This window comes from Xanthomonas sp. LMC-A-07, assembly GCF_030208825.1.
GTDB lineage: Bacteria > Pseudomonadota > Gammaproteobacteria > Xanthomonadales > Xanthomonadaceae > Xanthomonas > Xanthomonas campestris.
Window position 1 is genome coordinate 1 of record NZ_JARVTF010000009.1, and the last position, 57671, is coordinate 57671.

Below are 57671 nucleotides of genomic sequence, written 5' to 3' on the forward strand. Positions count from 1 at the left end.
AGGGGCGGATGAGGGTACGGGCAAAGCCTCGTGCAGTTGGAACGTCATGAGGGCTTCGCCCCGTGCCCTCACCCCAACCCTCTCCCGCAGGAGAGGGGCTAACGCGGTCTCTCTGAGGGAGAGCGTTTTTCAAGCTCTTCGCTTTCGCTCAGAAGCTATACCGCACGCGTCCATACCAGTACGCGCCATTGCTGCCGATCGGCGAGAGCACGTCGTAGGGCAGGTTGCCGAAGTAGGCGATGTCGTCGATGGAGCGGTCCGAGTAGTTGTCCAGGATGTTCTGGCCACCGATCGCCAGCGTCCATTGCGTGCCCAGGCGGTATTCGGCTTCCAGGTCCAGCTGCCATTCCGCGCCGTAGGTCTGGCGCGGCACGAAGCCGTCACCGAAGTCGAACACGCGGGTGGCGCTGCCGTAGCGATTGACGCGGCTCTGCAGGTTCCAGTGCTCGTTGCTCCAGTTGGCGGCGAGCGAGGCGCGGGTGCGCGGGGCTGCATCGGTGAGCGTGTTGCTCTCTTCCACGCCGAACAGCACGTAGTCCGGATCCAGCGCCAGCAGTTGCGACGGCGTGGCGATGACGTTCTTCAACTCGGTCTTGGCGTAGCTGTAGGTGCCGGTCAGCAGTAGATCGCCGCCGAAGGCGTACTGGCGCCAGTTGGCGACCAGCTCGGCGCCGCGGGTGCGGGTGTCGGCGGCGTTGAGGAAGTAGCTGGCACTCTGCACGCCGGTGACGCCGAAGTTCTGCTGCACGAAATCGGTGAGGCTGCTGCCGGTGATGTCTTCGGACAGCGCGATGCGGTCGTCGATGTCGATCTGGAAGAAGTCCAGCGACAGGTCGAAGTGATCGCCCAGCTTGCTGGTGAAACCCAGGCTGGCGTTGATCGACTTCTCCGGCTTCAGATCGGTGGCACCGAGCGCGCGGGCGATCGGGTTGTTGACCGACAGCAGGCGGCCCTGGGTCAGGCGGCCCGCGGCGTCGTAACCGGTGGAGGTGGCTTCGTAGCCGATCTGGCTGAGCGAGGGCGCACGCACGTTGTTGGAGACCGCACCGCGCAGCGCGAATGCCGGCGCGAACGCGTAGCGTGCAGCCAGCTTGCCGGTCCACTGGCTGCCGAAATCCTGGTAGTGCTCGTAGCGGCCGGCCAGGTCGGTGGAGAATTTGTCGCCGAACTGGCTGGACACGTTGGCGTAGACGCTGGCCACATTGCGCGACAGGTCGGCTTCGTCCTGCGGGGTGAGCCCGCCGCCGGCCTGCGAGCCGGTGGGGCGATCGGTGAACGGGCCGGCCGCGTAGCTGGCCGGGTCGCCGGCATGCGTGCGGTACTGCTCACGGCGGAATTCGGCGCCGGTGCCGAAGGTGTGGGTGGCACCGGCCGCATCGAACACGCGGGTCAAATCGAAATTGCCCACGGTTTGCGCAAAGGCGAAATCACCGGTCTTGAAGCGCGTGGTGCTGCCCGGGCCGAGCGAGGCGTTGAGCGAGTTGCGCAGCCGGTAGGTGAAGTCGTTGCGGCCGTAATCCAGGCTGGCGTCGTAGTCCCAGCCGCCCCATTGCCCGCGGGCGCCGGCCACGATCTGCAGGTCGCGGTTTTCGCCTTCGGAAATCGGCCGGTAGCCGTTGGGGTAGATCTCGCGCCAGTTGGCGCTGCTGTCCGGGTAACGGAAGTAATTGGCGCCTTCGGTGTCGCGCTGGTTGTAGGTACCGAAGGCGTAGAACTCGCCGGTGGCACTGAACGGAATCTTGGTGTTGAGCCAGGCGTTCAGGCCCTTGGTAGCCCCATCGCCAAGCACGTAATTGCGCTGGCCGGCCAGGGCCAGGTTGGCGGGGGTCTGTTCTTCGAACGGCGGAATCTGATCGAACCCGGCGCGGTTGGTCGCCTCGCGGTTCTTCAGCTCCAGGCCCACCTTGAAGAAGCCACCGTCATCGCCCAGCAGCGTGCCGACCTTGGCGCTGGCGTAGCTGGTCTGGCCATCGGTGACGCGCCGATTGATCGGCTCCACATCGGTGTTGTACGCACCGAAGCTGGCTTCCAGTTCACCGCGCTCGGGGTTGTCGTCCAGGATCACGTTGATGACCCCGGCGATGGCATCGGAGCCGTATTGCGCGCCGGCACCATCGCGCAGCACTTCGATGCGCTTGATGGCGTTGATCGGGATGGAATTGAAATCCACCGGCGTGGTGCCCTTGCCGATCTTGCTGTCGGTGTTGACCAGTGCCGAGGTGTGGCGGCGCTTGCCGTTGACCAGCACCAGCACCTGGTCGGGCGAGAGCCCGCGCAGCTGTGCGGCGCGGATATGGTCGGCGCCGCCGGAGTTGGACTGGCGTGGGAAGTTGAACGAGGGCAGCAGCGCCTGCAGCGCGCTGCCCAGTTCACCGTTGACCACGCCGGCCTTGCGGATGTCCTCGGCGGTGAGCACGTCCACCGGCACCGTGGATTCGAGCACGGTGCGGTCGCTGGCACGGGTGCCGGTGACGATCACCGTGTCCAGCGTGGTGGCGCCGGGCGCGGCTTGCTGGGCCTGGGCGCTGGCGCTGAGGACGGCGGCCACGGCCAGGCCGATAACCGAAAGGGTGGGGCGGGTCATGCTGTCTCCTGAAATACGGCAGGCCGCCGCGCGTCGGCATCCGGCCGCGCTGGCGTGCAAGGTGGGGGCCGGGAGTGTTCCACTTCCATCCGGATGGAGAGATATTATCGTGTTGTTCAGGCCGGCGCGAGATGGCACAGTGCCCCCGCGCCGGCATGAGCTGATATCCCGCCTGCATGAGCCGGCCCCCGCCTGGAGAGATCGATGAAGTTGTTGCCGTCCTGCCTGTTCGCCGCCGTGTTGGCGTTGTCTGCCTGCGCCACCACGCCGGGGCACGCGCCGGCCTCCACCACCGCCAGCCTGCAGGGCGATGCCGCGCGCCCGGCGGCAGCGCGGGGCTGGGTGCGGAGCGAGCTGTATTTTGGAGTGGGCGAGGAAACCGGCCCGGCCGACCGCCCGCAGACCCGCACCATCAGCGACGCGCAGTGGCGCGCGTTTTTGGACAAGGAAGTGACCCCGCGCTTTCCGGACGGGCTCACCGTGTTCGACGCCTACGGCCAGTGGCTGTTCCGCGGCGCCAAGGAACCGAACCGGCTCGGCACCAAGGTGCTGGTGATCCTGCACGAAGACAGCCCGCAGCGGCGCAATGACATCGAGGCGATCCGCCTGGCGTGGAAGCAGGCCACCGGTCACCAGTCGGTGCTGTGGGCGCGGCAGCCAGTGGACGTGTCGTTCTGAGCCGGATCCCTGCGGGCAGCCGCATGCGCCGCCGCTGGCAGGCGCTGCACCTTGGCACCGCGGCACGCGGCGGTGTGCTTGCCGCAGCCGCGCTGCTCACGTGCGCCGCGTCGGCACGCGACACCCACGTGCAACTGACGCTCGATGCGCACACCCGCGCCACTGCCAGCCTGGTCGGCACGCGCCTGCATGTGGTGCTGGCACCCGGCGGCCAGCAGCAGTGGCTGGACGCGGACCTGGACGAAGGCGAAGCCACCGGCAGCGTGCGTAGCGACGATTACAACTTCGATGGCCATCCGGATCTGGCGGTGACCGTAATGCTAGGGCAGGTCAACGAAGCCACGCGGGTCTTCCTGTATGACCCGGCGCAGCGGCAGTTTCGCCTGCTGACCGCTCCCACGCGCCCGCAGGTGCAGTGCGCAGGGTTCTGGAATCTCACCCCGGACCCGCAGCAGCGCAGCCTGAGCAGCTCCTGCCGCAGCGGGCCAATGTGGTACGCGGACGTGTACCGCTATGACGCCGATGGGCGCCTGTATGTGTCCACCACCCAGCAGCCGATTGCCGCGCAGGCGATCCTGGACGTGCTGGGCCCGGGTACCGAAGAGGGCATGCCGTTTTCGGTGTGGCCGCGTTTCGATGCGCAGGGCGGGGTGATCGGCACGGAGATCGGCCAGAGCCTGGAAGCGCCCCGGCCGGCTACGTTCCTGGTGCAGGTGCCGCGCTTGCCGCTATATGCCACGCCCACCGCGACCACCACGCGGCGCTATCTGATCAAGGGCGATCGCCTCGAGGCGCTGGACGTGAGCGCGGACCAGACCCGCCTGCAGGTGCGGTTTCGCAGTGCCGGCCATGCGGAGAGCACTGGCTGGATCAGTGCCGACCAGGCCATGCCCTGAGTCATCGCGTGCATCGGGATGCTGCCGCTGGCGGTCCTCAGCGGCGGCGCTGCAGCAGCACGCTCTGATCCACCGCGCCGCTGTCGCGCATGCGGGGCAGCGGCTACCATCGCCTGTCCCCACGCATCCTGGCTCCCATGTCGGCCCCTTCCTCGCGTACTGCGGCATCGCCGCGCTGGTTCGTCTCCGGCGACCTCAATGGCTTCTTCGGCCTGGTGGTCGACAATCTCTCCATCCTCGGCTTCATCGCGATGGCGTTGATCGGCCTGTTCCAGTTCCCGCCCGACGTGGTGTACGGCCGCATGTTCCCCGGCACCGCCTTCGGTGTGCTGGTGGGCAACCTGCTCTACACCCTGATGGCGCGCCGCCTCGCCCGGCGCACCGGTCGTGACGATGTCACCGCCATGCCGCTGGGCCTGGATGCGCCCACCAGCATCGGCATGGCGCTATTGGTGCTGGGCCCGGCGTTTGCCGGCTTCAAGGCGCAGGGACTGGACCCGCAGGCCGCGGCGATCGCCACCTGGAAACTGGGCATGGCCGCGCTGGTGGTGATGGGGCTGCTCAAGCTAGTGCTGTCGTTTGTTGGCGAAGCGGTTACGCGCGCGCTGCCGCGCGCCGCATTGCTGGGCTCCATCGCCGGCATCGCGCTGGTGCTGATGGGCCTGTTGCCGCTGCTGGAAACCCTGCGCTCGCCGGTGGCCGGCTTCGTCACCCTGGGCTTGTTGCTGTATGTGCTGCTGGCCAAGGGCCGCCTGCCGATCAAGTTGCCCGGTGTGCTGGTGGCCTTCGTGATCGGCACGGCGCTGTACTACGGCCTGGGGCTGGCCGGCCTGGGGGCGCCTGGATTCGCGGTCCCGGCCTGGGTGGCGCCCCAGGTGGTGCTGCCGCTGCCGAATCTGGGCTTCATCGATGGCCTGCCGTCCACCTTGCCGTATCTGCCGTTGCTGCTGCCGTTCGGCCTGTTGATGGTGGTGGGCGGCATCAACGTGAGCGAAAGCGCGCGTGCGGCCGGCGATGATTACCGCACCCGCGACATCCTGCTGGTGGAAGCACTGGCCACGTTGGTGGCCGGCGTCTGCGGCGGTGTGGCGCAGACCACGCCGTACATCGGCCAACCTGCTTACAAGCACATGGGCGCACGCACTGGCTACACGCTGCTGACCGGGTTGTTCGTCGGCATCGGCGGCATGCTCGGCATCATCAGCGGGTTGGTGCAGTGGCTGCCGTTGGCGGTGCTCGCGCCGATCATCGTGTACGTGTCGATCGACATCACCACGCAGGCCTTCCAGGCCACGCCCAAGCAGCACGCCGGTGCGATGGTGCTGGGCTTTTTGCCATCGGTGGCCTACCTGCTGGCAATCAAGGCGCCGATCTGGATCGCGCCGGAGCAACTGGTGGCGCTGACCACCAAGGTCGACAGCCACGGCCTGCCGGAACTGGCAGTGGTCTTCGCGCTGGGCAATGGCTTCATCATCACCGCGATGCTGTGGATTGCGGCGGTGGTGGCGATGATCGACGGCAGGCTGCGGCGCGGCGCGGTGTTCCTGCTGGTCGCGGCCGGGCTGACCCTGTTCGGGTTGATCCACTCGGTGGACCCGCGCGGCGGCATCTATCTGCCATGGTCGCTGCAGGGCCTGGCGCGCGTGATCAGCTGGCAATTCGTGGGTGCGTATGTGGCGTTGGCGGCAACGCTGCTGTTGTTGTCGCTGCTGCCGGCACGTAAAGAGACGCTGGCATGAATCGGCGCGCACACGCGCTGCGCGTGGTGCTGGCGGGTGCGGCGTTGCTGCTCAGCGGTGGCGCGTGGGCAGCATCGTTTGACTGTGCGCGCGCAAGCACGGCGGTGGAACAACGCCTGTGTGCGGTAAAGGCGCTGGGCCAGCTCGACGAACGCCTGGATGCGTCGTATCAGGAGCTGCTGCAGACCACGCCGCGCAGCGCGGTGGCCGCTGTGCGCGAGCAGCAACGCGCCTGGCTGCGGCAGCGCAATGCCTGCGCGCAGAACGCCACACCGGACGACTGCCTGCAGCGCAGCCTCAGTGCCAGGGCCGATGCGCTGGACAAGGCGCTGGCCGCGCAACAACAGGCCCTTGACCGCATCATTGCCAGCATCCCGAGCGCACCGGCGGCCGCGGCGCGCCAATTGCAGGCCTATGACACACCGCTGGCGTCGGCGTGGTTGGTGTACCTGCATCAATTCGTGCCGGCCGCGGGTGTGGACGCGGCGCTGTCTGCGGCGCGTTTTCAGAGTGCGCGCGCGGCATTGCGCAAGGTCGACAGCTTTGCCGATTCGGTGCTGAACGATGAGGCCACCGGTCCTGACGTGCAGGAACCGGACAAGACACTGACGCTGTTGCGCATGTGGATCGAGCGTAACGACAGCACGCGCCCGTATGTGCATTGCTTCATCTTCAGCACGCTTGGCGAGCCGGCGTACGAGGCGTTCGGCCCGCTGTACGGTTCCACCCGCGACAGCTTCGCGCCGTTGTGCGAGCCGCCGGGCGGCCTGTTCGCGCTGCCGTCCTGGACCCAGCTCGATGCCGCCTTTGCGTCGTTGATCGAATCGATCAGCAAGGATGCCGGCACCATTCGCTACGCCAGCTATGCCGAGTGGGAGGTCATCGCGCTGCGTGCGTCGGTGTCGCCATTGCTGTATCTGCAGCCGGCCTTGCGCAAGCGCTATAGCGGCGATCCGGACCAGGCGTTGGCTGCCTGGACCGGCGATGCCAGCGCATGGCCGGCCGACGACCGCAAGGCCGCACGTGCACTGCTGCCGAAGGTGCGTGCCGACACCGCCGCCTGGCTGGTGCGCGAGAAGCATTTGCCGGCCGCACAGGCGCAGCAAGTGGCTGCTGCGATTGTCACTGCCTGGGTGGACGCCCGCCTGGACTTCGACAGCTGAGGCAGCGGCGGCCTGATGCGGCGATCAACCGCGACGGCATGGCAGTTGCGGATGCGCTGGTTGGCCGCGCGCTTCCGTTGCCAGCGGTGACGCACGTGTTGGCGGCGAGGCGTAAACGCGGGTTCGTTTGTATTTGCGAAGGCCAGCCACCGCTGGCGTGCTGCCGCGCTTGGAGGCGCATGTAGCCTGCGTGTGCTGCAGCTTCCCTGCGGCGTTCGCATGCGCTGGCACCTATTCACACGATTGAGCAACGGCGCTTGGCTGCACAACGCGGCTGCTGCGCTGCGCCGATGCGCGTGCAGCAGCCCGGACGCGTGCAGCACTCGATGGAACCACCGCGCGATCGCACGGTCACACCTTGGTGTGTTGTCGATTTCTAGGAGTTCCCTGATGCAATCCAGACCTTCGCGCTGGCCGTGGCTGCTGGCGATTCCGGTCGTGATCGGTGCCGGGTGGTGGCTGTTCCGCGGCACCGTCGAAGCGCCCGATGCGGCTTCCGCGCCCAAGCCCACAGCCGTGGCGGCTGCGGCGCCCACACCGCCCGCGCCCGCTGCCCCCAGCGCGCCGCAGCACCCGCTGCCGGCGCACCCGGCCGATGCCGCCGATGCGGCGATTCCACCGCTGGCGAAAAGCGATAGCGCTGCGTGGGAGGCCCTGCACGCGCTGGTGCCCGACGAGGCCGCGCTGGCCATCGTGCTGCGCGATCACCTGATCCAGCGTGCGGTGGTGATGATCGACAACCTCACCCAGCCCAGCATGAGCCGACGTGCCTCGGTGTTGCAGCCGGTGCCCGGTGAGTTGCAGGTGGCCGAGGCCGACGGGCGCAGCGTGATCGACACCACCAACGCCACACGTTACGCACCCTATGTGGCCGCGTTCACTGCGCTGGATGCGCAAGCGCTGGTCGCCACGTATGTGCGCTTCTATCCACTGATCCAACAGGCGTATGCGGAGCTGGGCGCGCCGGACCGCTACTTCAATGATCGTCTGATCGCGGTGATCGATCATCTGCTGCTGACCCCGGAAGCGGCGCAGCCGATCGTGGTGGTGAAAGACGAGCGCGGGCGTTACCGCTACGCGAATCCGGCGCTGGAGTCGCTTTCGGTGGGCCAGAAAGCCCTGCTGCGGCTTGGCCCCACCCAGGCGGCCGCGGTAAAGGCGCAGTTGCAGCGAATCCGTGCGGCGGTGCTGCGCGGGCGGTGAGCGGTACCTAGTCAGGCAGCGCGTCGATCACTCTGCCGAAGACCTGTGCTTAAACACGGCCGCCATCGGCCACACTGGTCGCAGCACGCGCTGGCGCGCGGCGACCGGTGGCGCGCTGGCCTGCTTCAGTGCGGGCCTGTGATGTGCACACAGCGACGCACACGCGCAACGCGGCGCGATCACGGCGCCAGCATCACGCCGCATCCAGCTCCGGGTAATGCCGGAAGATGCCGTTGGTGTTGAAGGCGACACGGCGTTCCGATTCCAGATACGCGGCAATGCGCGGCCGTTGCGCAACGCGCTGCTGCAGCGCCTTCAAGCCCGGAATATCGGTGGCGAGTGTCGCCATCCGCTTGGGGAACATGTATTCCAGGCCGCTGACCAGCTGGAACAACGACAGATCCACATACGAGTGCTCGCGCAGGATGTGGTTGCCGCCAGCGTGTTGCAACACCTGCTCGAAGTAGTCCAGGAACTTCGGCAGCCGATTCTCGCGCAGGTCCTTGGCGCGTTGCTTGGCGGCGTCTTTCTGGTCTTCGTAATACTGCATGCTGGCGATCGGATGGTGCGTGTCGTGCACCTCGGCCACCAGGTCGGCGATGGTCATCTGCAACTGCAGCGCCTGCAGGCGGCGGGCTTCTGATTCCGGCGCCAGCTGCAGCTGCGGCCCGAGGAAATGCAAGATCGCTGCCACCTGTGCCACCACCGTGCGGCCGGCCTTGAGGAAGGGCGGTGCGAACGGGCGCGCGCCGTCTGCGCTGCCGTCCAGGAATGTGTTCATGACCTCGTCGCCTTCGGCGCGGGCCACATCGGTGTAGTCGGCACCGGCGTCTTCCAGGGCCAGGCGGACAAATTCGCCGCGGCCCTGCAGGCCGGTCCAGTAATAGAGCTGGTAGTGCATGCGCTGCTCCAGGAGAGGGCAGGGCAGGCTAGGCAATCGACGGCTAGGCGGGCGTGAGCGGCGTGTCGTCGGGCCGTGACTCGGCAGGCAGCACCCCCTGTGCCTGCAACCAGGCCAGTTTGCGTGCGCGCGGCTGCTGCTTGAGCAACCACTCCGCGCGTGAAGCGGTGGCCCGGTCCGGATAGGGATGGCTGGCCAGCACCTGCAGCGGCGGATTCGCACGTGTGTAGCGGGCGCCGGTGCCACGCAGATGCGCCTGGAAGCGCCGCTCCAGATCGTTGGTGATCCCGGCGTAGTAGCTGCCATTGCGACAGAGCAGCAGATAGAGGTGCCAGGGCTTGGGTGCATCCATCGGCACATTATCGCCGCTTCGTGCGCGCCGCACAGCCGCGTGCGCATTGCGTGCGCCGGCGGCAACACAGACGTTGCGTGCGTGAGCGAATAACCACCAAGCCATTGGTTATTTGACGCCTGTGGTGGTGGCAAACAGCATGCAGACATCGCGCTGCGCGGCCGAGTCGGCTTGCGCGCCATCGCTGCCGCCATGCCTGGCATGGCGCATCCACAAGGAACTGCATGTCCGTGCGCTACCGGTCCCCGGCCGACTCCACTGCTGCTTCCACCGTGTTCTCGGCAACCCCGCGCCTGCTGGCCTGGAGCCTGTCGTTGGCGTGCGCACCGGCGTTCGCCGACACGCGTGCCAACGATGCACCAGTGCCCACGCCGGCCGCGCAGACCCTGGGCGCGGTGACGGTCACTGCGACGCGGCGCGAAAGCACCTTGCAGCAGGTGCCGGTGGCGGTTTCGGTGGTGCAGGGCCAGTCGCTGGAGCGCGAGAATCGCAACACGGTGGCGGACCTGCCTACGTTGGTGCCCAGCCTGACCTTTCGTGCTGGCGCCTCCAACAAGGACACCTCGCTGTTCCTGCGTGGCGTGGGCACCATTTCCACCTCGCCCGGCGTCGAGCCCAGCGTGGCCACCGTGGTCGACGGTGTGGTGCTGGGGCGGCCCGGGCAGGCCACGCTGGAGCTGCTCGATATCGAACGTATCGAAGTGCTGCGTGGGCCGCAAGGCACCTTGTTCGGCAAGAACGCCTCGGCCGGTGTGCTCAACATCATCAGCAAGCCGGTGCCGGAGGTGTTTGGTGGGTCGGTCGATTACGCGCACTTTGGTGGCGGCGACGAGAACCGCGTGCGCGCCAGCGTTGGCGGTGCACTGGTGCCGGGTGTACTGAAGGCCAGCGTGTCGGGGTTGTGGGCAGACTACGGTGGCAACGTGCGTAATGCGGCCGATGGCACGCAGGTCAACGGCTACGAGCGGTCCGGTGCGCGGCTGCGGCTGGAGCTCACTCCCAATCCGGATTTGACTGCCACGTTGCTGGCGGATTTTTTGCAGTCGCGCAGCGATGCACCCAGTGGCGTAGTGGTGGCGAGCACGCGCGCGGATTTTGCCGCGGCCCTGGCGCCGGTCCAGGCCACGGCCGACAACCGCCAGATCAACAGCGATTACCGCACGCACCTGGACGACACCAGCAAGGGCGCATCGCTGCAGCTGGACCAGCAATTGGGCGATGCCTTGCTGACCTCGATCAGCGCCTGGCGGCAGTGGGACAACACCCAGTTCCAGGATGGCGACCGCACCGCGCAAAGCAGCGCGGCGTTTCCGTCCTCGCACGATCGCGGCGAGCTGAGCTACACACAGTATTCGCAGGAACTGCGGCTGCAGACCCCGCGTGACCGTGCCGTGGAGGCAGTGGCCGGGCTGTACTACCTGCATGCGCGTAACGACGAAACCTACCAACGCAGCGTGGTTTCGCCAGGTGCGCGCACGTTGGGCACTGCCAACTACGCCACGCGTGCGCAGACCGTCGCCGCGTTCGGCGAGGCCACCTGGCACTGGCGCGAGGACTTGCGTGCGCTGCTGGGCGCGCGCATCACCCGCGATACGCTCGACTACCGCCATCAGCGCGTCTCCACTGCGGCCGCTGCGGTGACCGGGATCCAGCCCTCCACCGCGAGCCGCGGCAGCACCGAAGAGACCGGCGTGTCGGGGCGTGCCGGCCTGCAGTACGACATCGCGCCGCAGACCACCGGCTACCTGACCTACTCGCGTGGCTACAAGGGACCGGCCTACAACGTGTTCTTCAACATGCAGCCGCGCGACACGCCGGCGTTGCAGCCGGAAACCTCCAACGCGTGGGAGCTGGGCCTGAAAACGCGCGCGCTGGATGACCGGCTCAGTGCCAACCTGGCGCTGTTCCATACCGACTACGCCAACTACCAGGCCAACTTCTTCGACACCGTGGCCGGGCAGGTGGTGACACGCCTGATCAATGCCGGGCAGGCACGCACGCAAGGCCTGGAACTGGATCTGGACTATCGCCCCACCGAACGCCTCACCCTGGCCGCATCGCTGGCCTACACGCAGGCACGCATCCAGCGCTTCGCCTGCCCGGCGGCGGCCGCCGCCAACTGCAATGTCGACGGCAAACCCTTGCCGTTTTCGCCGGACTGGAAGGGCAACCTGCGCGCCGGCTACCGCGTGCCGTTGTCCGGCACGCTGGCGCTGGAATTCAACGGCGATGTGGCCTGGCAGGACAGCGTGCAGTACGACCTGAGCCAGACCCCGCAGACCATCCAGGGCCCGTATGCCATCTGGAATGCCAGCGTGGCGTTGGCCGATGACCTGCACGGCTGGCGTGTCGCCGTGCTCGGCCGCAACCTGGGCGATCGTTCTTATGCGCCGCTGTTGGCCAATGCCACCGGCAATGTCTACCGCCTGGTTCCACGCGACGATCGTCGCTACGTGGGGCTGCAAGTGCACAAGGATTTTTGAACATGCCTCTGCTGTTGCAACGCGTTGTACTGAAGCACACGTCGTCTGTTGACTTGGCCTGCAGCGCGCACGGGTGGCTGGCATGAGTGCGCCACGCCAGCTTTCGCTGGGTGCGTTCCTGATGGCCACCGGGCATCACGTGGCGGCGTGGCGGCATCCGCAGGTCACTGCCGATCCGCTGGTGTTCGACGACTACCGCGCGATGGTGCAGATCGCCGAGGCGGCCAAGTTCGATGCGGTGTTCATCGCCGACAGCCTGGCCGCCGCCGGTGGGCCCGTTGCTCCGCGCATGGCGCGCTCCAGCCTGTTCGAGCCGATTACCCTGCTTAGTGCATTGGCTGCGGTGAGCGAGCGCATCGGCCTGATCGCCACCATGACCACCAGCTACAACGAGCCGTATCACGTGGCGCGCAAGTTCGCCTCGCTGGACCATCTCTCCGGCGGGCGTGCCGGCTGGAACCTGGTCACCTCCGATGCGGCCGACGAAGCGCTCAACTTCAACCGCGACGCGCACTACGTGCATGCCGAACGCTATGCGCGTGCACGCGAGTTTCAGCAGGTGGTGGCCGGGCTATGGGATAGCTGGGACGACGATGCCTTTGTCGCCGACAAGGCCTCCGGCCTGCACCATGATCCAACGCGTGCGCATGTGCTGGATCATCGCGGCACGCATTTCCAGGTACGCGGCCCGCTCAACATTGCACGTGCGCCGCAGGGCCATCCGGTGCTGGTGCAGGCGGGTTCGTCCGAGCCTGGGCGCGCGTTGGCGGCCGAAACCGCCGAGGTGGTGTTCACCGCGCAATCGTCGCTGGCCAAGGCGCAAGCCTTCTATGCCGACATCAAGGGCCGGCTGGAGCAGTTCGGGCGCAGCCGCGATGCGTTGAAGGTGCTGCCAGGTGTGTTCATCGTGGTGGGCCAAAGCCAGGCCGAAGCGCAGGAAAAATTCGAGCAGTTCCAGAAGTTGGTGGAGCCGGAGGTCGGTATCGCGCTGCTGTCGCGCATGCTGGGGAATTTCGACCTGTCCGGGTATCCGCCTGATGGCCCGTTGCCAGAGTTGCCGTTGACTGAAACCGGCCAGCGCAGCCGCCAGCAGTTGTTCACCGAACTGGCGGGGCAGGAGCAGCTGAGCATCGCCCAACTCGGGCGGCGCATCGCGGGCGGGCGCGGCCATTACAGCCTGATCGGCACGCCCACGCAGATTGCCGACGAACTGCAGGCGTGGTTCGAACAGGACGCGGCCGATGGCTTCAACGTGCTGGTGCCGCACCTGCCTGGCGGGCTGGCCGATGTGGCCGCGCACGTGGTGCCGGAGCTGCAGCGGCGCGGGTTGTTTCGGCGTGAATACCAGGGGCGCACGTTGCGCGATCATCTGGGGCTGCAACGCCCCATCAATCGCTTCAGCGCACGCTGAGCCACCGGACCCCGCCATGACTTATCTCGCACATCCCGATCGTTACGATCGTATCGCTTACCGCCGCGTTGGCCGCAGTGGCCTGGTGCTACCCGCGCTATCGCTGGGCCTGTGGCACAACTTCGGCGACAGCACCCCGATCGATACCCAGCGTGCCTTGTTGCGCACTGCGTTCGACCTGGGCATTACCCACTTCGATCTGGCCAACAATTACGGCCCGCCATACGGTAGTGCGGAGATCAACTTCGGCCGCCTGCTGCGCGAAGATTTCAAGCCGTATCGCGACGAGCTTATCATTTCCACCAAGGCCGGCTGGGACATGTGGCCGGGCCCGTATGGGCAGGGCGGCAGCTCGCGCAAATACCTGTTGTCCAGCCTGGATCAAAGCCTGCAACGGCTGGGCGTGGATTATGTGGACATCTTCTATTCGCACCGGTTCGATGCGCACACGCCGCTGGAAGAAACCGCCGGCGCGCTGGCCAGCGCGGTGCAGCAGGGCAAGGCCTTGTACGTGGGGATTTCCTCGTACTCGTCGGCCCGCACGCGCGAGATCGCCGCATTGCTGCGCGAGTGGAAGGTGCCGCTGCTGATCCACCAACCGGCCTACAACCTGTTCAACCGCTGGCCCGAACACGACCTGTTGGAGACCACCGCCGAGCTGGGCGCCGGCGTGATTGCATTCACCCCATTGGCGCAGGGCCTGCTGACCGGCAAGTACCTCAACGGTGTGCCGGACGATGCGCGGGTGAATCGTCCCGGCGGGCAATCGCTGCGGCCCGAGCACCTGTCCGAGGACAACCTGCAACGCGCGCGCGGGCTGGATGCGATTGCCAAGCAGCGCGGGCAGAGTCTTGCCCAGTTGGCGTTGGCGTGGGTGCTGCGCGATCCACGGGTGAGCTCGGCCTTGCTTGGCGCCAGCCGCCCGGAGCAACTGCTGGAAAACGTGGCAGCGCTGCAGACGCCGGAGTTCAGTGCAGAGGAATTGGCCGAGATCGATCGCCATGCGGTCGAAGGCGGCATCAATCTCTGGGAAAAACCCTCCACCGATTGGCAATGACGAGGTCTTCGATGCGCAAGCGTGTGCTGCTAGGTGTGGTGTTGCTGCTCGGCATGGCGTGGTCGTTGTGTGCGGCGGCGGCAGAACCGGCGCAGTTGCGCATCGGCTACCAGAAAGCCGTCTCCAGCCTGGTGCTGGCCAAGCAGCACCGGTTGCTGGAGCAACGCTTCCCACGCACCAAGATTCAGTGGGTGGAGTTCCCGGCTGGGCCGCAATTGCTGGAAGCCTTGAACGTGGGCAGCATCGATCTGGGCGGTGCGGGCGATATTCCGCCGTTGTTCGCGCAGGCCGCCGGTGCCGATCTGCTGTACGTGGGCTGGGTACCGCCCACACCAAAGGCCGAAACCATCCTGGTGCCGAGCAAGAGCACGCTGCGCACCGTGGCCGACCTCAAGGGCAAGCGCGTGGCGTTTCAGAAGGGCTCCAGCGCGCACAACCTGCTGCTGCGGCTGTTGGCCAAGTCCGGCTTGAGCCTGCGTGACATCACGCCGCTGTATCTGTCGCCGGCCAATGCGCGCGCTGCGTTTGCGGCCGGGCAGGTGGATGCGTGGACGATCTGGGACCCGTGGTATTCGGCGTTGACGCTGGATGGCAGCGCACGCCTGCTTGCCAACGGCGAGGGTATGGGGCTCACCGGCGGTTTTTTCCTGGCATCGCGGCGTTATGCCACCGCATGGGGCCCGTTTCTGCAGCAGGTGATGGGGCAGCTCAACCAGGCCGACGGTCTGCTGGAGCGCGACCGTGCAGGCAGCATCCGCATCCTGGCGCAGGTGAGCGGGCTGCCGCCGGCGGTGGTCGAGCGCAGCCTGGCCCATCGCCCACCGGCGAGCGTGCAGCCGCTGAGCGCGCAGGTGATCAAGGCGCAGCAGGCAACCGCAGATCTGTTCTACGCGCAGCGGTTATTGCCCAAGCGCGTGCTTGTGGCACCGGCGGTGTGGCGCGCGCCTGCTGCTGCGGCGACGGCGGCGGGCAAGTGATGCGCGATTTGCCTGTGCCGCAGCGTGCCAACGACTGCGAGGGATGGCGATGACGCACCGCCGCCGCTGGCGCGATGCCGTCGTGCCCTGGCTGCTGCCGGTGACGGTGGTGGTGGCCTGGCAACTGGCCGCCACCTGGGGCTGGCTGCCGCAGCGCATCCTGCCGGCGCCCGATGCAGTGCTGCGTGCAGCGGTCGCGCTGGTGCGCAGTGGCGAGCTGTGGCAACACCTGGCCATCAGTGGCTGGCGCGCGGCGGTGGGCCTGGCGATTGGCGGCAGTACTGGACTGGCGCTGGGCCTGTTGACCGGCGTGTCGCGCGTGGCCGAACGCCTGCTCGACAGCAGCCTGCAGATGCTGCGCAACGTGCCGCACTTGGCGCTGATTCCGCTGGTGATCCTGTGGTTCGGCATCGACGAGGGCGCCAAGCTGTTCCTGGTGGCACTGGGCACGTTTTTCCCGATCTATCTCAATACCTATCACGGCATTCGCAGCGTGGACCCGGCCCTGGTCGAAATGGCGCGCAACTATGGCGTGCGCGGCCCGCAGCTGTTTATCGATGTGTTGTTGCCGGGTGCGTTGCCGTCGATTCTGGTCGGGTTGCGCTTCGCGTTGGGCCTGATGTGGCTGACGCTGATTGTCGCCGAGACGATTTCTGCCAGTTCCGGCATCGGCTATCTGGCGACGAACGCGCGCGAGTTTCTGCAGACCGATGTGGTGGTGGTGGCGATCGTGCTGTACGCACTGCTCGGCAAGCTGGCCGATCTGGCCGCACGTGGGCTGGAAGCCTGGTGGCTGGGTTGGCACCCAACGCAACAACGGGCGGCGCTGCGCCGATGAGTGCGACCACTTCCAGTACCGGCTTACCACTGACGCTGCGCGGCATCGGCAAGCACTATGGCGACAGCGCGGTGCTACGCAGCATCGATCTGGACATCGCACCCGGGCAGTGCGTGGCCGTGGTCGGGCGGAGCGGTTGCGGCAAGAGCACCTTGCTGCGCGTCATCGCCGGGCTCGAAGCGGCCGATACCGGTACGGTTGCCAGCGGCCACGCACCGCTGGCAACGCAGCGCGATGCGGTGCGGCTGATGTTTCAGGACGCACGCCTGCTGCCCTGGAAGCGGGTGATCGACAACGTGGCGCTCGGCCTGGGCCGCGCCGGGCGCGCACAGGCACAGGCGGCGCTGGACGCGGTGGGCCTGGGCCCACGCGCTGGCGACTGGCCGGGCACGCTCTCGGGCGGGCAACGCCAGCGCGTGGCCCTGGCGCGTGCGCTGGTGCACCGGCCGCGGCTGTTGCTGCTGGACGAACCGCTGGGCGCGCTGGATGCGTTGACGCGCATCGAAATGCAGCAGCTGATCGTGCAGCTCTGGCGGCAGCATGGCTTCACGCTGGTGCTGGTGACCCACGACGTGGCCGAGGCCAGCGCGCTGGCCGACCGCATCGTAGTGATCGAGCACGGCCAGGTCGGTCTGGAGGTGGCGGTGCCCGCGCCGCATCCGCGCCTGCCCGGTGCGCCAGCGGTGGCGGCGATCCAGGCACAGGTGTTGTCGCGCCTGCTGGGGCCGCCGTCGCCCGGTGCCGCCGCGGCGGCAGAGGCGCAACCTGGCACTGCTGCGCAGGTCGACAAACCGTTGCGGCGGTTCGCCTAGCGGCCCCTCTGCGGATCCGCGCCAGGCCAACAGCGGCGGCGTCACGGCCCGCTGCCAGGGGCGGTGGACACAGCGCCCAGCCTTGAAACGCCGCCCGCCAGCCGCATCTGCACGGTATCGCCGGAAACGCCGGCCACCAGTTCAGAGGATTTCTCATGCGGATGGACAAGCTCACCTCGCGGTTCCAGCAGGCGCTGGCCGACGCGCAATCGCTGGCCGTGGGCCGCGACCACAACATCATCGAACCCGTGCACGTACTGGCCGCCTTGCTCGACCAGAGCGGTGGCAGCACGCGCCCGCTGCTGTCGCAGTCCGGCGTCAACGTGCCGGCACTGCGCGAGCGCCTGGGCGAAGCGCTGGACACCCTGCCCAAGGTGTCCGGGCAGGAAGGCAACCTGTCGATCGGCAACGATCTCAATCGCCTGCTCAACCAGACCGACAAGCTCGCCCAGCAGCACGGCGATGCCTTCATCGCCAGCGAGTGGTTCGTGCTGGCCGCTGCCGACGATGCCAGCCCGCTGGGCGTGGCGTTGCGCGCGGCCGGCGGCGACAAGAAGAAGATCGAAGCGGCCATCGACAAATTGCGCGGTGGCGAAACCGTGCAATCGGAAAATGCCGAGGAGCAGCGCCAGGCGCTGGAGAAATACACCATCGACCTGACCGCGCGTGCGGAGAGCGGCAAGCTCGATCCGGTGATCGGCCGCGACGAAGAAATTCGCCGCACCATTCAAGTCTTGCAGCGGCGCACCAAGAACAACCCGGTGCTGATCGGCGAACCCGGCGTGGGCAAGACCGCCATTGTGGAAGGCCTGGCCCAGCGCATCATCAATGGCGAAGTGCCCGAAGGCCTGCGCGGCAAGCGCGTGCTGTCGCTGGACATGGGCGCGCTGATCGCCGGCGCCAAGTTCCGCGGCGAATTCGAAGAACGCCTGAAGGCGGTGCTCAGCGATCTCTCCAAGAACGAAGGTCAGATCATCCTGTTCATCGATGAGCTGCACACCATGGTCGGCGCCGGCAAGGCCGATGGCGCGATGGATGCCGGCAACATGCTCAAGCCGGCGCTGGCGCGTGGCGAGCTGCATTGCATCGGCGCCACCACGCTGGACGAATACCGCAAGTACATCGAAAAAGACGCTGCGCTGGAGCGCCGTTTCCAGAAGGTGTTCGTGGGCGAGCCGACGGTGGAAGACACCATCGCCATCCTGCGTGGCTTGAAGGAGCGCTACGCGGTGCATCACGGCGTGGAGATCACCGACCCGGCGATCGTGGCTGCGGCCACCTTGTCCAACCGCTACATCACCGACCGTCAGTTGCCGGACAAGGCCATCGACCTGATGGACGAAGCCGCATCGCGCATCCGCATGGAGATCGATTCCAAGCCTGAAGAGCTCGACCGCCTGGAGCGCCGCCTGATCCAACTCAAGATCCAGCGCGAGATGCTCAAGAAGGAAAAGGACGAGGCCTCGCGGCAACGTCTGGCCGATCTGGAAAGCGACATCGACAAGCTCGAGCGCGAATTCTCCGACCTCAACGAAGTGTGGAAGTCGGAGAAGGCCGCGTTGCAGGGCACCACCAAGATCAAGGAGCAGATCGAGCATGCCAAGCTGGAGCTGGAAGCGGCGCAGCGGCGCCAGGACTATGCCAAGATGAGCGAGATCCAGTACGGCGTATTGCCGCAGCTGGAAAAGCAGATGCTGCTGGCCAACGAGGTCGAACATCACGACTTCAAGCTGGTGCAGGACCGCGTGACCGCCGAAGAAATCGCAGAGGTGGTGTCGCGTTGGACCGGCATTCCCGTCAACAAGATGCTGGAAGGCGAGCGCGACAAACTGCTGCGCATGGAAGACGAACTACACCGCCGCGTGGTGGGCCAGGAAGAAGCGATCAAGGTGGTGTCCGATGCGGTGCGCCGCTCGCGTGCCGGCCTGTCCGATCCCAATCGTCCGAGCGGTTCGTTCCTGTTCCTGGGCCCGACTGGCGTGGGCAAGACCGAGCTATGCAAGGCGCTGGCGGACTTCCTGTTCGACAGCACCGAAGCGATGATCCGCATCGACATGAGCGAGTTCATGGAGAAGCATTCGGTCTCGCGCCTGATCGGTGCGCCTCCGGGCTATGTGGGCTACGAGGAAGGCGGTTACCTCACCGAGGCGGTGCGGCGGCGCCCGTATTCGCTGATCCTGCTGGATGAGGTGGAAAAGGCGCACGCCGATGTCTTCAACATCCTGTTGCAGGTGCTCGATGATGGCCGCCTCACCGACGGCCAGGGCCGCACTGTGGACTTCCGCAATACCGTAATCGTGATGACCTCCAACCTGGGCTCGCACCAGATCCAGGAGCTGTCCGGTGACGGCAGCGCCGAAGCCTACACGCAGATGAAGGCGGCGGTGATGGGCGTGGTGCAGGCGCACTTCCGCCCGGAATTCATCAACCGGCTCGACGACATCGTGGTGTTCCATCCGCTGGACAAGGCGCAGATCAAGTCGATCGCGCGCATCCAGTTGCAGGGCCTGGAAAAGCGCCTGGCCGAACGCGGCCTCAAGCTGGACCTGGACGACCCGGCGCTGGAATTGCTAGGCAATGTCGGCTTCGACCCGGTGTATGGTGCGCGCCCGCTGAAGCGTGCGATTCAGTCGCAGGTGGAAAACCCGCTGGCCCAGCAGATTCTCTCCGGCCAGTACACCAGCGGCGACACCGTGCGCGTACGCACGCAGGGTGGGCACCTGGAGTTCGGCAAGGGGTGATCGGCTCTAGGTAGCAAATGATTCGCCACGGCTGGCCCGGCTGATCAGGCGTATTGCTGCTACGTGCGATTACGTTTGATTCAAACGTACTCGCACAGGTGGCCTCCAGGATGGATCTTGGTAGCGATTTTTACACTACAAGGTCTGCAATGCCATCCAGCATGGTGGCGTATAGGTTTGCGCCCGGAGTGTGCGGATATGCCTGCAAAAGATTCAGTCAACGTCGGACGTAAGGATCGAAATCTTTGCTAGGCAGGACGCATCCGGATTTGTGCGCTGATCGACAAAACGTCCTTGAAGCGTGGCCTTGATGACGAGCTCATCGTTATCTCGTTGAAAGGAAACGCTGACTCCGGTGTCGAAGGGGGCGAATTGGGCATCTGGAATTTTGAGGGAGTAGTACTTCTTGGAAAAACCGTAAGTCGCAAGATTCCTGGTGAGTTCGTGCAGTCGCAAAGGGCAATCCTTCCCCATGTCACGATGAACATAGTCGCGTCCATCAAATAGATAACTTTGTCTGGCTTCATCCAGAGTTGTGGATAACGATAGGGTTGCGCGGCTTGGCGTATAAGTTGCCTCTACATGTTGTACGTATTGGGTCCCCGATTCTTCGGTAAAAGCGTTAAAAACATATCCGGTTGGGGGCGGTGGTGACGGGTTCCAGGGCTCGGCATGTGCAGGAGGCAATAGCCCGGGCACGAAATCGACGCCGAACGCCTCGCAGATGCGTGGAAGCTTGAGGGCTGTCTGGTCTCCGGTAATGACCTCGGAAAGAATGGTGAGATAGTGGTCCATCTGTTCGCGGATGGGGGCTATGCTAAAAACCTTGCGTGACTCGGATTCATGAGCGAGTTGCTGGTCGCAGTTACCTGGTTCCGCCCATAGTTTCATATTGTAAGGCTCACGCGAGGGTGCCGCGCTAGCGCCTGGCTCTACGAGAAGGAATAACGCCGATAAAGTTATGGCTGCGCGGATTTGCATCGTTCCATGCCCCTCATTTTTTTGCACGATCATACGCGGTAGTGGCAACCCCTGCGAATCTTGAGAGGCTCTTCCGCCCCTGGCTACCGACTGATGTCATGGGTCGGCGAAAGCGGCTTCGGCCAGTGCAGGCGAACCAGGTGTGATCGATGGACTTTGTGTTCGAGCGCAGCGCCGAACGCCGTGGCATCAAATGTAGGGTGATCGTTGATGAAGCCACGCGCGAAGTGGTAGCCATTTAGGTGGTGTGCGCGATCTCGGGGCACCGCACTGCGCGCGTTCTGTATTGGTTGGCCATCGGCCGCGACTTGCCGCAGGTGATCGGCACCGACAACGCCAAGGCTTTTGCGCCCAGGCCATGGTGACCTGGCCTGGGCGCATGCGCGTTGCGTGCAGCTACGACGGATCCAGCCTGGCAAGCCAGATCAAAATGCTACGTAGAATCGTTCAACGACTGGCTACGCGACGAATGCCTCAACGAGCACTGGTTCCCGACACTGCTAGATGCACGCGCCGAGAGGGCGCCCGGCGATGCGAATACAACCAGGAGGAATAAAAAGGCACCTGGCGGCATGACGCCTGCTGCCTATGCCCAACATCTGAAACACCGATAGCGTCAACCCCGGACTGCAAATCCGCCTATCACTCAGCGGAGGTATCGCAGATGACGCAGTCCTACTCAGTTGGACAGGTTAATGTCGATGCTTGCCACGCAGGCTGTTTGAGGATTGGCGTGCTGGTTGACGGATAGGCCTTGCGACGTGGCTCCAATACTCACATTCCCGCGCTGAAAGACCACGCTTATAGCGGAGTCCGAATTCGCTGATTGGTTGGCTGATGGTTCGATAAGGTACACCTCCTGTGAGAATCCTGCGGCAACGAGTCTTTTGGTCAGCTCTCCCATTTTTAAAGGGCAAGTGCCACTCATGTCGCGATACCGGTGGTCGCTTGCAGAACCCTTGTCATTGGTTGAATCGAATGAAAGTGAAAGTGACATGTGATCAGGGATGTAGTTGGCTTCAAGCCTGATATGGGAATCGGGCGCCTCTGGCTCGTTGAGCAGTGCAACGAAGACGTTGCCGACTGGCTGGGGAGGTGATGGATTCCACGGCTCGGGGCGCCCAGGTGGTAGCGGGACTGAAAAAAAGTAGACGCCGAGTGCATTGCATAAATTTGCAACCTTCAATGCAGCCGAATGTCCTGCAACCACCTCGTCCACCACCGTGAGATAGCGTTGTATGAGAATTTGTGCCGGCATCCCCTCATCGAAGGTGTAATTGCCGGACTGGTGCTGCCGTTGCGAATCGCAACTACCAGCCTGGCTCCATGATCTCATCTCGTAGGGTAATTGCGCCGGAGAAGCCGCCGACCAGGCTGCTGCGGTGACGGCCAAACCGAAAGATATCAGTGTTGTGTAACAAGGAATGTCATCGCACGCAACCATACGCTTTATTTTTTATCATACGATTTTTTTCCAATGTTTTCGTCCGCACGCCCCCCGGTTTCATTGATGTCTGACCCTCGTCGCCACAGGGTATTCGCAGTGGAGATCGCGATCTGGATGCAAGTATTCGGGAGTTGGTGGTGCCGGTCTTTCAGGCAATGTCTCTGGGGGGGCGTGCAGGAAGCGAATCGGAAGTCAGCACGCCGCCATAGGGACGGGCCTGCGGTAAAGCCGCGCTCCGGTTATACTGGCGCCTCCTCCAACCCTTTCGACAAGGATCGTTACCATGCATATGTCACGTGGTGCCTTGCTGTGTATTGCCTCGATTTTTGCAGTTGCCGCATCGAATGCAGCAGTTGCTGCGGATATGGCGGAGGGTGTGCAGCTTCCTGCAATGAAAGGATATGCACTTGCGCATCAACATTCGGATCCCCAAGGCAACCGAATTGCTGAGTACGTGCCCAAAGGGCAGACCGTAGAGAATTGGACCGACATGGTTACCGTCAATAATGCCGTTGGAAGCGGTGACGTGGGTCCGCGAAAGTTTCTCGGCGTGATCGAAGCCGGTTGGCAAGCAGCGTGTCCTGGTTCGGAAAGCCACTGGATTCGGGAGGGGGAAAAGGCGGGACGTCCATTTGCCTTGCTGATGCTGAGTTGTCCGAGGAACCCCGGCACCGGAAAGCCGGAAATGACTTGGATCAAAGGAATTCAGGGCATCGAAGGTTTCCATACGGTGCAAAAATCGTTCCGCTTCGAGCCAGGGAAAGACGCCGTCGTGCAGTGGATCGGTTGGCTGCGTGATGTTGGCCTGTGTGGCAACCGCGAGTCACCGGCCTGCGGATGACTGCCAGTCACCCCGGGCGCGCCATGCGGCCCGGGGTGGCCGTGAAGTAGCCGAATGTGCCTGGCCAAGGATGAAGGTGCCTTCAGGGGCGAAGACAGCGATTGAGAGCGACCTGACTGTCACGACATAGGCACTGCTTTAGGCGAGTCAGTGCCGCATTGGGTACGGTGTACGTAGCATCTGGGGACCGGCTTTGCGTGGCGGTGGCTGCCTTTGGGGTGGCAACTTCTCAACGGCGCATAGTTTCGAGGCGGGAGACGATGCGGTCTCCCGCTGCAGCCCATCACCGATGCGACGATACATGGCCGGGTGGCGCTGTGCGATGGGGTCGATATCTGTGTCTGCCCGCAAGCGGGGACCTGCAATTGCAGGTCGTCCTCTGGTGGATTGCCTCTCTGCGTTCGTTATTTGGCGTCGTGAATTCATCTCCAGAAAACCTTCTTTGCCAAAATAACGCACTGGCAATGTCGTCATAGCGTGCTGTTATGAAGTTCAGGCTGGTACGGGGGTATCGTCGGGCCTTCTACCCAGCGAGCCGCGCCATGACCGATCCGCAGTGGAAGCCTGAAACCATCGCCGTGCACGGTGGCTACCGTCCTGATCCCACCACCCGCGCGGTGGCGGTGCCGATCTACCAGACCGTGGCGTATGCCTTCGACGACACCCAGCACGGCGCAGACCTGTTCGACCTGAAAGTGCAGGGCAACATCTACAGCCGCATCATGAATCCCACCAACGACGTGCTGGAACAGCGCGTGGCCGCGCTGGAAGGCGGCATCGGTGCGCTGGCACTGGCATCGGGGCAGGCGGCGGTGACCTATGCGATCCAGACCATCGCCGAGGTAGGCGACAACATCGTCTCCTCCAGTGCGTTGTATGGCGGCACCTACAATCTGTTCGCGCACACGCTGCCGCAGTTCGGCATCACCACGCGCTTTGCCGATTACCGCGATCCGCAGGCGTTTGCCGGCTTGATCGACGAGCGCACCAAGGCGGTGTTCGTCGAGTCGATCGGCAACCCGCGCGGCAACATCACCGACATCGAAGCCGTGGCCGCAGTGGCGCATGCGCACGATGTGCCGCTGATCGTGGACAACACCGTTGCCACGCCGTCGCTGCTGCGGCCGATCGACTTCGGCGCGGACATCGTGGTGCATTCGCTGACCAAGTACCTGGGCGGGCACGGCAACAGCATCGGCGGTGCGATCGTGGACAGCGGGCGCTTCCCGTGGGCGGCGCACAAGGCGCGCTTTGCGCGCCTCAACGAGCCGGACGTGAGTTACCACGGCGTGGTCTATACCGAAGCCCTGGGCGAGGCCGCCTACATCGGCCGTGCGCGCGTGGTGCCGCTGCGCAATACCGGTGCGGCGTTGTCGCCGTTCAATGCATTCCTCATTTTGCAAGGCATCGAGACCTTGCCGCTGCGCATGGAGCGCATCAATGCCAACACGTTGGCGATCGCCCGGTATCTGCAGGAACACGCGCGCGTGGCCTGGGTCAATTACGCCGCATTGCCGGATCACCCCGAGCATGCGTTGGCGCAGAAGTATCTGGGCGGGCACGGCTCGGGCGTGTTGACCTTCGGCCTGCCGGGTGGACGCGCGGCGGGTGCGCGGTTTCTGGATGGGCTGCAGCTGTTCACGCGGTTGGTCAACATTGGCGACGCCAAATCGCTGGCCACGCATCCGGCCTCCACCACGCACCGTCAGCTCGGCCCCGCCGAACTGGAGCATGCCGGCGTCAGCGAGGACACCGTGCGGTTGTCGATCGGGATCGAGCACATCGATGATCTGCTGGCGGATCTGGAGCAGGCGCTGCAGGGCGCGTGATGCTTTTTTAGCCCATCTCCTGTCGGGGCGCGGAGCGGGGTTGGGGGTGAGGCCTAGCGAAGCACGATGCCTGCCGGGACTGGCTTCGGTAATGGGCGCCAGCGCGGCCGGGGATCGGCTCTTCGGCTCGGTCAGACATCCTGTCTGACTCGCCGCGCGGCACATCCGTGTGCCGCTCTCCGCCAATCCCCGGCCACGCTGCCGCCTCGGCACGTTACTTCCATGACCTGGAAATTTTGAGCAAGCCAAGATGCGTGCTTGAAGCCCCTCTCCCGCTGGGAGAGGGGTTGGGGTGAGGGTACGGGGGCAAAGCCCACGCGTATGTGCGAGATGAAGCTCGGTGGCGGACATGCTGGCAACCGGGGCATGCTCTCCAGACATGGCATGCGGCTTCGCCCCGTACCCTCATCCGCCCCTTCGGGGCACCTTCTCCCGGTGGGAGAAGGAATCGGCAATTCACCGCCCCGGCGCGAGGCGACGCGCTCGCTTGGCCGGCTCCCGGTGGGAGAAGGGAGTGGGGATTCGCCATTTAGGCGCGAGGCGAGGCGAGGCGTCGCGCTGCGCTTGGCCGGTTGCCGGAGACTGCCGAGGCGCCCCCAGCCAATCCTGCTACCATGCGCGCCCCTGAGGTGACTGCCGGAATTCCGGTGGTTTAAACGGGAATCCGGTGCGCGCATCGCCTTGGCGAGACGCTAGTCCGGAGCTGCCCCCGCAACGGTGGGCGAGGTCAGGTGCCGCAACACGCCACTGTGCACACGCATGGGAAGGCGCGGTACCGGAAGCGCAGGCTTCCACTCGCGAGCCCGGAGACCGGCCTGAGGGATTGACCCGGCACGCGGTGGGCGTGGCCTTGTGCGTCTGGCGCTTGCGCGCCGGACGCCTGGCCCGTTGCTGCCTGCCGCCCCCATTGCCCCCGCGCGGGTTGGCGCGGTTCCTGGAGCAGCAGTTGATGTCCCTTTCTTCCGTTTCGCCGTGCCGTGCCGTGGCCGTTTGCCTGTCGATGTGCGTGGCCGCGCTGGCCCAGGCCGAGGCCGCTGTCGATCTCGACCAGGTGGTGGTCACCGCGACGCGCACCGCGCAGACCCAGGACCAGACCCTGGCGCCGGTGACGGTGATCGACCGTGCGCAGATCGAGCGCCGCCAGATCAATTCGCTGCAGGACCTGTTGCGCGGCGAAGCCGGCGTGTCGCTGGCCAACAACGGCGGCCCCGGCAAGCAGACCTCGTTGTTCCTGCGCGGCACCGAGGCCGACCACCTGGTAGTGCTGGTGGATGGCGTGCGTGTCGGCTCGGCCACCGCCGGCGGCGCGGCGTTGCAGGACATCCCGTTCGAACAGGTCGAACGGATCGAGATCGTGCGTGGCCCGTTCTCCAGCCTGTACGGCTCCGAGGCACTTGGCGGCGTCATCCAGTTATTTACCCGGCGTCCGGAAGGCCGCTTCGTGCCGACCTTCAGCGCTGCTGCTGGCAGCGACAACGCGCGCCGCTACAGCGCCGGCGTGGCCGGGCGCAGCGATGGCGATCTGGGCGAACGCGGCGGTTGGTATTCGGTCAACGCGGTGCACGACGAGACCGACGGCATCAACGCCTATCTGGACACCCGCTCCAGCAGCTACGACCCGGACCGCGACGGCTACCGCAACGATTCGTTGAATGTGCAGGGCGGCTGGCGCTTCAACCGCCAGTGGGATGCAGACGTGCACGCCTTGCGCGCGCAGAGCCGCAACGAATACGACGGCTCGGCCTTCGGCGGCAACCTGTCCAAGGGTGTGCAGCAGGCCGTGGGCGGCCGCGTGAGGTATGCGCCGACCGACGCGTTCAAGCTCACGGCCAGCCTCGGGAGCAGCGTGGATTTCAGCGATGCGTATTTCGATGGCACCTATGTGTCCACCTACGACACGCGACGCAAGCAGGGTTCGTTGCAGGCCGATGTGGATGCCGGTCCGGGCTTGCTGACGGTGGGGTTTGACTGGCAGCGCGATGCGATTGCCAGCAGCGACACCTACGATGCCGACAGCCGCATCGACCGCGCCGCATTCGCGCAGTGGCAGCAGAGCTTCGGCACGCAGTCGCTGCAGGCCAGCCTGCGTCGCAACGACAATAGCCAGTTCGGTGGCAAGACCACCGGCAGCCTGCTGTGGGGCTGGGATGTCGCTGAGCATCTGCGTGTGACCGCCAGCTATGGCACCGCGTTCAAGGCGCCCACGTTCAACGAGTTGTATTACCCGGACTACGGCAATCCGCTGCTGGGGCCGGAAACCTCCAGGAGCGCCGAGCTGGGCCTGCGTGGCAACTACGACTGGGGCACCTGGACGCTGAGCGCGTTCCAGACCCGCATCGATGATCTGATTGCCTACGACGCCGGGCTGGTGGATGCCACGCATCCGTTCGGCCAGCCAAACAATATCGACCAGGCGCGCATCCGCGGCGTGGAAGCCGGCTACGACACCGAACTGGCCGGCTGGACCGTGCGTAGCGCGCTGACCTGGCTGGACCCGCGTGCCGATGGCGACGTCAACCATGGCAACTGGCTGCCGCGGCGTGCACGCCAGAGCGGGCGCATCGACGCGGACCGCAGCTTCGGCGCGTTCGGCGTGGGCGCCAGCCTGTTCGGCGCCGGCAAGCGCTACGACGACCTGGCCAACAGCGACCGCCTGGCCGGTTACGGCCTGCTCGATCTGCGCGTGAGCTATGCGGTAAACGCAGACTGGAAGGTGTCGCTGAGCGCCAACAATGTGTTCGACCGCCAGTATGAAACCGCGCGCTGGTACAACCAGCCCGGGCGCGCCTACCTGCTGACGTTGCGTTACCACCCGGCGCAGTAACCCTGCGCCGTACAGCGTGCAGGTGGGCCACGGCGGCAACTGGAATCGCCACGCACGCGGCAATTCCGGCGCTCGCGTCACCGCCACCTGTCGTTGATGTCACGCCCTGAAGGAGATTGCCGATGCAGCCGCTATCCCGTCCTGCCGAACGCGCGGTGTTCATTGCCGCGCTGCTGGTGATGACCGCCACGCGCTTTCACCACACCAGTGATTGGCTGCATCTGCCGGATGCGTCCATGGCGCTGTTTTTTCTCGGTGGCCTTGCGCTACGCCGGCACCGGTATTTCATCGGACTGCTGCTGATGTCGGTGCTGATCGATTGGGCGGCAGTGACGCTGGCCGGTGTCAGCGACTTCTGCATCACCGCAGCCTACGCTGCGCTACCGCTTGCCTATGGCGTGCTGTGGTACGCCGGTAGCGCGTTGCACGCGCGCGTGGGCCGCAGTGCAGTGGCCCTGGGCGGTGTGTGGTGCGTGGGCGTGCTGGCTGCGGCGGTGTCGTTTCTGATCTCCAATGCAGCGTTCTACTGGTGGGGCGGGCGTTATGCCGATCCGCACTGGGACCAGTATCTGGCGCGTGCCTGGCAGTGGGGGCCGCTGTTCGTGCGCACCACTGCGCTGTATCTGGCGGTGGCGCTGCTGGCAGGGTGGCGCGTGCTGCGCTGGCGTACCACGCGACGCAACGCGGCCAGTGCATCTGCGCTGGAGCTGTCGTGAGCGCGGTGCGCCTGCCCTGGCGCGGCAGTGACGGGCTCACTGTGCACTGTGCCGCGTCCTGGGCGGTGTTCTTCCTGGCCGGCGCCTTGCTGCGGCCGGTGTGGATGTTGCCGCTGTTGTTCGCGCTGGCCTCGGCGCTGGACCTGGCCGGTATGGCCGCCGGCAGCCTCTCCGATTGGTGCGTGTCGCCGGCGTATTGGGCCTTGGCGCTGGCCTACGCGGCGTTGTGGGCCGGCGGCCGCGTGTATGCGATGCGGCTGCACCGTGGTGGATGGCGCGATCTGCCGCGCCTGTTGCTGGCCCTGGTGCTCAGTGGCAGCGTGGCCTATCTGTTATCGAAGGGCGGGTTCTATGTCTTTTCCGGGCGCTACCCACAGGCCTCGCTGGCAGGGTTTATTGCGCGGGTGCCGCAGTATTACCCGCCGGCGCTCGGTGGCCTGGCCGCTTATGTGGGCGCCGTGCTGGCCGTACGTGCAAGCGTGCAAGCTGTGATCCCACGTTCCACCCTTGGAGTTGGCACATGAGTACACCTGAGCACGACGCGCACTACCGCGAACGCGCGCAACGCAAGAAGGAACTGGTGGACCGGCGCATCGCACGTGCGGTGATCGATCGCGGCGTGTTGCTGGTCAATACCGGTAACGGCAAGGGCAAGAGTTCGTCCGGCTTCGGCATGCTGGCGCGCTCGCTGGGCCACGGGCTGTACTGCGGCGTGGTGCAGTTCATCAAGGGCACATTTTCTACCGGCGAAGAAGCGTTTTTCCGACGCTTTCCGGATCTGCTCGACTATCACGTGATGGGCGAAGGGTTTACCTGGGAAACCCAGGACCGCGAACGCGACATTGCCGCTGCACAGGCGGCCTGGCAGTTGGCGCGCGGCATGCTGGCCGACCCGCGCTATGACTTCGTGCTGCTAGACGAGCTCAACATCGGGTTGGTCAAGGAGTACGTTGCGTTGCAGGAGGTGCTGGCCGCTGTCGCTGCGCGGCCGCCACGCCAGCATGTGGTGATCACCGGGCGCGGCGCGCCGGCCGGCCTGATCGAGGCGGCCGATACGGTCACCGAGATGCGGCTGGTCAAGCACGCCTTCAACGCCGGCATCAAGGCACAGCTCGGCGTCGAGTTGTAGCCGTGACACTGCCCGCACACTGCCCCGCGTTGCTGGTGTCCGCGCCTGCCTCCGGGCAGGGCAAGACCAGCGTGACTGCTGCGTTGGCGCGCTGGCATACGCGGCAGGGGCGGCGCGTGCGGGTGTTCAAGACCGGGCCGGATTTTCTCGACCCACTGCTGCTCGAACGCGCCAGCGGCGCGCCGGTGTTTCAGCTGGATCTGTGGATGACCGGCGAGGCGGACATCCGTCAGCGCCTGCATGCCGCCGCGTGCGACGCCGACCTGCTGTTGATTGAAGGCGTGATGGGGCTGTTCGATGGCGCGCCCTCCAGCGCCGATCTGGCCGTGCACTTGGGCATTCCGGTGCTGGCGGTGATCGATGGCGCCGCCATGGCGCAAACCTTCGGTGCGTTGGCGCTTGGGCTGGCCCGCTATCGCGACGATCTGCCGCTGTATGGCGTGGCCGCCAACCGCATCGGCAGCGCGCATCACGCCCGCCTGCTGCGCGACAGCGTGCCGCCCCCGCTGCAGTGGCTGGGTGCATTGCCGCGTGCGCCGGCGTTGCAGTTGCCGGAGCGGCACCTGGGCCTGGTGGCCGCTGCCGAAGTGGCCGACCTGGAGCAGCGCCTGGACGCGCTGGCCGATGCCTGGGCCGCGCATGCGTCCACCGCGTTGCCGCCGCCACTGCAGTTCGCGCCGCCGGACGCTCACGCAGCGATTGCACCCGTGCTGCAGGGCGTGCGCATTGCCATCGCCCGCGATGCGGCGTTCTGCTTCGTGTATCCGGCCAATCTGGAACTGCTGGCGGCAGCCGGCGCGCACCTGCAGTTCTTTTCGCCGATCGCCGGTGATGCGCTGCCGAACTGCGATGCGGTGTGGCTGCCGGGCGGATACCCGGAACTGCATCTGCAGGCCTTGTCGCAGCGTCGTGATCTGGCTGTGGCATTGCGTGCGCACTGCGCACAAGGCAAGCCGCTGCTGGCCGAATGCGGCGGCATGCTGTTCCTGCTGGAAGCATTGACCGGCAAGGACGGCGTCAGCGCACCGATGGCCGGCCTGCTGCCCGGCACGGCCGCGCTGCAGGCACGCTCGGTGGCGCTGGGCTTGCAGGAGGTCGCATTGCCGGAAGGCACGCTGCGCGGGCATACCTTCCACTACGCACGCGCCAGCATCGCGCTCAGCCCCTTGGTGCATGCGCGCAATCCCAACACCGGGCCCAGTGCCGAGCCGGTGTACCGGCAATGGCGGATGACGGCGAGCTTCGTGCATTTCTACTTCCCGTCCAATCCGGGCGCAGCCATGGCGTTGTTTCTGCCATGACGCGCTGTTACGCCATCGCATCATGCTGCTGCTGATCGCCACCGCCGCGGTGTTACTGGATCTGCTGCTGGGCGAACCCCGGCGCGCGCATCCGCTGGTGCTGTTCGGCGGCTGGGCGCAGCGCATCGAAGCGCGGCTGCACCGCGACACGCGCGCCGCCGGTGTGCTGGCCTGGTGCGTGGCGGTGCTGCCGTGGGCCGCGGTGGCCGCGCTGGTGCAACTCGCGCTGTGGTGGTGGTCGGCCTGGGCCGGCGCGGCATTCGCGACGGTGGCGCTGTATCTGGCACTCGGCCTGCGTAGCCTGGGCGAACATGCGGTGCCGGTGGCACAGGCCTTGCGTGCGGGCGACCTGCCTTCGGCGCGCGCGGCAGTGGGGCGCATCGTCAGCCGCGACACTGCTACCCTCGATGAGGCGCAAGTGGCCGCAGCCGCCACCGAATCGGTGCTGGAAAATGGCAGCGACGCGGTGTTTGCCGCGTTGTTTTGGGGCGTGCTGCTGGGCGCGCCGGGCGCGGTGCTGTATCGCCTGTCCAACACCCTGGATGCGATGTGGGGCTATCGCACGCCGCGCTACCAACGCTTCGGCTGGGCGGCCGCGCGCATGGATGATGCGCTCAACTGGCTGCCGGCGCGCATGACCGCGCTCACCTACGCCGTGCTCGGCCAGACCCGTGCCGGTGTGCGTTGCGCGTGGCGGCAAGGGCGCGGCTGGAAGAGCCCCAACGCCGGCCCGGTGATGGCGGCGGGCGCCGGTGCGCTGCAGGTGCAACTGGGCGGCCCGGCGCCGTACCACGGGCAGTGGCAACGCCGCCCGTCACTGGGCGAGGGCGCTGCCGCCGATGCAGGCAGCGTGTTGCGTGCGCTCTGGCTGGTCCGCGCTGGCGTGGCGCTGTGGCTGTTGCTGGCGGGCCTGGCAACGGCGGTGCTGCGATGACCCCGCACGTCCAGCACGGTGTACGCGTGCCCCTGCGCCATGCGTCCTGCACGTCGCCGTTGCGCTGGCCAGTGCACACAATCGGTTGTGCGTCCGGCAAGCCGTGTTGCGATTCCCATTGGATGACTGGAGCAAGCATGCTTGAACACGGTGGACGCCTGCGCCGCGCTGCGCAGAGCTACGGCATTGCGCTGGAACACTGGCTGGATCTGTCCACCGGCGTGAGCCCGTTCGCCTGGCCGGTGCCGGCCATTCCGGCGCAGCAGTGGCAGCGCCTGCCCGAGGACGACGATGGCCTGGCCGCATCTGCCGCCGCCTATTACGGCGCGCCGCAGCTGCTGCCAGTGGCCGGCTCGCAGCCCGCGATCCAGGCACTGCCGACGCTGCGCGCACCCAGCCGCGTGGGCGTGCTGGCACCGGGCTACGCGGAACACGCACAGGCTTGGCAGCGCGCCGGTCACACCGTGCTGCCGATGCCGGCACAGCCGCTGTTGCAGGCGGACGCGCACTGCGACGTCATCGTCTTGATCCATCCGAACAATCCCTGCGCCGACACCTTCGACAGCGCCGCACTGCTGCAGCTCCATGCGCGGCTGGCTGCACGTGGCGGCTGGCTGGTGGTGGACGAAGCCTTCATGGATGCCACGCCGCAGCACAGCCTATGCGCACACACGCACTTGCCCGGGCTGGTGGTGTTGCGCTCGGTGGGCAAGTTCTTCGGCATGGCCGGGGCGCGTGCGGGGTTTGTGTGTGCGCATGCCACGTTGCTGGAGGCGCTGCGCGAGCAGCTCGGGCCGTGGACGCTGGCCGGCCCCACGCGCTGGGCTGTGCAGCAGGCGTTGATGGATACGCACTGGCAGACGCAGGCGCGCGCACGCTTGCATAGTGCCTCGCAACGCCTGGCCGCGCTGTTGACCACGCACGGGCTGGTGCCAGCCGCGGGCACGGCGTTCTTCCAGTGGTGCCGCCGCGACGATGCGCCTGCACTGCACACCGCGCTGGCGCAGCGCGGCATTCTCACCCGCCTGTTCGAGACGCCCGCCAGCCTGCGCTTCGGGCTGCCGCCGGATGCCGCCGGCGAAGCGCGCCTGGCCGCTGCCCTGCAGGAATTGCAGGCATGAGTGCGCGCGTGCTGATGGTGCAGGGCTGCACCTCCGATGCGGGCAAGAGCACGTTGGTGGCCGCGCTGTGCCGCTGGCTGCATCGCCAAGGTGTTGCGGTGGCCCCGTTCAAGCCGCAGAACATGGCACTCAATTCCGCGGTCACCGTGGATGGCGGCGAAATCGGCCGGGCCCAGGCAGTGCAGGCGCAGGCCTGCGGGTTGCCGCCACACACCGATTTCAACCCGGTGCTGCTCAAGCCCAACAGCGACACCGGCGCGCAGGTCATCGTGCACGGGCATCCGGTGGCCACGCTGGATGCGGTGGGGTACCACGCCTACAAACGCACTGCGCGCACGGCGGTGCTGGCCTCGCACGCGCGGCTGGTGGAACGATTCGACGTGCTGCTGGTGGAAGGCGCCGGCAGCCCGGCGGAAATCAATCTGCGTGAACACGACATCGCCAATATGGGTTACGCCGAGGCGGTGGATTGCGCAGTGATCCTGATCGCCGACATCGACCGCGGCGGCGTGTTCGCCCATCTGGTCGGCACGCTGGCGTTGCTGTCGCCGAGCGAGCGCGCACGGGTGGCCGGTTTCGTGATCAATCGCTTCCGTGGCGACCTTGCGCTGCTGCAGCCCGGCCTGGACTGGCTGGAGCGCGAAACCGGCAAGCCGGTGCTCGGCGTGTTGCCGTATCTGCATGGCCTGCAGCTCGATGCCGAGGATGCGTTGCCGCGCGGCCCGGTGCACAAGCCGCAGGCGCGCCTGCGCGTGGTGGTGCCGGTGTTGCCGCGGATCAGCAACCACACCGATCTGGACGCCTTGCTGGCGCACCCGCATGTGGACGTGCAGCTGATCGGGCCAGGCCAGTCAGCACCGCCGTGCGACCTGATCGTGCTGCCGGGCAGCAAGTCCACCCGCCAGGATCTGGCCTGGCTGCGCGCGCAGGGTTGGGAAGCGGCGATCGCGCGGCATCTGCGCTACGGCGGCAAACTGCTCGGCATCTGCGGCGGCCTGCAGATGCTGGGCGAGCAGGTGCACGACCCGCACGGCATCGAAGGCGCACCCGGCAGCAGCGCCGGGCTGGGCTGGCTGGCACTGCAAACCGCATTGCAGCCGCACAAGCAATTGCACCGCGTCGGTGGCCGGCTGCTGCCCAGTGGCGCAGCGGTCAGCGGCTACGAAATCCATTGCGGCCTCAGCACCGGTGCGGCGCTGGCGCGGCCGCTGCTGCAGCTGGACGATGGCCGCAGTGACGGTGCAGTGTCCGAGGATGGTCAGGTCATGGGCACCTATCTGCACGGCATCTTCGACCACCCCGCGGCGCTGGCCGCATTGCTCGCCTGGGCCGGGCTTGCCGACGCGGCACCGCTGGACCTGGCCAGCCTGCGCGAAGCCACGCTCGACCGCCTGGCCGACACCGTGCACGCCCATCTGGACATCGCCGCACTGACGCGGCTCACCCTGGGGGAGCCGGCATGCGCCAGTTGATCCTGGGCGGCGCGCGCTCGGGCAAGAGCGCGTTTGCCGAGCGCATTGCCGCCGCCTCCGGGCTGGAGGTGGTGTACCTGGCCACCGCGCAGGCCTTCGATGGCGAAATGGCCGCGCGCATCGCCCATCACCGTGGCAGCCGCCCGGCGCACTGGCAGTGCGTGGAAGAACCCATTGCGTTGGCCGCCAGCTTGCAGGCGGTGGCCGCACCGGGCCGCTGCGTGCTGGTGGATTGCCTCACGCTGTGGCTGAGCAACCTGTTGGGCCACCCGGACAGCGCGGTGTTCGCCCGTGAGCGCGAGGCGCTGCTGGCCACGCTGGGCCAGTTGCCCGGGCAACTTGTGCTGGTCAGCAACGAGGTGGGGCAGGGCATCGTGCCGCTGGGCGAACTGACGCGCCGGTTTGTCGACGAAGCCGGCCGGCTGCACCAGGCATTGGCGCTACAGTGCGAGCGGGTCGTGTTCGTGGTGGCCGGCCTGCCCATGGTGTTGAAAGGAGAGGCGGTGTGAGTATCGAGTGGATCCAGGGCGCCTGCGCGGTGCCGGATGCGCGGGTGCAGGCAGCGGCGCTGGCGCGGCAGGAGCAATTGACCAAGCCGCCCGGTGCGCTGGGCCGGCTGGAGCAACTGGCGGTGCAATTTGCCGCCTGGCAACGCAATGAACAACCCACCGTGCAACGCATCTGGATTGCGGTGTATGCCGCCGACCACGGCGTGGCCGCCGAAGGCGTGTCGATGTTTCCGCAGGCGGTGACCGGCGAGATGGTGCGCAACTTCGCGCGCGGCGGTGCGGCCATTGCGGTGCTGGCGCGCGAACTCGGCGCCCGGCTGGAAGTGGTGAACCTGGGCGTGGTCAATGACCCCGGCGAGTTGCCGCGGGTCCGCCGCGCCTGGATCGCGCCGGCGTGCGCCAATATCTGTGAGCAGGCGGCGATGACGCCGGCGCAATTGCGCGACGCATTGGCGGCCGGCGCAGAGAGCATCGCGCAGGCGCGCACCTGCGGCACGCAGCTGTTTGTTGGCGGCGAAATGGGCATCGGCAACAGCACCGCCGCTGCCGCGCTGAGCTGCGCGCTGCTCTCGCAATTTCCGCAGGCCATGGCCGGCGCCGGCACCGGCCTGGACGCCGAAGGCATTGCGCACAAGGCCACCGTGATCACCCGCGCGCTGGCCGTGCATGCCGACGCCGCCACACCGCTGGAGCGGCTGCGCCGGCTTGGTGGTTTTGAAATCGCCGCGCTGGTTGGGGCGTATATCGCGGCTGCTCAGGCCGGCATCCCGGTGCTGGTGGATGGCTTTATCAGCACGGCCGCGGCGCTGGTGGCGGTGCATTTGAATCCCGGCGTGCGCGAATGGCTGTTGTTCGGCCATCGCTCGCAGGAGCGTGGTCATGCCGCCTTGCTCCGCGCACTGGAGGCCGAGCCGCTGCTGCAACTGGACCTGCGCCTGGGCGAAGCCAGCGGCGCGGCGGTGGCCATCCCGCTGCTGCGCACCGCCTGCGCCCTGCACAACGGCATGGCGACCTTTGCCGAGGCGGGGGTCTCGGACGCATGAGCGCGCAGATCACCTTGCTGCGGCATGGCGACACTGGCCAGCGCAGCTATCGCGGCCAGCTCGACGACCCGCTCACCGCCACCGGCTGGCAGCAGCTGCGCGAGGCCACCGCCGCAGGCGAATGGGATGTGGTGGTGGCCTCCACGCTGCAGCGCTGCGCCTTATTTGCTGCTGAATTCGCAACGGCACGCGGCCTGCCGCTGCAGCTGGATCCCCGCTTGCGCGAATACCACTTCGGCCGCTGGCAGGGCGTACCGGTGGCCGATATCGATCGCGATGAAGGCGCGGCGCTGGGGCGCTTCTGGTCGGACCCGCTGCGGTATCCGCCACCGGGGGCCGAGTCGTTCGAGGCGTTCTGCGCGCGGCTGGCTGCGGCGCTGGATGCGATCGTGGCAACCTACCCCGCGCAGCGCGTGCTGGTGGTGACCCACGGCGGTGCGATCCGCGCGTTGCGCTGCCTGGTTGCGGGCGATGGCTTCGGCCACATGACCGAGCTGGCAGTGCCGCATGCCTCGCTGCATCCGCTGCGCTGGCCGCCGATGACTGTGGCCACCGCGCAGGCATGATCGATGGGCTGCTTGCGGCGGTTGGCTTCCTGACCCGCATTCCGGTGCCGGCCTGGGCATTTACCCGCCCCGGCGCGCAGGCGCGTTCGTTGCCGTGGTACCCGCTGGTCGGGCTGCTGCTGGGCGTCTTGCTGCTGGCGCTGGCGTGGTGCCTGCGCGGCGCCGCTCCGCTGCTGGCCGCCGCCATCGTGCTGAGCAGCTGGGTCTGGCTGACCGGCGCGCTGCACGTGGATGGGCTGGCCGACAGCACCGATGCCTGGGTTGGTGGCATGGGAGACCGCGCACGCACGCTGGCGATCATGAAGGACCCCACCAGCGGCCCGATGGCAGTCACCGCAGTGGTGCTGGTATTGCTGCTCAAATGCGCCGCCTTGGCCAGCCTGCTGACGCGGGCGCCGGCCACGCTATGGCTGGCGCCGCTACTGGCGCGCAGCGCGCTGGTTGCCGCCTTCCTGAGTACGCCGTATGTACGCGCCGGCGGGCTGGGCAGCGCGCTGTCGGGCGCGCCACGTGCGGGCCTGTGGCTGGCGCTGATCGCCGGTACCGCAGTGTGCATCGTTGCCGGGCTGGCCACCGCGGCGTTGTGCGTCGGTATCGCCGCACTGGTGTTCGCACTCTGGCGCCGCGCCTGCCTGCAGCGCCTGGGCGGCATGACCGGCGATACCTGCGGCGCACTGGTGGAACTGACTGAAACGGCCGTGCTGGTGATGCTGGCGCTGTGGTTGAGTTGACCAGGCAGGCGCTGCAACTGACGCAATCGTCCTCCCGACGGATGGACCCCGGCCCACGCATCGTCTGCGCCTGCGCAGCGGCCGTGGGCGCTGCGACCAACGGCATCCGTCAGCGTGCGTCATCTGCTGAGTTCTCCGGCGCAGGTGCAACGCCAGCGTCGCTCGTGGCTTCCCGGCACTTAGAGAAGTTCCGCGCTTGGTCTACAAGCCTAACGAGGGCGTTCCGCAACAAGGCTTAGCATTTCCGACGTCGCTGCAGCACAATCGACCTGGAAGCGCCAGGTTCCGGCAGAAGCTTCAAAAATTGCGTACTCAAATTTTGAGAACGTCTTGATATCAGCAACATGCGTGCGCGGTAGAGCGCGAGTTGACATAACGGGTAAGGAAGCGCTCATGACACGACAAATCACAAAACTCGTAATCGGCGCGGGCATTATGGCCATCGCGACGCAAGTCGGGGCCAGCGAGTTTCTGATCGATATGCAAGGTGCAGCCGGAAATCGTGTCAACGTCTACGCCAGTGACGCAATTATGGACCACACACCGATCAATGATGATCTCGCAAATCCTGACTCAAGCCGTGTCATTCAGATTGATTTGACGATGGTCTATGAAGCGGTCGACCAACCCCTATGGTTGGAATATCAACTTCAGTTCAAATGCCCCAAGTCGATTCGGCGCGGCCGTGGCGCACCCAAGCACAAGGCTGATTCAACCGGCATATTGGACACGCCGGATTCCGTAGAATTCCGGGTGGCCAGCGGCGCAAAGACTATGAAACAGGATCCGGCGATCATTGATCTCCAGCCCACCGATTGGCAAAGCACAACCAGCTACACGATGCGACAGGCATGGAATGTAGCCTGCAACAGTGCCAGCATTGGCGATGCCAAGCAAGCTGCGGCGGTCGATCGTGTGGTTAAGTCCGATACATTGCGAGCGAAACTTGCAGCCATTGGCTTGAATGGACTGGAACTGGTGCCCGCCGGACTGTCGATGAGTTCGCTTGCCGATTTTACCTGGGAAACGCTGTGGTCTGACGTGCCGAAGCCCGCGATCAATGGCGGCCGCAAGCTGACGCCAGCAGAATCGGCAGCGCTCACGGCAAAATTGACCCAAATGCAGCAACAAGTAACCGAAGCGCAGGGGGAGGTGCAGGGCAAGCTGGCGACGATGGACGCCAATCTGGATTTTATTCGGGCCGCCGCTGAATACCGTGGAAAAAGGCGTTTATCGCGTAGTGAATCGCTCCTGATCCAGGTGTGGGCGGGTAAGACTGAGCAAGAGGTCGTCGCCGCGAACGGCAACCCCGCTGTCCGTCAGGCCGGGATCGCGCGGACGCTCTCTTATGGGCAGGCCTTTGACAATCGCGTCATGTGGCAGAATCTTGTGACCGGCGCGACTTACACTGGCGGCGGTTATAAAAGTTGCAACGTCCGCTATGTGCTGATCCCGGATAGCGCCGGGATGCTGAGGGTTGCCGATGTGAATATCTTCGTTGACACAAGTGGCGACACAGGCGGGATGGGTCGCGCCTGCACCGACATCTTGAACGTGCCAAACGGCTGAAATCATGGTCTATTTTCGAGCCGCGCTCATGCAAGCCGAAAGCTGGCGATACGCCAGCTGCAACTGGACAACTTTTGACCGGAACACCTCTTTCCCCTGAAGCTGGATGGCGAGCTCATTACTGTCCGGCTTTTCCTGTACCGATTTCTGCACGTCGATGGTCAGCAACAACGCCCCACTGCTCTGGCCAGGCATGCTCACATGGGCGGCCTGAACATTCTGCGTAGGGTGGTTGGTAGATGACAACGTGATCGGAGCGATCTCGGGCTTTGTCACCGGGGGGATTGCCTCGCTGATGAGCCAAAGACTGCCGTGACCCTTTCGCGCCATCCCAGCGTCGGCGGGACCGCGAAGCGACAAGGTGGAATCTGGCGTGATGAAATTAACCGAGCAGTGGTAACCGGTGTTGACGGGTTCGCGTACCAGCACCCAATTGCCCTCAATCCCCTTGTAGAAGGATTCGCTGAACATCGGCTTGTCCGGATCCGCGCCCCCAAGCAACTCAGGGGCGATTTGAGCAACGCAGGGGCTAGTCCATGCCATGGTGACTACTAAGCCGATCAGCCAATTCTTCATCTGAAATCGTTCTCCATTCGTTGGTTCTTGACATACGGTTTCGTGCAATTCTTGTCGTGACCCTATGCAAGCGGCTACGGGCATAGCTTAGCCTTCCAGATTGCAGTGGGGGTTCTACCCCGTTTTCACGGACACTAACAGGAAGGTCGATCCGGGCCATGATGAGTATTCATGTCAAAGCATAGGAAGTTCAGTGCCGAGTTCAAGCGCGTTGCGGTTGAGCAACGGTTCCGAGCGTGCAGCTTCCGGCATCCGGCGCCATTCCTGCGCTTGGCAGGCGGTGAGTGACAGCCAGGCCAAATCTTCCGGGAGCAGCTCGCGACCTTCCGGGAGTGATCAGGCGATCACCGAGGAAATAGAACCGGACCGAGCGCCGGTCAGATCTATACGATGGTGCGGGTCGAACTCAATCATGCCGCGATCTCATCCTTTTTCGGGGTCTGAGGGCACAGGCAAGAGCCGAGCCAGAGGCCAACTGATGGATGGTGCGTCGGCAATTGCTGCGGCCCGGGGGTAATGCTGCCTGATGGCAGCTAAAAAACCGCTAGAAAGTTGCAGAAATCGCACCAAACGCGACATGTTGCTCGTCACTGACATGCAAGAAGCTGGAATTTGAGAGGTTTGGTGGGTCGTTCAGACCTTCCCTAGAAGAATTGCCACTGGGCAACGATCCGCCTGGCTAACTTCTACGAAATTTCTGCACAGCTACTTCGAGTCACCTCGGGAAATTGCGGCAACAGCACATCTGCATGTGGGCCTGCTGACCCAGGCCTAAGCTTTGTTCGTCCGCAATTGGTAAGTCAGCGCCCCTCAGTTAGAAACACCCGCTGCGGCGGCGGGTGCATCAGGAACTGCTGGTGCGAAATATTCCACGCATAGGCGCCGGCCAGCGGGAAGGCCAGGCAATCGCCGGGTGCGAGCGCGGCCACCGGTTGCTGGCGTGACAACACGTCCTTGGGCGTACACAGCTGGCCGACCAGGGTGACCGGCGTGTCGCTGATCACCGGGGCGAGGGTGCCGCGCAGCACGCGGAAGGGGGGGGGCGTGGGCCTGCGCGGCCGGGGTACGGAAATGGTGGGTGCCGCCGCGGGCGATCGCGAACCACTGGCCGTGGCTGCGCTTGATATCCAGCACCCGCCCTGCACCTGGACGGGCTGGCCGACACGACCGACGCCTGGGTCGGTGGCATGGGCGACCGCGCACGCACGCTGGCCATCTAGAAGGACCCCACCAGCGGCCCGATGGCGGTGACTGCGGTGGTGCTGATGCTGTTGCTCAAGTGCGCCGCGCTGACGACGTTGTTGCCGGCTGCGCCAGCGGCGCTGTGGCTGGCGCCGCTGTTGGCACGCGCCGCGGTGGTGGCGGCATTTGCGAGCACGCCGTACGTGCGCGCCGGCGGCCTGGGAAGCGCGCTGGCCGGCGCCAGCCGCACGGTCTGCGTGCTGGCCGTGGCCGCTGCAGTGGGGGTTGCCTGCATGGCGGGCCCTGCACGTGCGGCGCTGGCCTGCGGGATCGCTGCGCTGGTGTTTGCGTTGTGGCGGCGCGCCTGCCTGCGCCGGCTCGGCGGCATGACCGGCGACACCTGTGGCGCACTGATCGAACTCAGCGAGACCGCGGTGCTGGTGGGCCTGGCGGTGTACGCCGGCTAGGCGGTGCCATGCGGCGTGGTTGAGCACGCTGCGGGTTGGCATGCTGCGCAAGATCGGGACCGCAAACGCCCGCGTGTTCGGCGATGCTGGGCGCACAAACGAGGACCCGCCCATGCATGACGCAGCCACCGCGCACCGCCACCGCAACGTCGAACGTGTCGTGGCCCATTTGCAGGACAGTATCCGCACAGGCAGCCCGCTGCCGGATCTGGCCGCGCTGGCCGCGGTGGCGCATCAGTCGCCGCACCATTTCCACCGGGTCTACCGCGCGCTGGCGGGGGAAACGCTGGGCCAGACCACCGCCCGCCTGCGCCTGAGCCAGGCCGTGCATCTGCTCGGCGAGCCAGGCCGCAGCATCACCGAGGTAGCGCTGGCGGTGGGCTACCAGACCCCGCAGGCGCTGGCGCGTGCGTTCCGCGCGCTGCTGCAGGTGAGCCCGAGCAGCCTGCGGCAGGCGCCGGCGATACGCGCCCAGACCCTGCAGCAGCTCGCCACGCCCGCGCTGGCACCGCACGCTGCGCCCGCGCCGCTGCAGGTCACCGTGCAATGGCTGGAGCCGCTGGAAGTGGTGGTGCTGCGTCAGCGCGGCGCCTTCGATGACCTGGATCGTGGCTTTGGCCGCATCGCCGCCTGGGCCGAGCGTGCAGGCGTGATCGAGCACCTGCACGCACTGATCGGTGTGCCACTCAGCGACCACCGCGACGTGCCAGCGCAGCAGCATCTGTTCGAGTGCGGCATCGCCTTCGCCACCGCTGTTGCGCCGCCGGCGCCGCTGCACGTGCGTGTGCTCGGCGAGGGCGCACATGCCGTGCTGCGCCACACCGGCAGCTATGCCGGGCTGGAAGACGCGCTCGACCGCCTGCTCGCCGACTGGCTGCCCGGCAGCGGTCACGCACTGCGCGACGCACCCCTGCACTACCTCTACCTCGACGACCCCGAGACCGTGGCCGAAGCCGACTTGCGCGCCGACATCCGCGTGCCGGTGGTGGCGGTTGCCGAGCAGGATTGATCGGAGTGGAGATCAATCACGGTGGCGAACGAATACTGCTGCATTCAATGTATTGCAGATCCACGCGTCGACAAGCGACGTGTGCGAGTGAGCGTGAGCTCCATCAATTGTTTGCTTCAAGCAGAGACCTGATCCGCTCTACATCCCTCTCCAAAAATTTCAGCTGGGCCGGAGGAATGAAGTTGTGCTTGATCTGGCTTTCGAAACTTGAGCCATTACACATGCCAGCCATGCATGCACTATCCATGCGAAAAGACCCGGGGCTGCACTCGGCTCCGGCACGGCAGGCAGCCAGCTCCCACGCATACTCGGAGTAGTTGCCACCAGGCTGCGATGCATAAGCCCCCAGGTCAACAGATGCCTTCGCTAAACTCAACATGTCCCCGAGCGCGAATATCGCTTCGGGATCTCTGCTCTGAAAGGCTTTGGCCACGAGTTCGCGATACGCCGCCTCAGTCGGCTGATTTTCGATGGTTGTCGCGACTTTTATCTGTGCGATCAAATCTCCGCGCCGGGCAGCTTCGGCATACCAGAGCTGGTACGCCACCATCGGGATGCGTTTGCCACTATCGATCGAATCGCAGTAGTGAGAAAGTCGTTGTGCCACAGCCGAAAAGCGTGCTGCGTCCTCTTTTGTATGTTGTGCATACATCTCCAGCATTGCCCTGAAATTCTCAGGCGACTGGCTGTAGAGCATGCAACGCTCGTACATCTGTGCGAGCTTGCGCTGGGCCACAGGGTCGCCCGACTCCGCCCTGTTCCTCGTGTCGTGGAAATCGCGATCAATCTCGGCGCTGGAGGCCGATGCCCACGTTGTTGCAGGCGTCGCATCATGCCCAGCGCTGGTTACCCGGTCGCTAGCCTCTGAAGCATACACGGTAGCGACCTGCTTGCCGGTTGAAGGCGCGTTTTCCAGGACATCGGGTTGCCCGCGCAAATAAAGCAAGGCGATGGTCACCAACGCCAGCAATGCCATCGCGGCCAATGCGATTCTTTTCAACGGTGTTCCACGCATAAGAAGTTGCACGGCTTCCATTCCCAGCAGGCACGACATGGTTGATACGTTGCCTGGTCGCGCAGGGGCTGCGCAAGTCGGCCAGGTGTTGTCGGATTTTGGCTTTGCACTGCAATCGCTGAGCCTCGCCTGGTAACTCAGTTCAATCACTGCCTTAAAGCTCTTCCCCCGGAATATCTTAGCTGAGTGACGCAAGCGCGGGACGGTCGCCTGGGCGACGACGACATGCAGGACGTTGGTGGGCCGCCAGCACGTAAAAGCTCAGTGCTGCACCGGCAAAAACACCCTCTGCGGTGGCGGGTGCATCAGGAACTGCTGATGCGAAATATTCCACGCATACGCACCCGCCAGCGGGAAGGCCAGGCAGTCGCCGGGAGCGAGCGCTGCAACGCGCTGATTGCGGGCCAGCACATCCTTGGGCGTGCAGAGCTGGCCGACCAGGGTGACCGGGGTATCGCGCAGCACCGGTGCGTGTGCGCCGCGCACCACCACGAACGGATGGTCGTGGCCTTGCGCGGCCGGCGTGCGGAAGTGATGGGTGCCGCCACGGGCAATCGCAAACCACGCGCCGTGGCTGCGCTTGATGTCCAGCACTTCCATCAGGTACCAGCCGCAGCTGGCGCTGACATAGCGGCCGGGTTCCAGGCGCAGTTGCAGGCCGTCGCCGTGCGCGTGCAGTACGGCGGGCAGGCCGGCGCAGAAGCCTGCCCAGTCGAACGAGGCCTCTGGCGTCAGATAGTCCACGCCGAAGCCGCCGCCGGCATTGACCAGCAGCGGGCCCAGGCCATGGCGCTGCCGCCAGTGCTGCACGGTGCGCAGATACGCCGCGATCAGGTGCAGCTGCGCGGCGGCATCGCGTTGGTGCGACATCAGGTGGAAATGGAAGCCGCGCAACTCCAGTGCCGGGCTGGCGCGTAGCTGCAGCAGTGCGGCCTCCAGGTCGTCCGGGTCCAGCCCGAATGGCGATGGCTGGCCGCCCATCATCAAACGCGTGGTCTGTGCACCGGGCACGGCGATGTTCATGCGCAGGAACACCGGAATGCGCCGGCGGTCGGGCCGGGCGATCTGTCGCGCAATCGCCGCCAGCCGCTGCAATTCGCCCAGGCTTTCCACATGCACGGTGCAGTCGGGCAGGCGCACGGCCTGCGCCAGTTCGCTCTCCAGTTTGCCCGGCCCACCAAACAGCAGCGCCGCATCCGGTTGCTGCTGGTGCAGCCAGGCGAGCTCGCCGCCGGATGCGGCTTCGACCCCATCCACGTACGGCGCCAGCGTCTGCAGGATCTGCGGTTCGGCATTGGCCTTGGCAGCGTAGAACAGCGTGCAGCCGGGCGGCAGCTGCGCACGCATCCATGCTGCGTGCGCATCCAGTGCGGCCAGGTCGTAGACGTACGCACATAGCGGGGCGTCGCTGTGCGCACGTAACTGCGCCACCGCTGCGCGCACCGCCGTGGCATCGATCTGCAGGCTCATGCGGCCACCTGCTGCACGGCATGCACTGGCGCGATGGGGTTGGGCAGGGCGGTGTAGTCCGATTGACGATCTGCACGTTGCAACAGCCGTGTGCCCAGGTTGTTCTTGCCGGGCAGCGCTGCGCCGTCGATCAGGCCTTGCAGTGCCGGCTGCGCGCCATTGCGTTGCTGCCAGCGTGCGGCGATTTCGGCCACGCACTGCCACAGGCGGGCTTCCAGGACCGCATCGCCATCGCTCAGGTGGAAGATCGCTTCGGCCAGATTGTTGACCAGCGCGCAGTAGGCCACGCGGTTCCAGGCCTGCTCGGGTGTGTAGTACAGCGATTGCCGTGCGCGCTCGCCCACGCCATGCAGGCGCGCAGCCGGCCAGCGTTGCGCGAGCAGCTTGGTGCCTTCCAGATCGCGGATCCACACGCGCGTGGGCCAGCCATCGCTGAAGCCGATCACGGTGTTCTGCAGATGCGGCTCCAATGCAATGCCGTGCTGGAACAGCGCACTCCAAACACCATCCAGCAGCAGCCCGGCATATGCGCGAAACCACAGCACGGTGGCGGTGTGCCGGTCCAGGCGGTGGACGCTGTGCGCACGCAGCGCAGCGGCGGCCACGCTGTGGCCCTGCGCATCGCTGGTGAACAGCGCGGCCGCCACTTGCGGGCGCCAGCGCGTACGTTGTGCGGCGGTGGGCGCCTGCCGATACAGGATGCCGAAGCTCTCGGCCAACGCACGCGTGGCCAGCGGATCTGCTGCGGCCAATGCCGGGTCGAACTGGGTGACATCCAGCGAAGTGGCAGCCGGCTCCAGCATCACGTCGAAGCCGGGTACTTGCGCGGCCAGGGCCTGCCAGCTCGGTGCCAGCAGATGCGTCAGCGCCACCGCGCTTTCCAGCTCATACCAGGCGTTCTTGCGCACGCAGTTGGTCAAGCGCACATGCACCGAACACTTGAGGAAATACGCCAGCGCCGGGTGGTACAGCGTGCGCACCGACGAGGTGGGCCGCAGTGGCTCGCCCAACACGCCCACGGGTGTGATCGCGCCACGTGCCTGCAAGGCCTGCAGCAGTGGATCATCGCGCAGGCGTTGCACTTCCCACGGGTGGCAGGGGTACAGATCGTCGTGGCCGCTGAGCTGTTGCAAGGTGGCACGCACATCGCGGCCTTGCACGCGCAGCAGGCGCGGGTCGATGCGGAACCAGTACAACGCAAACGCCGCACGTGCTTCCGGTGCGCAGGCCAGGACCTGCGCCAGCGCCACACCTTCGCGGCTTTTGGGCGTGGGGTGCAGTGCGTGGCCCCACAGCAAGGCCTGTTCGGCATCGATCAACGTATCGCCGGTGGGCGTGGCGGCCTGTGCCTGGCGCAGTAACGCGGCGGTGATCGCCACGCTGTTGTCGCTTTGCGCCAACAGTTCCGGGTTGACCGCATGCGTGCTGCCCAGTGCCTGCAGCAGGCTGCGCGCCAACGCATGCGCGTCGAGGCTTTGCCAGGGCTGCCCGGCGGCCTTGAGGAACGGCGTGGACACGAACCGGCAGCGGCCCAGCCGGTCGGCATGGGCAATGCGCACGCACAGCACGCCCGCATCCCCCAATGCGATCCGCAGCCAGCGATCGTCTGCGCTGCGTGCGCTGCGTGCGCCGGGGCGATCCGGGCCGGTGTAGTCGAAGTCGGCAGTACCACGCGGGATGGCGAACTCGCGCAGGTAGCAATTCAACCAGCAGGCGCAGGCCTGTGCATCGGCCATGCTGTCGAACCAGGGGTCAGGCATCGTGTGCGGCGACATCGGCAATTCTCCTCGACGGAAAGCGCACCAGGACGGTGAGCGCAGCAGCGGCGGCCGCCAGGGCGGCGGCCAGGAACGGTGTGGTCGGGCCCCAGCGCTGGGTCAGCGCACCGGCGGCGACGCCGGCCAGCACGCCAGCCCATTTGCCGCAGGCATCGAAGCGGCCGAACAGACGCCCGGCGCCCTGGCCAGTGGCCACGGCAGCCAGGCTGCGGTTGAGCCCACGCAGGCCGAACAACATGCCCAGCCCAAACAGCAGGCGCGCACCCGCCATGGCCACGGTGCCGTCGAGAAATGCCTGCCATGCGCAGGCCAGTGCAAACAGCAGCAAGCCAGGCACCAGCCAGGCCGCGCCATCGCCGCGCCGCCACCACGGCAGCACCACCAGATAGACCAGATGCGGCAGGCTGTAGAGCAGGCCAGCCAACGCGTCGTGCCCGGCACCGCGCGCCAGCGCATACGGAATGAAATACGGAAACGTCACAACCATCGCGAAGCAGAACAGGAACTGCGCCACCATCAATGCCGGCCAATTCGCGCTGGCCATGGAGGGCAGTGCCTGGGTGGCGCGTGGCGATGCGGTGCGCGGGCTGTGGGCGGGTGGAGCCGGTTGGTCGGCCGGCAAGCGCCAGGTCAGCGCGAAGGCCACCAGCGGCAGTAGCGCCAACGCGCGGTACAAGGCTTGCGCCGGCCCCAGCGCCACCGCAAGCCCGAGCAAGGCCGGCGCACTGACCATCGCCAACCGTGCCGAGTACTGGGTCCAGTCCAGTGCACGCGCCAATGGCCCAGCCTGCGGCTGGCTGGCCAGGTACGCGTTGGCCGCCGCCAATGAGCCGCCGCAGGTGCCCTGCACGATCAGCCCGACCACCAGCCAGGGCAGGGTGGGTGCGAAGCCGGCGATTGCAAAGCCCAGCGCCAGCCCGAGTTGGGCACGCAGCAGCGAACGCTTGCGTCCATACCGATCGGCCAGCCGCCCCCAGGTGCTCGCGGTGAGTGCGGTGCACAGGGTTGGCAGCACATACAGCACGCCGCTCCAACCGATTGCCGCCGACGGTGCCAGTTCGGCCAGCACCTGCGGCAGAAACAGCGGCATGCCCAGTGCGGTGAAGGCGGCCAGGTAATGCGCAGCCAGCACCGGGCCGAGGATGCGCGTCATCGCTGCGCCACCCGCTGGCGCAGTGCCGCGTCCTCGGTATCGGCAAAGGCCGCGCCGAACGGGTTGGGTGCGCTGTCGCCGTAGAACTTGTTGATATCGCGTGCTCCGGTGTGCTGTTTGCTCAGCAGGCTGCCGGCGCTGAGCAGATACTTCACCGGGAGCTGCGGTGCGGCGAGCAAGCGCCGCGCCGGTGCGGTGTCGATGCGCTCGGCGTCCAGCTGCGCGAGTGTCTGCGCCAGTTGCGCCTGCAGCTGCGCATACAGCGGTGCCCGCAACGCGGGTTGCCATTCGGCCAGGCCCTCGAGCACGGCCTGCAGATCCAGCTGCAACACGATCGTGCAGAACATCTGCGCCAGTGCCTGCGCATCGTCCACTGCAATGCGTGCATCGTGCAGCGGGCCGAGCGTGTCGATCTCGGGCAGCTGCGCGCGCAGCTGCGGCAGCGCGATGCGTGCGGCATCGTTGTCCTTCATCAGCAGGCGTGTGGGCTGGCCGGGCGCATACACCAGCACGCTGTTTTGCTGGTTGGCTTCCAGCGCGATGCCATAGCGCAGCCATAGCCGCAGATGCACGGCAAGCAGCAGTTCGGTGTAGTCGCGCCACCAGGCCAGCAGGTCGCCACCGCTGAACGTCTCGGCCAGATGGATCGCCATCGGCCGGCCATCGGGCATCAGGGCGCACAGCGCAGCCACAGGCACCAAAGTGGCGGTGTCCAGCGGTGGGTAGCGCCGCAGCAGGTAGGCCAGATGCCGGGTCTGCCCGACGTGCCCACCGTGGGATTCGTCAACGAACACGCAGCGCCCGCGCAGCGCGGCATCGTGCGCATCGATGCGACGCAGCGCCTGCTCCAGCCAATGGCCGTCGTACAACGTGGAGGGCTTGATCAGGCGCAGGTTCAATGCGCCGAGCGTGCGCATCGGGATCGGCAGCTTGAGATGCAGGTGCGGATGCTGCAGCGGCACCAGCGTGCGTACCGACAGCGTCGGGCGCACCGGCAGGTACGTCAGCGGTGCACGCACGCTACCGGCAGGAAGGGCAAACCCGTCCTGTTCCAGCCGCGCCCACACCAGCGGATGCACTGGCCAGAGCTGGTGTGTCTGCGCGAGTTCGGCCGGCAACCCCACGCGTGCAAGATCCGGCCATAGCTCCGCAGGCGGCGTGCTGGTGCAACTCACCTGCGCCTGCGGAATGGCCAGCCAATGCAGTGCAAACGTTGGTGCGAATTCCGGTGCATAGGCGCTTAGCTCGGTAGGCGCCAAGCCGGCCTTGGCGCGTGCGGTGGGATAGAACGGGTGGTCGCGGTAGCTGGCCAGCTGGTCGCAGCGGTACGCGCGCTCGGCCGCATCCGCTGCGTGCAGGGCCTGCACCAGGTGCGGCGCTTGGGCGGCATAGGCGTCGCGTGCCAGGCCACGATGTGCCGCGGCGCACGCGGCTTCATCGGCGTAGGCGCGGTGCAACTGTTGCGTGTCCGGATCCAGCCCCTGGCTGAGGCGTTGCAGCCAGGCGGCTGCGCCGTGTTCCAGCTGCACCGCCGTGCCGCGTTGCACCAGCCAGCGATCGGTGCACGCGCTGGTCCGCTGCAGGTAGCCGCCGTGGTGAATCGGTAGCCATACGGTGCCATCGGGCAGGTGTGTGATGCGCCACCACTGGGTGGGCGGCTGCGGCGCGGCCCAGTGCGCCAGCAGCGCGGCGTCGGGCGTGGCCGCGCTGCCGCGGCTGGCGATGCCGCGCAGATCTTCGCGCAGGCAGGCATCGATGATGCGCGTGGTGATGTAGTGCTGATCGGTCGCGTTGCTCATGCGTGCAACTCCGGTGGGTCGATCTTCCACTGCAGGCCGGCTTCTGCCTGTTGCACGGCCTGCTGCAATGCATCGGCATCGCGCGCCAGTGCGCTCAGCACGCCGAGGTAATCCTTGTTGGAATGGCTGAGCCGGATCTGCTCGCCGGGCACGCGCATGCGGCGGTACTGCACATCGCTGTGCGCGCTGCGGTGGTGGCGGTCGTCGCTGGCACTGACCAGCTCGCCGGCATGTTCGGCCACGTAATAGCGCAACAAGGCGTGCGTGCGCTCGCTGTGCAGCGGTGGCAGCGGCTGGCCCAGGTGCGGTGCCAGCGCGGCGGCAAACCACTGCTGGCCGAACATTGCATCGAGCAGGAATTCGCGCCGGTCGCCGATGCTGCGGTAGTTGATCTCCACCAGCACCGGCCCGTCGCGGGTGAGGATGAATTCGCTATGGCATAGCCCGAAGCCCACGCCGAACGCCCGCAATTGCGCCAACGCCTGCGCGATCACCGGCGTGTCCACCTGCGCGTCCCACTGCGCCTCGCATTCGACAAAATGCGGTGGCGGCGACAGCCGCACCTTGAACCCGCCGATGGCCTGCAGGTGCTGCCCGTCGCCCAGCGTTTCCAGCGTGAAAAGGTCACCTTCCAGCAAGCCTTCCAGCAGGACCGTGCGTTGCGGGTGGCGTTGCCACACATCGTCCAGATACGCCTGCAATTGCGCGGCATCGGCGCACTGGCGCACATCCAGGCTGGCCACGCCCTCGCGCGGTTTGGCCACCACCGGCCACGGGATTTGCGCAGGCAAGGCCGCGCCCGGCGCCAGCGTACAAAACCAGGGCGATGGCAGCCCACGCGCCTGCAGGCGCTGGCGCATCGCCGCCTTGTTCTTGGCGGCGTAGCACACCTGCCAGTCCTTGCCGGGCAGCGCCAGGCCGGCAGCCACCAGCGCGGTGCTGGTCTGCAGGTGATCGCTGTTGCTGAACACCGCACGTGGGCGCACGCTGGCGTCGTGCAGCACGTCCAGCACGCCCAGCGGGTTGAACACATCGCAGGCGATCACCCGCTGCGGCGCGTGCGCCGCATGCGCGTTGAAGTGCGCAAGATGCTCCAGGCGATGGTCGGTCAGCAGCCACACCGGCAGACCCTGCGCCTGTGCTGCAGGCAGGAAGCCATCGGTGATTGCCGGGTGGCAGACGTGGGTCAGGATCACCAGCGGTGCATCGGGTGTTGCGTTCATGGCAGCTCTCGTTCGACAGGACGGTGGGTCAACCGGTGTAGAGCGGGCTGCCTGGCATCGCACACGCGACACGGGGTGGCCTACGACGCAGCAGGTCGCATCGCCGCAGCGCGGCGCAGAGTGCGCCTCATGCGCACTGTCTTCAGTAGTGCGGCAGCGTGATGCGGCTGCCGCGTGGCGCAACTCAGAACGTGTATTCGAGTCCTGCAGTCACGGTGCGCCCGGGCGCAGCCTGGCGGCCCCAGGGGCTGGTATCCACACCGCGGAACCAGTACTGCCGGTCGAACAGGTTGTTGATCGCCAGTGATGCACTCAGCTTCTGCCCGCCGCGTTCCAGCAAGGTGTGGCTCACTTGCGTATTCCACACCCAGTACGACGGCAGTTCGCCAACCGAGGCAATGGCATTTTCCTGCACCGTGTTGGCGGCATCGCTATAGGCCTTGCTGAAGTAGTAACTCGACAGCGCGACAGTGGTATGACCGAGCGCGTAGGTGCCGCCCAACGTGATCTGGTTGCGCGAGGTGTAAGGCACGCGCAGGCCATCGAACGCACCCGATTCCTGCCGTGCATCCAGATACGCGTAGCCGGCGTTGAGGGTCAGCGCGCGCAGTTGTTCCGGGCTCCATTGCAGTTCCAGCTCGCCGCCTTGATGGCGTGTCTTGCCGAGGTTGCGGAACACCCGCGTTGTGTTGTCCAGCTGGATCTGCTGATCGAAATCAATGAGGTAGGCGCCCACCTGGATGCGGGTGCGCTCATTGGGTTGATAGCGTGTACCGAGCTCGTAATTCCAGGCCAGCTCCGCGTCCAGATTGTTGCCGAAGATGATCTGGGTCACCTGCGGCGCACGCATCGAGCGTTGCCCATCCGCATACACGAACCACTGGTCGTTGGCCTGGAAGCCAACCGTCAGGCCGGGCAGCACATCGCGGGTCTGGTTGAGCGTACTCACGCCGGTGGTGCGGTTGAAATAGCGCGAATCCAGCCGCTCATAGCGCAGGCCCGGGGTGATGGTCAGGCGTGCATCCGGCAGCGTGATCGCGTTGCTGACATAGGCCGCCAACGCACGGTCTTCGAACTGCCAGTCGCGCACGCTGGTGAACAGGCCATCGCGCAGGCGCAGATTGCCGACCAGAAAATCGATGTCTTCATGCACCGCGCGTACGCCGGCGGTCCATTGCTGCTGCACGCCGCCGGCATCGCCCATGCGCCAGGTCAGGCGCGGCTCACTGCCGACCACACGAAAATCACGCGGCGCCGTCTGGCGCAGTTGCGGTGGCAGATCCGAACGCCAGGTTTCGGTGGCGGCCTGGCGCATGCCGACAATGAAGTTGCGGCTGCTGCGCGCGCTGAAGTTGGTCCATGACAGTCGCACGTCCTGCAGCGGGCCCCAGTCACCAACCACCTGCTCGTAGCTCAACGATGCACGCGTGGTGCGGCCGTTGAAACTGTCCAGCGGCCGAGTGGATTGGCGTGGATCGCGGCGGTAATCCTCCGGGCTCAGTGCACCGGCCAGATCCATGTCCACCAGATACCGCTGCACGCTGGCCTTGAGCAGCTTGGTGTCGTCGATCCACCACTCCGCACGCACGCGCAGATTGCTGATGTCGGTGTCGCTGTGCGCGCGCCAGTACTCGCCGTAGGTGCGGTTGGCATCCACCTGCAGGCCAACGTTGTCGGTGACGTAGCCACCGCTGCTTAGCGCACTGTCCTGCAGGAACTGGCCCTGGCCACCGGCGGTGATCTTGTGCGCCAGGGTAGTGGTCCAATCGCTGGGAATCTCCTTGCTGACCAGGTTGATCACGCCGCCCACGTTGTTGGGCCCGTATTGCACGGCCGCGCCGCCGCGCACGATGTCGATGCGGTCGATCTGGTTCAAGCCCACCGGGAACAGTGACAGGCTGGTTTGCCCGTACGGCGCCAGTGCGAGCGGAATGCCGTCTTCCAGCACCTGCACGCGCCCGCTGCGGCTTTCATACAGGCCGCGTAGCATGATTTGCGGCAGGGCACCGGTGCCGGTTTCATCGAAGATCTTGATGCCGGGCACGCGCTGCAGGGCATCGTCCAACGAGCGATTGCCGCCGTTGCGCAGTTGTTCGCGGTCGATCACCTGGCGGCTGCCGGCGTAGCGCTGCACGTCTTCGGGCTTGGAGCGGCCCAGCAGGCTGCCTTGCACCTGCACCGCATCGAGCGCGCGAATCGAAGTGTCGGTCTCAACCGCAGTGCCGTCGGTCTCGCCGGCCTGCGCCAGCGGTGCAGCGCTCAAGGTGGCGGCGGCGATGGCAATGGCCAGGGCCAGGGCGTGGAAACGGAACGTCGGCATCTACGGCGTGCTCCTGCAGGCGGGTGATGAAAGGGGTGCGGCAAAGGTGGCCAACTGGCCGCGCAATGCGCGTTGAATCAGGGCACGGTCTTCGCCGGCAAGCAGCCAGCGCAGATCCGGTTGCTGCAGCCAGTGCGTGCGTTGCGCGTCGGTACGTGGGTTGGGGCAGAACGGGACTGCGGCATTACGGCATTGCGCGTCCATTTGCAGCAGCAAGGCCCACACCTGTGGATGCGTGGGCTGCGGCCCAAGGCCCAGATCCAGCGCAAGATCGAGCGCGCCTTCCATCACCAGGGCCACGCCGGGCACGGCCAGAATCTCCTGCAACGCCGCAATGCCGGCGGCGCTTTCGATCATCGGCACGATGCGGATGTCGCGGTTGGCCTGCGCGATATAGGTGGGCAGATCGACGTTGCCGAAGCCGGTAACGCGGCCCCCGGTGATGCCGCGCCGGCCCAGCGGCGGAAAGCGTGCCGCGGCAATCGCCTCAGCGATCTGCGCAGCCGATTCGGCGCGCGGAATCACGATGCCCCGCGCGCCGGCATCCAGCACGCGGCCGATCAGTTTCCCGTCCACCTCCGGCACCCGCACCCAAGCCTCACAACCGGACAGCTCGCAGGCGCGGATGGCGTGTTCCAGTTCGTCCGGCGCACGCAGCACGTGTTCCAGGTCCAGCACCACGAACCCGTAGCCGATGCGGCCCAGCAGTTCGCACAGCTGCACACTCGGCAGTGCATTCAGAACGCCAACACGCGGTGACATGGATGAGTCCGCCAGGAGAACGGGCGCTCATCCTGCGCTTGATGGGAATGATTATCAAGTGTGTTGAAGGGTGTTTTTCTGGGTCGCGAGTCGCATTTCCGCATGGCGGCGCAGCGGAACTCGCACAGCAAAACGCCCGCCTACAGTGCGTGTTGGCGGGCGTCTTTTTGAAAGGCGATGTGTTGTCGCCAATTACGACGCGGGCACACGCAATGCGCGATACGGCGGGGTGGACATCACCATCTCGGCCAGCGAGTACGCCAGCTCGCGTTCGGCCAGCACGGCGCCGTCGGCACCGTGTTCGAGCAGGTGCTTCACTTCTGCATCGCTGTGCGCGCGGGCCAGCAGGGTCAGTGACGGGTTGAGTGCGCGCAGCTTGGCCAGCGCCTCACCGGCTTCCAGCGGCTGCGGGATGGCCAGGATCGCAATCTTGGCCTGCTCCGGGCGCGCTTCGGCCAGCACGCGGTCGGCCGCGGCGCTGCCACGAATCCCGGGAATGCCCGCCGCGTGCGCCTTGGCGACATGGTCGCCGTTGTCGTCGATCACCAGTACCGGCACGCCGCGGCTGCGCAGCAGTTGCGCCAGCGCGCTGCCCACGCGGCCATAGCCGATCACGATGGCGTGGCCGTCCAGCTGCAGCGGCGGGCCAGGCGGCAGGTCCGGCTCCACCGTCGCCGGGGCTTCTTGGGCCTGCTTGGCCTGCCAACGGTCTAGCCACGAGAACAGGAACGGATTGGCCACGATCGACAACAACGCGCCAGCCAGGATCAGGTCGCGCCCGGTTTCAGGCAGGATCGCCAACTGCACGCCGAGCCCGGCCAGGATGAAAGAAAATTCGCCGATCTGCGCCAGGCTGGTGGAAATGGTGAGCGCGGTGCCGGTGGGGTGGCCGAAGGCGCGCACGATCACGAACGCCGCCAGCGACTTGCCAACGGTCACGGTCAGGAAGGTGGCCAGCACCTGCCAGGGATGGGCGATCAGGATCATCGGGTCGAACAACATGCCCACCGACACAAAGAACAGCACAGCGAATGCATCGCGCAGCGGCAGCGAATCGCTGGCCGCCTTGTGGCTGAGCTCGGACTCCTTGAGCAACATGCCGGCGAAGAACGCCCCCAGCGCGAACGACACGCCGAACAACTTCGCCGACCCGAACGCCACGCCCAGCGCAATGCCGAGCACGGCCAGGGTGAACAACTCGCGCGAGCCGGTGGCGGCGACCTTTTCCAGCGACCATGGGATCACCCGGCGCCCAACCACCAGCATCACCGCGACGAAGGCCACCATCTTCAGCAGCGTCCAGCCCAGTGCGGCCAGCAGCGAGGTCGACTCGCCGGCATGTTCGGCAGCGCCGGCGCTGCCGCCGAGCACGTTGGCCAGCGCCGGCAGCAGCACCAGCGCGATCACCATCACCAGGTCTTCGACAATCAACCAGCCCACTGCAATCCGGCCACGCTGGGTTTCCAGCAGGCGGCGTTCTTCCAGCGCACGCAGCAGGACCACGGTGCTCGCCACCGACAAGGCCAGGCCGAACACCAGCCCCTGCATCAACGGCCAGCCCATGCTCCATGCCAACGCCCAACCCAGCAGCGTGGCCACCACGATCTGCGCCAGCGCACCGGGCACCGCGATCCACTTCACTTCCATCAGGTCGTCGAGCGAGAAGTGCAGGCCCACACCAAACATCAGCAGCATCACGCCCAGCTCGGAGAGCTGGTTGGCCATGGTCTGATCGGCCACGAAGCCGGGCGTAAATGGGCCGACGCACACGCCGGCCAATAAATAGCCAACCAGCGGCGACAGCTTGACCTTTTGTGCGAGCGTGCCCAGCACGAAGGCGACCGCGAGGCCGACGGCGATGATGTCGATGAGGCTGGTGTCGTGATGCATTCCAATCCGTTGTGAGAGTGTCCGGGAGACGGCGAGTTGCAGCCAGCCAACGGCACTGCGCCGGGCATCGCCTGCGGGCATGCAACCTGTTTGCTGGAGTCCGGCGCGAGGGGAACAGGACCGCGGGGCGGTCCGGTTGGCCGGACGCCCATAGTACACAGCGCTCGATTAACGCGATGCGACACGCGTGGAGGTCTTTGCGTGGCTGCTGGCAGCGTGTACGGCGGCAAGCAGCCTGTGCACGCGTCGCGTGATCATCGTGGCGTGCTGATGCGCGCAGAGGCCGATGCCGGCGCGGGCACTCGGCAATGCTTTGCGTGCCTGTGGGGCAGCCTGGGCTGTTGACCAATCGTGATGCGATGAGGCAGCGACGAAGCGGGGATCGCGTGGGCCGGCAGTAGCAATCGTGGGCATCGCTTGCTCGGCGTGTTGCGCCTTGCTCTGCAGTTGCAGTTGCATTCGTAGTTCAGAGCAGCCGCAGTTCGGGACAGTTGCAGTTGGCGCGTTACCTGTGGGGGCGACTCCGCATCAGCGAGCCCCGCAGTTCCGCTTTAGTGCCCGTGCAGCGCCGTTGCCGCGGCCCGCAGCGTCAACACACACGCACCGCGATGCTAGCGGGCCCCCGTAGCCTTCCCGGCTTGTTCGCTTCCACGAACAACAGCTGCGCCAAGCCCGGTGGCAGCACATCGTGCAACGCAAGAGCCTGCTTGCCTGCACTCCGCAACACCGGCGAAGACCGCGATCGACACCGCGTGGGCTGGTTGCCAGCGGAGCAGACATAGCGCCCATCGTCGCGCCGCGCAGTAGCCGCTGCGCCGGCCAACCTCTCCCAATAGCAGGTGACCGCCGAGTAGCCACCTCCTGTACGTGGCGCACCTCAACGCTCCGATCCCCTCCACTTTCCGGACACCGCTTCGCGCTGCGGCAGGGCATGCGCCGATGAGCACGCAACACTGGGCGCGGTCGATGTGTGCGGCGCCTGGCCGTACACGCGCCATAGCGCCCTCGCAACAGCGAAGGCAGGCATTGCACGGAGCCACTATGCAGCTCAGCGACTTTGCAACACCGGCTTTTCGGCAAGACCCGTACCCCACCTACGCACGTTTGCGCGCTGCGGGGCCACTGGTGGAGGTCGCTCCGCACCGGCTGATGACCGGTCACTACGCGGTGGTCGACCGCCTGCTCAGCGACCGCCACATGGGCCGTGATTATCTGGAAAGCATCCGCCTGCGCTATGGCGAGGCGGCGGTGGAGCTGCCGTTGTTCCAGGGCATGAGCCGCATGTTCCTGCTGCTCAATCCACCGGCACATACACAGTTGCGTGGGCTGATGACCCAGGCCTTCACCGCGCGGCAGATGGAGCGCATGCGCGAGGTGGCCACCGACAGTGCAGCGGAGTTGATCGCGCAATTTCGTGCAAACGGTCACGGTGATCTGCTCAAGGATTTCGCCTTTCCGCTCCCGGTTGCGATCATCTGCCGCATGCTGGATATCGACCCTGCCGATGCCACCGGTGTGGGCCAGGCGACCAGCGCGCTGGGCAAGGTCTTCGACGCGATCATGACCGCCGAAGAACTGGAAACCACCGCTGCGGCTTACAACCAGCTGGATGTCTATTTTCGTGCGGTCATCGAGGATCGCCGCGGCAGCCAGGGCGAAGACCTGATCTCGCGCTTCATCCATGCCGAAGACAACGGCCGCCCCCTGAGTACCGATGAGATCGTCTCCAACGTGATCCTGCTGTTCTTCGCCGGCCACGAAACCACCTCCAACATGATCTGCAATGCGCTGATCGCCTTGCACCAACATCCCGAGCAGTTGGCGTTGCTGCGCAACACTCCGGCATTGATGCCCAATGCGGTGCTCGAATGCATGCGCTACGACAGCTCGGTGCAGATGGCGGTGCGCACGGTGCTGCAGGACTTTGAACTCGATGGCGTGCAGCTGCACGCCGGCACCATGCTGTATCTGATGCTGGGTGCGGCCAACCACGATACGCGGCAGTTCAGTGCGCCGCAGTCGCTGGACCTGATGCGCCAGCAGGGGCGTGCGCTGTCATTCGGTGGCGGCATCCACCATTGCCTGGGCAACCGGCTCGCCTTGATCGAGATGGAAGCTGCGCTTACCGCGTTGCTCACGCAGCTGCCGGCCTTGCGCCTGGAGCAGCTCGATGCGCTGC

44 protein-coding genes, 3 pseudogenes and 1 riboswitch (1 of these 48 running past the window's edge) are annotated in these 57671 nt (G+C 66.1%); of the genes and pseudogenes, 31 read left to right on the forward strand and 16 right to left on the reverse strand.

Annotated features, from left to right (window positions below; genetic code table 11):
• Positions 1-148: 148 nt before the first annotated feature.
• The gene (locus tag QRM89_RS10470) at positions 149-2584 is read right to left on the reverse strand and encodes a TonB-dependent receptor (protein ID WP_285447976.1); all 2436 of its coding nucleotides are present in this window, start codon (positions 2582-2584) and stop codon (positions 149-151) included.
• A gap of 204 nt (positions 2585-2788) precedes the next feature.
• Here QRM89_RS10470 and QRM89_RS10475 point away from each other — a divergent pair, with 204 nt between their 5' ends.
• The 5 genes from QRM89_RS10475 to QRM89_RS10495 all read left to right on the forward strand — a co-directional run bounded on the left by QRM89_RS10475 (position 2789) and on the right by QRM89_RS10495 (position 8263).
• Positions 2789-3262, forward strand: coding sequence for a DUF3574 domain-containing protein (locus tag QRM89_RS10475; RefSeq protein ID WP_012437623.1), 474 nt, complete (start codon positions 2789-2791; stop codon positions 3260-3262).
• 23 nt (positions 3263-3285) lie between these two features.
• Positions 3286-4158: a hypothetical protein gene (locus tag QRM89_RS10480; RefSeq protein ID WP_285447977.1), complete on the forward strand. Its 873-nt coding sequence runs from the start codon at positions 3286-3288 to the stop codon at positions 4156-4158.
• A 137-nt stretch (positions 4159-4295) separates the two neighbouring features.
• Positions 4296-5897, forward strand: a complete 1602-nt coding sequence (locus QRM89_RS10485) for a hypothetical protein (RefSeq protein WP_076037881.1) — start codon at positions 4296-4298, stop codon at positions 5895-5897.
• Positions 5894-7060: a lysozyme inhibitor LprI family protein gene (locus QRM89_RS10490; protein WP_285447978.1), complete on the forward strand. Its 1167-nt coding sequence runs from the start codon at positions 5894-5896 to the stop codon at positions 7058-7060. Before QRM89_RS10485 ends, QRM89_RS10490 begins: the two co-directional genes overlap by 4 nt.
• A 390-nt stretch (positions 7061-7450) precedes the next feature.
• Complete coding sequence (locus QRM89_RS10495) at positions 7451-8263, forward strand: DUF3014 domain-containing protein (protein WP_042594897.1); 813 nt, start codon at positions 7451-7453, stop codon at positions 8261-8263.
• Positions 8264-8456: 193 nt separating this feature from the next.
• Here QRM89_RS10495 and QRM89_RS10500 read toward each other — a convergent pair whose 3' ends face one another.
• Complete coding sequence (locus tag QRM89_RS10500; RefSeq protein ID WP_285447979.1) at positions 8457-9164, reverse strand: glutathione S-transferase; 708 nt, start codon at positions 9162-9164, stop codon at positions 8457-8459.
• 43 nt (positions 9165-9207) lie between these two features.
• On the reverse strand, positions 9208-9516 hold the full coding sequence (locus QRM89_RS10505) for a GIY-YIG nuclease family protein (protein ID WP_043922197.1): 309 nt from the start codon (positions 9514-9516) through the stop codon (positions 9208-9210).
• A gap of 224 nt (positions 9517-9740) precedes the next feature.
• Between QRM89_RS10505 and QRM89_RS10510 the strand changes: the two genes are divergently transcribed.
• The 7 genes from QRM89_RS10510 to clpB all read left to right on the forward strand — a co-directional run bounded on the left by QRM89_RS10510 (position 9741) and on the right by clpB (position 19835).
• On the forward strand, positions 9741-11999 hold the full coding sequence (locus tag QRM89_RS10510; protein WP_285447980.1) for a TonB-dependent receptor: 2259 nt from the start codon (positions 9741-9743) through the stop codon (positions 11997-11999).
• 82 nt (positions 12000-12081) lie between these two features.
• Entirely contained in the window at positions 12082-13410 is a 1329-nt protein-coding gene (locus QRM89_RS10515; RefSeq protein WP_285447981.1) for an LLM class flavin-dependent oxidoreductase, read from the forward strand.
• 16 nt (positions 13411-13426) lie between these two features.
• On the forward strand, positions 13427-14467 hold the full coding sequence (gene mgrA / locus QRM89_RS10520) for an L-glyceraldehyde 3-phosphate reductase (protein WP_285447982.1): 1041 nt from the start codon (positions 13427-13429) through the stop codon (positions 14465-14467).
• 11 nt (positions 14468-14478) lie between these two features.
• Entirely contained in the window at positions 14479-15444 is a 966-nt protein-coding gene (locus QRM89_RS10525) for an aliphatic sulfonate ABC transporter substrate-binding protein (protein ID WP_115045134.1), read from the forward strand.
• 43 nt (positions 15445-15487) lie between these two features.
• Positions 15488-16282, forward strand: coding sequence for an aliphatic sulfonate ABC transporter permease SsuC (ssuC, locus tag QRM89_RS10530; RefSeq protein WP_285447983.1), 795 nt, complete (start codon positions 15488-15490; stop codon positions 16280-16282).
• Complete coding sequence (locus tag QRM89_RS10535; protein ID WP_285447984.1) at positions 16279-17094, forward strand: ATP-binding cassette domain-containing protein; 816 nt, start codon at positions 16279-16281, stop codon at positions 17092-17094. Before ssuC ends, QRM89_RS10535 begins: the two co-directional genes overlap by 4 nt.
• A 155-nt stretch (positions 17095-17249) precedes the next feature.
• Entirely contained in the window at positions 17250-19835 is a 2586-nt protein-coding gene (clpB, locus tag QRM89_RS10540) for an ATP-dependent chaperone ClpB (RefSeq protein WP_285447985.1), read from the forward strand.
• Between the two features lie 213 nt (positions 19836-20048).
• On the opposite strand, the gene QRM89_RS10545 is transcribed toward clpB, so the two are convergent.
• On the reverse strand, positions 20049-20849 hold the full coding sequence (locus tag QRM89_RS10545; RefSeq protein WP_153064911.1) for a hypothetical protein: 801 nt from the start codon (positions 20847-20849) through the stop codon (positions 20049-20051).
• 83 nt (positions 20850-20932) lie between these two features.
• Here QRM89_RS10545 and QRM89_RS10550 point away from each other — a divergent pair.
• Positions 20933-21446: pseudogene (locus tag QRM89_RS10550) on the forward strand (integrase core domain-containing protein); the annotation flags it as partial.
• Positions 21447-21495: 49 nt separating this feature from the next.
• On the opposite strand, the gene QRM89_RS10555 reads toward QRM89_RS10550, so the two are convergent.
• Positions 21496-22209, reverse strand: a complete 714-nt coding sequence (locus QRM89_RS10555; RefSeq protein ID WP_285447986.1) for a hypothetical protein — start codon at positions 22207-22209, stop codon at positions 21496-21498.
• Positions 22210-22546: 337 nt separating this feature from the next.
• Here QRM89_RS10555 and QRM89_RS10560 point away from each other — a divergent pair, with 337 nt between their 5' ends.
• The 15 genes from QRM89_RS10560 to QRM89_RS10630 all read left to right on the forward strand — a co-directional run bounded on the left by QRM89_RS10560 (position 22547) and on the right by QRM89_RS10630 (position 38848).
• Positions 22547-23104 (forward strand): hypothetical protein, encoded by a 558-nt coding sequence (locus QRM89_RS10560; RefSeq protein ID WP_238148590.1) that lies wholly within the window; start codon positions 22547-22549, stop codon positions 23102-23104.
• Positions 23105-23646: 542 nt separating this feature from the next.
• Positions 23647-24933: an aminotransferase class V-fold PLP-dependent enzyme gene (locus QRM89_RS10565; protein WP_285447987.1), complete on the forward strand. Its 1287-nt coding sequence runs from the start codon at positions 23647-23649 to the stop codon at positions 24931-24933.
• Between the two features lie 610 nt (positions 24934-25543).
• Positions 25544-25767: riboswitch (cobalamin riboswitch) on the forward strand.
• Between the two features lie 115 nt (positions 25768-25882).
• Positions 25883-27757 carry a TonB-dependent vitamin B12 receptor gene (gene btuB / locus QRM89_RS10570; RefSeq protein WP_285447988.1) on the forward strand — a complete coding sequence of 625 codons (1875 nt, stop codon included), beginning with the start codon at positions 25883-25885 and terminating at the stop codon, positions 27755-27757.
• Positions 27758-27879: 122 nt separating this feature from the next.
• Positions 27880-28473: a hypothetical protein gene (locus tag QRM89_RS10575; protein ID WP_115577511.1), complete on the forward strand. Its 594-nt coding sequence runs from the start codon at positions 27880-27882 to the stop codon at positions 28471-28473.
• Positions 28470-28997, forward strand: coding sequence for a hypothetical protein (locus tag QRM89_RS10580; protein WP_285447989.1), 528 nt, complete (start codon positions 28470-28472; stop codon positions 28995-28997). Before QRM89_RS10575 ends, QRM89_RS10580 begins: the two co-directional genes overlap by 4 nt.
• A complete protein-coding gene (gene cobO / locus QRM89_RS10585) occupies positions 28994-29602 on the forward strand; it encodes a cob(I)yrinic acid a,c-diamide adenosyltransferase (RefSeq protein ID WP_285447990.1) in 609 nt (202 codons plus the stop codon). The genes QRM89_RS10580 and cobO overlap by 4 nt, the downstream gene beginning before the upstream one ends.
• A 2-nt stretch (positions 29603-29604) precedes the next feature.
• The gene (locus tag QRM89_RS10590; RefSeq protein ID WP_285447991.1) at positions 29605-30903 is read left to right on the forward strand and encodes a cobyrinate a,c-diamide synthase; all 1299 of its coding nucleotides are present in this window, start codon (positions 29605-29607) and stop codon (positions 30901-30903) included.
• Positions 30904-30925: 22 nt separating this feature from the next.
• Positions 30926-31837 carry an adenosylcobinamide-phosphate synthase CbiB gene (cbiB, locus tag QRM89_RS10595; RefSeq protein WP_285447992.1) on the forward strand — a complete coding sequence of 304 codons (912 nt, stop codon included), beginning with the start codon at positions 30926-30928 and terminating at the stop codon, positions 31835-31837.
• A gap of 137 nt (positions 31838-31974) precedes the next feature.
• Positions 31975-32958, forward strand: a complete 984-nt coding sequence (gene cobD, locus QRM89_RS10600; protein ID WP_285447993.1) for a threonine-phosphate decarboxylase CobD — start codon at positions 31975-31977, stop codon at positions 32956-32958.
• On the forward strand, positions 32955-34430 hold the full coding sequence (locus tag QRM89_RS10605; protein WP_285447994.1) for a cobyric acid synthase: 1476 nt from the start codon (positions 32955-32957) through the stop codon (positions 34428-34430). The genes cobD and QRM89_RS10605 overlap by 4 nt, the downstream gene beginning before the upstream one ends.
• On the forward strand, positions 34418-34939 hold the full coding sequence (cobU, locus tag QRM89_RS10610; protein WP_011038175.1) for a bifunctional adenosylcobinamide kinase/adenosylcobinamide-phosphate guanylyltransferase: 522 nt from the start codon (positions 34418-34420) through the stop codon (positions 34937-34939). Before QRM89_RS10605 ends, cobU begins: the two co-directional genes overlap by 13 nt.
• Entirely contained in the window at positions 34936-35982 is a 1047-nt protein-coding gene (gene cobT, locus QRM89_RS10615; RefSeq protein ID WP_014508664.1) for a nicotinate-nucleotide--dimethylbenzimidazole phosphoribosyltransferase, read from the forward strand. The genes cobU and cobT overlap by 4 nt, the downstream gene beginning before the upstream one ends.
• Positions 35979-36548 (forward strand): histidine phosphatase family protein, encoded by a 570-nt coding sequence (locus QRM89_RS10620; protein ID WP_285447995.1) that lies wholly within the window; start codon positions 35979-35981, stop codon positions 36546-36548. Before cobT ends, QRM89_RS10620 begins: the two co-directional genes overlap by 4 nt.
• Positions 36545-37279 (forward strand): adenosylcobinamide-GDP ribazoletransferase, encoded by a 735-nt coding sequence (locus QRM89_RS10625; RefSeq protein ID WP_285447996.1) that lies wholly within the window; start codon positions 36545-36547, stop codon positions 37277-37279. The genes QRM89_RS10620 and QRM89_RS10625 overlap by 4 nt, the downstream gene beginning before the upstream one ends.
• A 432-nt stretch (positions 37280-37711) precedes the next feature.
• Positions 37712-38848: a hypothetical protein gene (locus QRM89_RS10630; RefSeq protein ID WP_285448062.1), complete on the forward strand. Its 1137-nt coding sequence runs from the start codon at positions 37712-37714 to the stop codon at positions 38846-38848.
• Positions 38849-38857: 9 nt separating this feature from the next.
• Here the strand turns inward: QRM89_RS10630 and QRM89_RS10635 are convergent, their stop codons facing one another.
• Positions 38858-39424: a hypothetical protein gene (locus QRM89_RS10635; protein WP_285447997.1), complete on the reverse strand. Its 567-nt coding sequence runs from the start codon at positions 39422-39424 to the stop codon at positions 38858-38860.
• 800 nt (positions 39425-40224) lie between these two features.
• Positions 40225-40558 (reverse strand): annotated as a pseudogene (locus QRM89_RS10640) (siderophore biosynthesis PLP-dependent protein); the annotation flags it as partial.
• Positions 40559-40560: 2 nt separating this feature from the next.
• Between QRM89_RS10640 and QRM89_RS10645 the strand changes: the two are divergent.
• Positions 40561-41073: pseudogene (locus QRM89_RS10645) on the forward strand (adenosylcobinamide-GDP ribazoletransferase); the annotation flags it as partial.
• A 112-nt stretch (positions 41074-41185) separates the two neighbouring features.
• A complete protein-coding gene (locus QRM89_RS10650) occupies positions 41186-42082 on the forward strand; it encodes an AraC family transcriptional regulator (protein ID WP_285447998.1) in 897 nt (298 codons plus the stop codon).
• Positions 42083-42185: 103 nt separating this feature from the next.
• Here the strand turns inward: QRM89_RS10650 and QRM89_RS10655 are convergent, their stop codons facing one another.
• The 9 genes from QRM89_RS10655 to ybaL all read right to left on the reverse strand — a co-directional run bounded on the left by QRM89_RS10655 (position 42186) and on the right by ybaL (position 55492).
• A complete protein-coding gene (locus tag QRM89_RS10655) occupies positions 42186-43136 on the reverse strand; it encodes a hypothetical protein (protein WP_285447999.1) in 951 nt (316 codons plus the stop codon).
• A gap of 222 nt (positions 43137-43358) precedes the next feature.
• A complete protein-coding gene (locus tag QRM89_RS10660) occupies positions 43359-44567 on the reverse strand; it encodes a type III PLP-dependent enzyme (RefSeq protein ID WP_285448000.1) in 1209 nt (402 codons plus the stop codon).
• The gene (locus QRM89_RS10665) at positions 44564-46342 is read right to left on the reverse strand and encodes an IucA/IucC family protein (RefSeq protein ID WP_285448001.1); all 1779 of its coding nucleotides are present in this window, start codon (positions 46340-46342) and stop codon (positions 44564-44566) included. The genes QRM89_RS10660 and QRM89_RS10665 overlap by 4 nt, the downstream gene beginning before the upstream one ends.
• Positions 46320-47498 (reverse strand): MFS transporter, encoded by a 1179-nt coding sequence (locus QRM89_RS10670; RefSeq protein WP_285448002.1) that lies wholly within the window; start codon positions 47496-47498, stop codon positions 46320-46322. Before QRM89_RS10670 ends, QRM89_RS10665 begins: the two co-directional genes overlap by 23 nt.
• The gene (locus tag QRM89_RS10675; protein WP_285448003.1) at positions 47495-49297 is read right to left on the reverse strand and encodes an IucA/IucC family protein; all 1803 of its coding nucleotides are present in this window, start codon (positions 49295-49297) and stop codon (positions 47495-47497) included. Before QRM89_RS10675 ends, QRM89_RS10670 begins: the two co-directional genes overlap by 4 nt.
• Positions 49294-50520 carry a siderophore biosynthesis protein PvsA gene (locus tag QRM89_RS10680; protein ID WP_285448004.1) on the reverse strand — a complete coding sequence of 409 codons (1227 nt, stop codon included), beginning with the start codon at positions 50518-50520 and terminating at the stop codon, positions 49294-49296. The genes QRM89_RS10675 and QRM89_RS10680 overlap by 4 nt, the downstream gene beginning before the upstream one ends.
• A 184-nt stretch (positions 50521-50704) precedes the next feature.
• On the reverse strand, positions 50705-52840 hold the full coding sequence (locus tag QRM89_RS10685) for a TonB-dependent siderophore receptor (protein WP_285448005.1): 2136 nt from the start codon (positions 52838-52840) through the stop codon (positions 50705-50707).
• Positions 52841-53602: an aldolase/citrate lyase family protein gene (locus QRM89_RS10690; RefSeq protein ID WP_274347407.1), complete on the reverse strand. Its 762-nt coding sequence runs from the start codon at positions 53600-53602 to the stop codon at positions 52841-52843.
• A gap of 192 nt (positions 53603-53794) precedes the next feature.
• A complete protein-coding gene (ybaL, locus tag QRM89_RS10695; protein ID WP_285448006.1) occupies positions 53795-55492 on the reverse strand; it encodes a YbaL family putative K(+) efflux transporter in 1698 nt (565 codons plus the stop codon).
• A 1041-nt stretch (positions 55493-56533) separates the two neighbouring features.
• Here ybaL and QRM89_RS10700 point away from each other — a divergent pair.
• Positions 56534-57671 carry the 5' portion of a cytochrome P450 gene (locus QRM89_RS10700; RefSeq protein WP_103700140.1) on the forward strand. Its footprint extends 56 nt past the window's final position, so the window shows 1138 of its 1194 coding nt (coding positions 1-1138); it begins with the start codon at positions 56534-56536; the stop codon falls past the right edge of the window.

What these genes read in the sequence shown, in the direction of transcription:
- QRM89_RS10470 (WP_285447976.1), bottom strand. Translation starts at nt 2,584, where the DNA reads ATGACCCGCCCCACCCTTTCGGTTATCGGCCTGGCCGTGGCCGCCGTC.
- QRM89_RS10475 (WP_012437623.1), top strand. Translation starts at nt 2,789, where the DNA reads ATGAAGTTGTTGCCGTCCTGCCTGTTCGCCGCCGTGTTGGCGTTGTCT.
- QRM89_RS10480 (WP_285447977.1), top strand. Translation starts at nt 3,286, where the DNA reads ATGCGCCGCCGCTGGCAGGCGCTGCACCTTGGCACCGCGGCACGCGGC.
- QRM89_RS10485 (WP_076037881.1), top strand. Translation starts at nt 4,296, where the DNA reads ATGTCGGCCCCTTCCTCGCGTACTGCGGCATCGCCGCGCTGGTTCGTC.
- QRM89_RS10490 (WP_285447978.1), top strand. Translation starts at nt 5,894, where the DNA reads ATGAATCGGCGCGCACACGCGCTGCGCGTGGTGCTGGCGGGTGCGGCG.
- QRM89_RS10495 (WP_042594897.1), top strand. Translation starts at nt 7,451, where the DNA reads ATGCAATCCAGACCTTCGCGCTGGCCGTGGCTGCTGGCGATTCCGGTC.
- QRM89_RS10500 (WP_285447979.1), bottom strand. Translation starts at nt 9,164, where the DNA reads ATGCACTACCAGCTCTATTACTGGACCGGCCTGCAGGGCCGCGGCGAA.
- QRM89_RS10505 (WP_043922197.1), bottom strand. Translation starts at nt 9,516, where the DNA reads ATGGATGCACCCAAGCCCTGGCACCTCTATCTGCTGCTCTGTCGCAAT.
- QRM89_RS10510 (WP_285447980.1), top strand. Translation starts at nt 9,741, where the DNA reads ATGTCCGTGCGCTACCGGTCCCCGGCCGACTCCACTGCTGCTTCCACC.
- QRM89_RS10515 (WP_285447981.1), top strand. Translation starts at nt 12,082, where the DNA reads ATGAGTGCGCCACGCCAGCTTTCGCTGGGTGCGTTCCTGATGGCCACC.
- mgrA (WP_285447982.1), top strand. Translation starts at nt 13,427, where the DNA reads ATGACTTATCTCGCACATCCCGATCGTTACGATCGTATCGCTTACCGC.
- QRM89_RS10525 (WP_115045134.1), top strand. Translation starts at nt 14,479, where the DNA reads ATGCGCAAGCGTGTGCTGCTAGGTGTGGTGTTGCTGCTCGGCATGGCG.
- ssuC (WP_285447983.1), top strand. Translation starts at nt 15,488, where the DNA reads ATGGCGATGACGCACCGCCGCCGCTGGCGCGATGCCGTCGTGCCCTGG.
- QRM89_RS10535 (WP_285447984.1), top strand. Translation starts at nt 16,279, where the DNA reads ATGAGTGCGACCACTTCCAGTACCGGCTTACCACTGACGCTGCGCGGC.
- clpB (WP_285447985.1), top strand. Translation starts at nt 17,250, where the DNA reads ATGCGGATGGACAAGCTCACCTCGCGGTTCCAGCAGGCGCTGGCCGAC.
- QRM89_RS10545 (WP_153064911.1), bottom strand. Translation starts at nt 20,849, where the DNA reads ATGATCGTGCAAAAAAATGAGGGGCATGGAACGATGCAAATCCGCGCA.
- QRM89_RS10560 (WP_238148590.1), top strand. Translation starts at nt 22,547, where the DNA reads ATGCATATGTCACGTGGTGCCTTGCTGTGTATTGCCTCGATTTTTGCA.
- QRM89_RS10565 (WP_285447987.1), top strand. Translation starts at nt 23,647, where the DNA reads ATGACCGATCCGCAGTGGAAGCCTGAAACCATCGCCGTGCACGGTGGC.
- btuB (WP_285447988.1), top strand. Translation starts at nt 25,883, where the DNA reads ATGTCCCTTTCTTCCGTTTCGCCGTGCCGTGCCGTGGCCGTTTGCCTG.
- QRM89_RS10575 (WP_115577511.1), top strand. Translation starts at nt 27,880, where the DNA reads ATGCAGCCGCTATCCCGTCCTGCCGAACGCGCGGTGTTCATTGCCGCG.
- cobO (WP_285447990.1), top strand. Translation starts at nt 28,994, where the DNA reads ATGAGTACACCTGAGCACGACGCGCACTACCGCGAACGCGCGCAACGC.
- cbiB (WP_285447992.1), top strand. Translation starts at nt 30,926, where the DNA reads ATGCTGCTGCTGATCGCCACCGCCGCGGTGTTACTGGATCTGCTGCTG.
- cobD (WP_285447993.1), top strand. Translation starts at nt 31,975, where the DNA reads ATGCTTGAACACGGTGGACGCCTGCGCCGCGCTGCGCAGAGCTACGGC.
- QRM89_RS10605 (WP_285447994.1), top strand. Translation starts at nt 32,955, where the DNA reads ATGAGTGCGCGCGTGCTGATGGTGCAGGGCTGCACCTCCGATGCGGGC.
- cobU (WP_011038175.1), top strand. Translation starts at nt 34,418, where the DNA reads ATGCGCCAGTTGATCCTGGGCGGCGCGCGCTCGGGCAAGAGCGCGTTT.
- QRM89_RS10620 (WP_285447995.1), top strand. Translation starts at nt 35,979, where the DNA reads ATGAGCGCGCAGATCACCTTGCTGCGGCATGGCGACACTGGCCAGCGC.
- QRM89_RS10625 (WP_285447996.1), top strand. Translation starts at nt 36,545, where the DNA reads ATGATCGATGGGCTGCTTGCGGCGGTTGGCTTCCTGACCCGCATTCCG.
- QRM89_RS10635 (WP_285447997.1), bottom strand. Translation starts at nt 39,424, where the DNA reads ATGAAGAATTGGCTGATCGGCTTAGTAGTCACCATGGCATGGACTAGC.
- QRM89_RS10650 (WP_285447998.1), top strand. Translation starts at nt 41,186, where the DNA reads ATGCATGACGCAGCCACCGCGCACCGCCACCGCAACGTCGAACGTGTC.
- QRM89_RS10655 (WP_285447999.1), bottom strand. Translation starts at nt 43,136, where the DNA reads ATGTCGTGCCTGCTGGGAATGGAAGCCGTGCAACTTCTTATGCGTGGA.
- QRM89_RS10660 (WP_285448000.1), bottom strand. Translation starts at nt 44,567, where the DNA reads ATGAGCCTGCAGATCGATGCCACGGCGGTGCGCGCAGCGGTGGCGCAG.
- QRM89_RS10665 (WP_285448001.1), bottom strand. Translation starts at nt 46,342, where the DNA reads ATGTCGCCGCACACGATGCCTGACCCCTGGTTCGACAGCATGGCCGAT.
- QRM89_RS10670 (WP_285448002.1), bottom strand. Translation starts at nt 47,498, where the DNA reads ATGACGCGCATCCTCGGCCCGGTGCTGGCTGCGCATTACCTGGCCGCC.
- QRM89_RS10675 (WP_285448003.1), bottom strand. Translation starts at nt 49,297, where the DNA reads ATGAGCAACGCGACCGATCAGCACTACATCACCACGCGCATCATCGAT.
- QRM89_RS10680 (WP_285448004.1), bottom strand. Translation starts at nt 50,520, where the DNA reads ATGAACGCAACACCCGATGCACCGCTGGTGATCCTGACCCACGTCTGC.
- QRM89_RS10685 (WP_285448005.1), bottom strand. Translation starts at nt 52,840, where the DNA reads ATGCCGACGTTCCGTTTCCACGCCCTGGCCCTGGCCATTGCCATCGCC.
- QRM89_RS10690 (WP_274347407.1), bottom strand. Translation starts at nt 53,602, where the DNA reads ATGTCACCGCGTGTTGGCGTTCTGAATGCACTGCCGAGTGTGCAGCTG.
- ybaL (WP_285448006.1), bottom strand. Translation starts at nt 55,492, where the DNA reads ATGCATCACGACACCAGCCTCATCGACATCATCGCCGTCGGCCTCGCG.